The 57671-nt window shown below is 72.7% G+C and carries 48 protein-coding genes and 1 rRNA gene (1 of these 49 running past the window's edge); 15 read left to right on the forward strand and 34 right to left on the reverse strand.

Annotated features, from left to right (window positions below):
- Positions 1–88 (reverse strand): 16S ribosomal RNA (locus tag ACFCY1_RS27180); the annotation flags it as partial.
- Positions 89–839: 751 nt separating this feature from the next.
- On the opposite strand from ACFCY1_RS27180, the gene ACFCY1_RS27185 reads away from it, so the two are divergent.
- Positions 840–1334 (forward strand): hypothetical protein, encoded by a 495-nt coding sequence (locus ACFCY1_RS27185; RefSeq protein ID WP_049661190.1) that lies wholly within the window; start codon positions 840–842, stop codon positions 1332–1334.
- A gap of 47 nt (positions 1335–1381) precedes the next feature.
- Here the strand turns inward: ACFCY1_RS27185 and ACFCY1_RS27190 are convergent, their stop codons facing one another.
- Positions 1382–2824 carry a BTAD domain-containing putative transcriptional regulator gene (locus ACFCY1_RS27190; protein WP_375876359.1) on the reverse strand — a complete coding sequence of 481 codons (1443 nt, stop codon included), beginning with the start codon at positions 2822–2824 and terminating at the stop codon, positions 1382–1384.
- Positions 2825–2977: 153 nt separating this feature from the next.
- On the opposite strand from ACFCY1_RS27190, the gene ACFCY1_RS27195 reads away from it, so the two are divergent.
- From ACFCY1_RS27195 to ACFCY1_RS27215, 5 genes are all read left to right on the forward strand, one after another.
- Complete coding sequence (locus ACFCY1_RS27195) at positions 2978–5911, forward strand: BTAD domain-containing putative transcriptional regulator (RefSeq protein WP_375876360.1); 2934 nt, start codon at positions 2978–2980, stop codon at positions 5909–5911.
- Positions 5912–6044: 133 nt separating this feature from the next.
- Positions 6045–6953, forward strand: coding sequence for a CAP domain-containing protein (locus ACFCY1_RS27200; protein WP_181970652.1), 909 nt, complete (start codon positions 6045–6047; stop codon positions 6951–6953).
- Between the two features lie 42 nt (positions 6954–6995).
- Positions 6996–7856 (forward strand): peptidoglycan-binding protein, encoded by an 861-nt coding sequence (locus ACFCY1_RS27205; RefSeq protein WP_375876361.1) that lies wholly within the window; start codon positions 6996–6998, stop codon positions 7854–7856.
- A gap of 35 nt (positions 7857–7891) precedes the next feature.
- Positions 7892–8458 carry an RICIN domain-containing protein gene (locus ACFCY1_RS27210; RefSeq protein WP_074005532.1) on the forward strand — a complete coding sequence of 189 codons (567 nt, stop codon included), beginning with the start codon at positions 7892–7894 and terminating at the stop codon, positions 8456–8458.
- Between the two features lie 281 nt (positions 8459–8739).
- The gene (locus ACFCY1_RS27215) at positions 8740–9447 is read left to right on the forward strand and encodes a hypothetical protein (protein WP_375876362.1); all 708 of its coding nucleotides are present in this window, start codon (positions 8740–8742) and stop codon (positions 9445–9447) included.
- A 53-nt stretch (positions 9448–9500) separates the two neighbouring features.
- Here the strand turns inward: ACFCY1_RS27215 and ACFCY1_RS27220 are convergent, their stop codons facing one another.
- Positions 9501–10157 (reverse strand): TetR/AcrR family transcriptional regulator, encoded by a 657-nt coding sequence (locus ACFCY1_RS27220; RefSeq protein ID WP_375876363.1) that lies wholly within the window; start codon positions 10155–10157, stop codon positions 9501–9503.
- Positions 10158–10482: 325 nt separating this feature from the next.
- On the opposite strand from ACFCY1_RS27220, the gene ACFCY1_RS27225 reads away from it, so the two are divergent.
- From ACFCY1_RS27225 to ACFCY1_RS27235, 3 genes are all read left to right on the forward strand, one after another.
- Positions 10483–10941 (forward strand): DUF6542 domain-containing protein, encoded by a 459-nt coding sequence (locus ACFCY1_RS27225; RefSeq protein WP_074005530.1) that lies wholly within the window; start codon positions 10483–10485, stop codon positions 10939–10941.
- Entirely contained in the window at positions 10934–12568 is a 1635-nt protein-coding gene (locus ACFCY1_RS27230) for an LCP family protein (RefSeq protein ID WP_375876364.1), read from the forward strand. Before ACFCY1_RS27225 ends, ACFCY1_RS27230 begins: the two co-directional genes overlap by 8 nt.
- Before the next feature lie 179 nt (positions 12569–12747).
- The gene (locus ACFCY1_RS27235) at positions 12748–13137 is read left to right on the forward strand and encodes a VOC family protein (protein ID WP_375876365.1); all 390 of its coding nucleotides are present in this window, start codon (positions 12748–12750) and stop codon (positions 13135–13137) included.
- A gap of 75 nt (positions 13138–13212) precedes the next feature.
- Here the strand turns inward: ACFCY1_RS27235 and ACFCY1_RS27240 are convergent, their stop codons facing one another.
- From ACFCY1_RS27240 to ACFCY1_RS27335, 20 genes are all read right to left on the reverse strand, one after another.
- A complete protein-coding gene (locus ACFCY1_RS27240; protein ID WP_375876366.1) occupies positions 13213–14268 on the reverse strand; it encodes a 2-oxoacid:ferredoxin oxidoreductase subunit beta in 1056 nt (351 codons plus the stop codon).
- Complete coding sequence (locus tag ACFCY1_RS27245) at positions 14265–16262, reverse strand: 2-oxoacid:acceptor oxidoreductase subunit alpha (RefSeq protein ID WP_049652544.1); 1998 nt, start codon at positions 16260–16262, stop codon at positions 14265–14267. The genes ACFCY1_RS27240 and ACFCY1_RS27245 overlap by 4 nt, the downstream gene beginning before the upstream one ends.
- Positions 16263–16539: 277 nt before the next feature.
- Positions 16540–17202: a response regulator transcription factor gene (locus tag ACFCY1_RS27250; RefSeq protein ID WP_049652547.1), complete on the reverse strand. Its 663-nt coding sequence runs from the start codon at positions 17200–17202 to the stop codon at positions 16540–16542.
- Positions 17203–17384: 182 nt separating this feature from the next.
- Positions 17385–18395 carry a polyprenyl synthetase family protein gene (locus tag ACFCY1_RS27255; RefSeq protein ID WP_049652569.1) on the reverse strand — a complete coding sequence of 337 codons (1011 nt, stop codon included), beginning with the start codon at positions 18393–18395 and terminating at the stop codon, positions 17385–17387.
- Positions 18396–18706: 311 nt separating this feature from the next.
- Positions 18707–20344, reverse strand: coding sequence for an NADH-quinone oxidoreductase subunit NuoN (gene nuoN, locus ACFCY1_RS27260; RefSeq protein WP_375876367.1), 1638 nt, complete (start codon positions 20342–20344; stop codon positions 18707–18709).
- The gene (locus ACFCY1_RS27265; RefSeq protein ID WP_074005526.1) at positions 20341–21960 is read right to left on the reverse strand and encodes an NADH-quinone oxidoreductase subunit M; all 1620 of its coding nucleotides are present in this window, start codon (positions 21958–21960) and stop codon (positions 20341–20343) included. The genes nuoN and ACFCY1_RS27265 overlap by 4 nt, the downstream gene beginning before the upstream one ends.
- A gap of 34 nt (positions 21961–21994) precedes the next feature.
- On the reverse strand, positions 21995–23890 hold the full coding sequence (gene nuoL / locus ACFCY1_RS27270; protein WP_049652555.1) for an NADH-quinone oxidoreductase subunit L: 1896 nt from the start codon (positions 23888–23890) through the stop codon (positions 21995–21997).
- Between the two features lie 14 nt (positions 23891–23904).
- A complete protein-coding gene (gene nuoK, locus ACFCY1_RS27275; protein WP_049652557.1) occupies positions 23905–24204 on the reverse strand; it encodes an NADH-quinone oxidoreductase subunit NuoK in 300 nt (99 codons plus the stop codon).
- Complete coding sequence (locus ACFCY1_RS27280) at positions 24201–25196, reverse strand: NADH-quinone oxidoreductase subunit J (RefSeq protein ID WP_117491913.1); 996 nt, start codon at positions 25194–25196, stop codon at positions 24201–24203. Before ACFCY1_RS27280 ends, nuoK begins: the two co-directional genes overlap by 4 nt.
- A complete protein-coding gene (gene nuoI / locus ACFCY1_RS27285; RefSeq protein WP_117489179.1) occupies positions 25196–25804 on the reverse strand; it encodes an NADH-quinone oxidoreductase subunit NuoI in 609 nt (202 codons plus the stop codon). Before nuoI ends, ACFCY1_RS27280 begins: the two co-directional genes overlap by 1 nt.
- Positions 25805–25810: 6 nt before the next feature.
- Entirely contained in the window at positions 25811–27166 is a 1356-nt protein-coding gene (gene nuoH / locus ACFCY1_RS27290) for an NADH-quinone oxidoreductase subunit NuoH (protein ID WP_375876368.1), read from the reverse strand.
- Positions 27163–29736: an NADH-quinone oxidoreductase subunit G gene (locus tag ACFCY1_RS27295; RefSeq protein ID WP_375876369.1), complete on the reverse strand. Its 2574-nt coding sequence runs from the start codon at positions 29734–29736 to the stop codon at positions 27163–27165. Before ACFCY1_RS27295 ends, nuoH begins: the two co-directional genes overlap by 4 nt.
- A complete protein-coding gene (gene nuoF / locus ACFCY1_RS27300) occupies positions 29733–31094 on the reverse strand; it encodes an NADH-quinone oxidoreductase subunit NuoF (RefSeq protein WP_049651165.1) in 1362 nt (453 codons plus the stop codon). Before nuoF ends, ACFCY1_RS27295 begins: the two co-directional genes overlap by 4 nt.
- A complete protein-coding gene (gene nuoE / locus ACFCY1_RS27305) occupies positions 31094–31894 on the reverse strand; it encodes an NADH-quinone oxidoreductase subunit NuoE (RefSeq protein WP_375876370.1) in 801 nt (266 codons plus the stop codon). The genes nuoF and nuoE overlap by 1 nt, the downstream gene beginning before the upstream one ends.
- Positions 31891–33231 (reverse strand): NADH-quinone oxidoreductase subunit D, encoded by a 1341-nt coding sequence (locus tag ACFCY1_RS27310; RefSeq protein ID WP_049651167.1) that lies wholly within the window; start codon positions 33229–33231, stop codon positions 31891–31893. Before ACFCY1_RS27310 ends, nuoE begins: the two co-directional genes overlap by 4 nt.
- Positions 33231–33944: an NADH-quinone oxidoreductase subunit C gene (locus ACFCY1_RS27315; RefSeq protein WP_074005521.1), complete on the reverse strand. Its 714-nt coding sequence runs from the start codon at positions 33942–33944 to the stop codon at positions 33231–33233. Before ACFCY1_RS27315 ends, ACFCY1_RS27310 begins: the two co-directional genes overlap by 1 nt.
- Positions 33941–34495: an NADH-quinone oxidoreductase subunit B family protein gene (locus ACFCY1_RS27320; RefSeq protein WP_074005520.1), complete on the reverse strand. Its 555-nt coding sequence runs from the start codon at positions 34493–34495 to the stop codon at positions 33941–33943. Before ACFCY1_RS27320 ends, ACFCY1_RS27315 begins: the two co-directional genes overlap by 4 nt.
- Before the next feature lie 127 nt (positions 34496–34622).
- Complete coding sequence (locus ACFCY1_RS27325; RefSeq protein ID WP_030060100.1) at positions 34623–34982, reverse strand: NADH-quinone oxidoreductase subunit A; 360 nt, start codon at positions 34980–34982, stop codon at positions 34623–34625.
- A gap of 535 nt (positions 34983–35517) precedes the next feature.
- Positions 35518–36228 carry a response regulator transcription factor gene (locus ACFCY1_RS27330; RefSeq protein WP_049651170.1) on the reverse strand — a complete coding sequence of 237 codons (711 nt, stop codon included), beginning with the start codon at positions 36226–36228 and terminating at the stop codon, positions 35518–35520.
- A 41-nt stretch (positions 36229–36269) separates the two neighbouring features.
- The gene (locus tag ACFCY1_RS27335) at positions 36270–37349 is read right to left on the reverse strand and encodes a sensor histidine kinase (protein WP_375876371.1); all 1080 of its coding nucleotides are present in this window, start codon (positions 37347–37349) and stop codon (positions 36270–36272) included.
- A gap of 197 nt (positions 37350–37546) precedes the next feature.
- Between ACFCY1_RS27335 and ACFCY1_RS27340 the strand changes: the two genes are divergently transcribed.
- Positions 37547–38122: a hypothetical protein gene (locus ACFCY1_RS27340; RefSeq protein ID WP_234348343.1), complete on the forward strand. Its 576-nt coding sequence runs from the start codon at positions 37547–37549 to the stop codon at positions 38120–38122.
- Between the two features lie 13 nt (positions 38123–38135).
- On the opposite strand, the gene ACFCY1_RS27345 is transcribed toward ACFCY1_RS27340, so the two are convergent.
- Together ACFCY1_RS27345 and ACFCY1_RS27350 are read right to left on the reverse strand one after the other, a co-directional pair.
- Entirely contained in the window at positions 38136–39152 is a 1017-nt protein-coding gene (locus ACFCY1_RS27345; protein ID WP_375876372.1) for a DMT family transporter, read from the reverse strand.
- Between the two features lie 176 nt (positions 39153–39328).
- Positions 39329–39994 (reverse strand): CatB-related O-acetyltransferase, encoded by a 666-nt coding sequence (locus ACFCY1_RS27350; RefSeq protein WP_375876373.1) that lies wholly within the window; start codon positions 39992–39994, stop codon positions 39329–39331.
- Positions 39995–40088: 94 nt separating this feature from the next.
- Here ACFCY1_RS27350 and ACFCY1_RS27355 point away from each other — a divergent pair, with 94 nt between their 5' ends.
- The 3 genes from ACFCY1_RS27355 (at position 40089) to ACFCY1_RS27365 (ending at position 41996) form a co-directional block, all read left to right on the forward strand.
- Positions 40089–40739, forward strand: coding sequence for a TetR/AcrR family transcriptional regulator (locus tag ACFCY1_RS27355; protein WP_375876374.1), 651 nt, complete (start codon positions 40089–40091; stop codon positions 40737–40739).
- Positions 40740–40823: 84 nt separating this feature from the next.
- Positions 40824–41531, forward strand: a complete 708-nt coding sequence (locus tag ACFCY1_RS27360) for a peptidylprolyl isomerase (protein WP_063780137.1) — start codon at positions 40824–40826, stop codon at positions 41529–41531.
- A 108-nt stretch (positions 41532–41639) separates the two neighbouring features.
- Positions 41640–41996, forward strand: coding sequence for a MazG-like family protein (locus ACFCY1_RS27365; RefSeq protein WP_074005516.1), 357 nt, complete (start codon positions 41640–41642; stop codon positions 41994–41996).
- A gap of 167 nt (positions 41997–42163) precedes the next feature.
- On the opposite strand, the gene ACFCY1_RS27370 is transcribed toward ACFCY1_RS27365, so the two are convergent.
- From ACFCY1_RS27370 to ACFCY1_RS27400, 7 genes are all read right to left on the reverse strand, one after another.
- Positions 42164–43453 carry a geranylgeranyl reductase family protein gene (locus tag ACFCY1_RS27370; protein ID WP_117491907.1) on the reverse strand — a complete coding sequence of 430 codons (1290 nt, stop codon included), beginning with the start codon at positions 43451–43453 and terminating at the stop codon, positions 42164–42166.
- Positions 43454–43657: 204 nt separating this feature from the next.
- Positions 43658–44353: a demethylmenaquinone methyltransferase gene (locus tag ACFCY1_RS27375; RefSeq protein WP_049651181.1), complete on the reverse strand. Its 696-nt coding sequence runs from the start codon at positions 44351–44353 to the stop codon at positions 43658–43660.
- A gap of 135 nt (positions 44354–44488) precedes the next feature.
- On the reverse strand, positions 44489–45076 hold the full coding sequence (locus ACFCY1_RS27380) for a hypothetical protein (RefSeq protein ID WP_074005515.1): 588 nt from the start codon (positions 45074–45076) through the stop codon (positions 44489–44491).
- A gap of 254 nt (positions 45077–45330) precedes the next feature.
- A complete protein-coding gene (locus tag ACFCY1_RS27385) occupies positions 45331–46047 on the reverse strand; it encodes a hypothetical protein (RefSeq protein ID WP_375876375.1) in 717 nt (238 codons plus the stop codon).
- Positions 46048–46168: 121 nt separating this feature from the next.
- Complete coding sequence (mqnC, locus tag ACFCY1_RS27390) at positions 46169–47389, reverse strand: cyclic dehypoxanthinyl futalosine synthase (protein ID WP_049651178.1); 1221 nt, start codon at positions 47387–47389, stop codon at positions 46169–46171.
- A 137-nt stretch (positions 47390–47526) separates the two neighbouring features.
- Entirely contained in the window at positions 47527–49257 is a 1731-nt protein-coding gene (locus tag ACFCY1_RS27395) for a protein kinase (RefSeq protein ID WP_375876376.1), read from the reverse strand.
- 268 nt (positions 49258–49525) lie between these two features.
- Positions 49526–50446: a menaquinone biosynthetic enzyme MqnA/MqnD family protein gene (locus ACFCY1_RS27400; RefSeq protein ID WP_375876377.1), complete on the reverse strand. Its 921-nt coding sequence runs from the start codon at positions 50444–50446 to the stop codon at positions 49526–49528.
- A gap of 486 nt (positions 50447–50932) precedes the next feature.
- Here ACFCY1_RS27400 and ACFCY1_RS27405 point away from each other — a divergent pair, with 486 nt between their 5' ends.
- Positions 50933–51136, forward strand: coding sequence for a cold-shock protein (locus ACFCY1_RS27405; protein WP_045692393.1), 204 nt, complete (start codon positions 50933–50935; stop codon positions 51134–51136).
- Positions 51137–51480: 344 nt separating this feature from the next.
- On the opposite strand, the gene ACFCY1_RS27410 is transcribed toward ACFCY1_RS27405, so the two are convergent.
- Positions 51481–52827 carry a dicarboxylate/amino acid:cation symporter gene (locus ACFCY1_RS27410; protein ID WP_049655677.1) on the reverse strand — a complete coding sequence of 449 codons (1347 nt, stop codon included), beginning with the start codon at positions 52825–52827 and terminating at the stop codon, positions 51481–51483.
- Positions 52828–53313: 486 nt separating this feature from the next.
- Between ACFCY1_RS27410 and ACFCY1_RS27415 the strand changes: the two genes are divergently transcribed.
- Positions 53314–54522: an MFS transporter gene (locus ACFCY1_RS27415; RefSeq protein ID WP_375876378.1), complete on the forward strand. Its 1209-nt coding sequence runs from the start codon at positions 53314–53316 to the stop codon at positions 54520–54522.
- 97 nt (positions 54523–54619) lie between these two features.
- Here ACFCY1_RS27415 and ACFCY1_RS27420 read toward each other — a convergent pair whose 3' ends face one another.
- Positions 54620–57671, reverse strand: partial view of an SdrD B-like domain-containing protein gene (locus ACFCY1_RS27420; protein ID WP_375876379.1) — the 3' portion only. 350 nt of this gene lie beyond the right edge of the window; 3052 of the gene's 3402 nt are visible here — the last part of the coding sequence; its start codon lies beyond the right edge, outside the window; the stop codon is at positions 54620–54622.

Here is a 57671-nt window from a genome sequence, read left to right on the forward strand (position 1 = left end):
TCCACCCCGAAGGGCTTCACCGTTCGACTTGCATGTGTTAAGCACGCCGCCAGCGTTCGTCCTGAGCCAGGATCAAACTCTCCGTGAATGTTTACTCGGCCCCGACAATCAAGCAGGGCCGGTCGACACCCGCGTTGAGCGGCACGGCAACCACCGGAATAGGGTGATCCCGCGCACTGCGTCCTCGCTAGTGTTTGTTTCAAAAGGAATCTCCAACCCCAGGAAACCCTGAGGCCGGGGATGTCAACATATCTGGCGTTGACTTTTGGCACGCTGTTGAGTTCTCAAGGAACGGACGCTTCCTTCGGACCGCCTTCCAGCGGACCCTCCGGGCTTCGTTCTTTCGTGTTTCCAGCTTATCAGATGTTTTCCGCTCCGTTTCCGGGGCTTCGTTCATCCAACTCGCCGGTGTCTTCCGGGGTTTGACGCCCTGTCCGACGTTTCAAACTCTAGCCGATCCCCGCTCCGAAAAGCGAATCCGACCGCAACCCAATAAACATGCACACCGAATGCGCACCAGGCCGCGACGTGAAAACGACGAAGCGACCCGGCCCGAACCGGGAAGTGGGTGTTTCAGAGGATTGGCCACCCCGGGACCGTCCGCGCGGCTGCGTGTCCGGTGCTCCCTGTCAGGCGACTAGGAGACACTACTCCCACTCCGGGCCCAAGCCAAATGCCCCTGGTCCCGCCGTGGGCCCCGGCCCGCCGGCCCGGCCCCCGGACCCCGTTAAACGGCGGCGTTCATCGTTTGTCTACCGCCTTCCGCCAAGCTCGTGCCACACCGCGCCCCGAGGACCTGGCGGGCGCGAACGCACGAGAGAACCACGAGGCACGGGTACATGAAGACGACGAAGACCCTCCGGCAGATCGCCCTGGCCACCGCCACCACCGCGCTCGCCCTGGCCGGGACCGTGGCGTCGACCGGTACCGCGGAGGCCGCGATCGAGCGGGCCGTCGACCACGTCTCCATCTGGGACGACGAGCCGCTCTACCAGGGCTGGTACATCGAGTCCGGCTCCACCCGGATGATCATGCAGCCCGACGGCAACTTCGTCGTCTACCAGTACGGGACCCAGGTCAAGATGGCCAGCGGCACCGTCGGCTGCGGCTACAAGGCCGTCATGCAGGTCGACGGCAACTTCGTCGTCTACTCCGCCAACGGCGCCGCCTGCTGGTCGTCCGGCACCTACGGCCACCCGCACGCCAAGCTGACCGTCACCGCCAGCGGCACCTCCGGCGTCTACTGGGGCGGCAACGACATCCCGCGCATCCCCCACTCCTCCAACCCCGGCCCCGTCCCCGGCGCAGTCCTCTTCTCCTCCGACCTCTACTGAACCGGCCCCGGTCACCGAGAAGGCCGGGGTCACCGGGAGAGCCGACGTTACTGAGCCCGCCCCGGCCCGTCGGCCCGCAGGGCGAGCCACCGCACCAGGTCGGCCACCGACCACTGCGGCCGGGAGGCGAGCCGCTCCGCCGCCGTGCGCAGCAGGACCGGCAGGTGGCCGCAGAGCGCGGCCACCTCGGCCACCGCCTCCGGCTCCCGCCGGACCCGGTCCGCGCCGGCGATCCGGGCCAGCAGTTCGTAGGCGTCGTGCGGCTCCAGCGGTCCCACCGCGAGCCGTACGGCGCCGTCGGGCAGGGTGCCCGGTTCGGCGCCGGCCACCACCGCCGCGCAGCCGGGCACCGACGGCAGCAGCACGCCCGGCTCGGCCACCCCGTCCAGCAGGACCAGCACCCGGCGCCCGGCGAGCAGCCCGCGGTAGCGCGCGCCGAGCTCCTCGACGTCCGCGCCCGCCGCCGGCCGGTCCCCCAGCGCCCGCAGGAAGCCGGCGAGCACCACACCGGCCTCGCCGCCGCCCGCGTACAGCCGACCGTCCGGGAAGGCGTCCTGGACGGTGTGCGCCACGTGCACCGCCAGCGCCGACGCGCCGCAGCCCGCCGGACCGGACAGCCCCAGGACCGGCGCCCCGGCCGCCCGCAGCACCCGCTCCGCCTCCCGCACCTGCGCCGCCCGCCCGACCAGGTCCGGGATGTCCGGCGGCAGCTGGCTCGGCCTCGGCAGCCGCCGCAGCAGCACCGGGGCCTCGCCGCGCCGGATCTGCCCGGCCAGTTCGACCAGTGCCGGGGCGGGTTCGAGACCGAGCTCCCCGTCCAGCCGCTCACGCAGCGCCTCGAACCCCGCCAGCGCCTCCGCCGTCCGGCCGCAGCGGTGCAGCGCCAGCAGGTGCAGCCGGTGCACCTCCTCGTCCTGGGGGTGCGAGGCGGCCAGCCCGGCCAGCGGCTCCAGCGCCTCGGCGTGCCGGCCGAGCGAGAGGTCCAGGTCGAGCAGGGTCTTCACCGCCGCGAACCGCCCGGCCGCCAGCCGTTCCCGGACCCGCTCGGCGAACGCCCCGGGCACCCCGTCCAGCGCCCGGTGCCCCTCCCAGGCGCCCAGCGCCCGCGCCAGCGACTCGCGCGCCCGCAGCGGATCCTGGTGACGCAGCGCGACGGCCTCCGCCACCTCGGCCTCGTAACGGAAGAGGTCCACCGCCGTGCGCGGCGCCTCCAGCCGGTAGCCGCCCGCCGCCCCGACCAGCAGCCCGGGCTCGCCCAGGGCCCGCCGCAGACGGTGGACGTGGGTGCCGATCTGCCCGACCGGATCCTTCGGCCAGCGGGTTTCGTCCGCCCCCCACAGGTCCTCGACCAGCCGATCCGTGGACACCAGCTGCCCCGGCGGGACCAGCAGGGCCGCGAGCACGGCCCGCTGCTGCGGTCGGCCGAGGTCGAGCTCACGACCGTCGTGCCGGGCCCGCAGCGGCCCCAGCAGGCTGAAAACGAGCCCCACGGCCCACCCCTCGAAGCCCTCGATCCGGTGCACAACCTGTGCACGATCCGGTGCACAATCTGTGACAGAGCATAGGCCGCCGGGGTATGGGGGCCCACCGTCCGGACGGAACTGGCGGGATCCCGGCGCAGGACGACTTTCGGGGACGGGTAGATGGGTGACATGGGGGGTTCCGGGCTGCGGTTCGGACTGCTGGGACCGCTGCGGGCCTGGTACGGGGAGCTGGAACTGGAGTTGGGCCGGCCGCAGCAGCGGGCCGTGCTCGCCGTGCTGCTGGCCGCCGCCGGGCGCACGGTGTCGGTCCCGGTGCTGGTCGAGGGGGTGTGGGGCGGGGCCGCGCCGGCCGACCCGCGCAAGGCCGTCCAGCTCGCCGTCTCCCGGCTGCGCACCGCGTTCCGGCCGTACGCCGGGGACGACCCGGACCGGATGCCGCTGGTGCGCGTCGGCGACGGCTACGCGTTCAGGGCGCCCGGCAACGAGGTGGACGCCGCCGCCTGGGAGGCGCTGCTGGCCGAGGCCGAGCGGCTGCGCGAGGCGGGCGCCCCGCCGCGGGAGGTGCGGGAGGTGCTGCGCCGCGCCCACCGGCTCTGGGTCGGCGAGGCGCTGGCCGGACTGCCCGGGCCGCACGCCGAGGCCGTCCGCACCCGCCTCACCGAACAGCGGGTCTCGGCCAAGGAGACGGAACTGGAGCTGGACGCCGACCTCGGCGACCGCACCGACCTCACCGCGGCGATCGCCGCCCTCGCCCTGGAGCACCCCGGCCGCCCCCGGCTCACCACCGTCCTGATGCGCGCCCTCTACCAAGCCGGGCGCAAGGCCGAGGCGCTCGCCGTGTACGAGGACGCCCGCGCCTCGCTCCCGCCCGGCGAGGACGCCCCCGCCGAGCTCCAGCTGCGGATCCTGCGCGAGGACGCCGCCCTGCTGCCCGCCGGCGCCGCCCAGGCCGGGCCCGCCGCCGACGCCCCCGGCGCCGCCGACACCTGGCGGGCGCCCGACCAGCTGCCGTCCGGCCTGCCCGACTTCACCGGCCGCACCGAGGAGGTCGAGGCCCTCACCGACCGCCTCGCCGGCGCCGGCGGACGGGCCGTCGTGGTCTCCGCCCTGGACGGCATGGGCGGCGTCGGCAAGACCACCCTCGCCGTGCACGTGGCCCGCCGGACCCGCGACCGCTTCCCCGACGGGCAGCTCTTCGCCGACCTGCGCGGCGCCGACCGCACCCCGCCCGACCCCGGCACGGTGCTCGCCGGCTTCCTGCGGGACCTCGGCGTCGCCCCCGGCGAGATCCCCCCGGACACCGGGGAGCGCAGCGCGCTCTACCGCTCGGCCCTGGCCGGGCGGCGCGTCCTGGTCGTCCTCGACAACGCGGCCACCCCCGGCCACGTCGAACCCCTGCTGCCCGGCTCGCCCGGCTGCGCCGTCCTCGTCACCAGCCGCCACCGGCTGGCCGGCCTCGCCGGAGCCCACCAGCTGCGCCTGGACACCCTGCCGCCCGGGCAGGCGCTGGAACTGCTCACCCGGATCGTCGGCGCCGAACGCGTCGCCGCCGAGCCCGGGGCCGCCGAGGAGGTCGTCCGGGCCTGCGGGCTGCTGCCGCTCGCCGTCCGCATCGTCGCCTCCCGGCTCGCCGCCGACCCCGCGCTCACCCTGGCCACCCTCGCCGAGGGCCTGCGCCGGGAGCACCGGCTGGCCGAACTCAGCGACGGCGAACGGACGGTGGAGGCGAGCTTCGCGCTCTCCTACCACCGCCTCGACGTCGAACTGGCCCGCGCCTTCCGGCTGCTCGCCCTGCTCGACGCCCCCGACATCCCGCTGCCCTGCGCCGCCGTGCTGCTCGACCGCACCGAGGCCGAGACCGACGAACTCCTCGAAACCCTCGTCGACCTCAACCTCCTGCAGTCCCCCCGCTTCGGCCGGTACGGCTACCACGACCTGGTCCGCGCCTACGCCCGCGGCCGGCTCGCCGCCGAGGACGGCCCCGCCGAACGCACCGCGGCCACCGGACGGCTGCTCGACTTCTGCCTCGCCACCGCCCGCAACGCCGACGTCGCCGCCCGCAAGCCCGACCCGGTCGAGCTCAGCCTGCTCGACGTGCCGGTGCCCCACCCCGGCCGGCCCGTCGCCGACGGCACGGAGGCCGTGCGCTGGATGCGCGAGCAGGCCGAGGTGCACGCCGCCGTCATCGCCCTGAGCTGCGCCGACCCGGCCCTGCCGCTCGACCGCGCCGTCGAACTCGCCGACCGGATGGGCGCGGTGCTCGCCGAACGCACCCAGACCACCGTCATCGCCGACCTCGCCGAACGCCTGGCCGGCGAGGCCGAGGCACGCGGCGACCACGGCCCGCTCGCCCTCGCCCGGTACGTGCGCGGCAGCATGCTCTGGCACGTCAACCGCTACGCCGAGTCCGTGGAGGAGATCCGCCGGGCCGTCGAGGTCTGCACCACCACCGGCACCGACCGGGTGCTCGCCAAGGCCCTGCTCACCCTCGGCGGCAACGCCCGCGTGCACGGCCGCTACGCCGAGGCCGCCGAACACGCCGGCCGGGCCGCCGGGCTGTTCCACCGCCTGGGGGCCGGACGCTCCGAGGGCAGCGCGCTCGGCGAGTTCGCCTTCAGCTGCGCCCAGACCGGCCGGCTCGACGAGGCCCGGGAGGCCGCCGAGCGCAGCGCCCGTCTGATGCGCGACTCGGGGCCGGTCTCCGCCGCGATCGGCCGCTACTACCTCGCCCGGGTGCTGCGGCTGTGCGGCGACCCGGAGGCGGCGCTCGACCACGCGGTCGGCGCCCGCGACGAGTTCACCGCCCTCCAGGTCACCGTCTTCGCCGCCGCGTCCGGCGACCTCGCCGCCCGCGTCCACGCCGAGGCCGGCCGCTGGCTGCTCGCCGTCGACGCGGCCGAGGCGGTCCTCCCGCTCGCCCGGCGCACCAGCCCCGCCCTGGAGGGCGCCCTGCTGCGCACCCTCGGCACCGCGCTCACCGGCCTCGGCCGCCCGAGCCAGGCCCGGGCCTGTCTGACGGACTCCCTGGAGGTGTACGAGCGGCTGGGGCTCACCGAGGAATCGGCGCAGGTCAGGGCCCTTCTGGCGCGGTAGACACGGCATCAACGGCGGCACCGGCCACGCGTGTTGACCGGCCGTCTACCGCCATGCAGGAACGTCTCTCTCGTCAGGCCCCGGGCCGCAGCGGTTGCGGCCCGGGGCGACACCACAGACGAGAGGCGCCACCATGCCCACGCTCCCGCAGCACGGCCAGACCTGGACGATCAAGTCCGCCAACGGAACCGTCGCCGACGTCCGTTCCAGCCAGACCGCCGCCGGCACCGCCGTCCAGTCCTGGGGCTCCAACGGCACCACCGCCCAGGGCTGGACCTTCTGGGCCAAGGAGAACGGCAGCTTCCTCCTGGAGACCCAGCTCACCACCGGCAAGCACGTCGGCGGCCAGGCCATGGTCATGGACTTCAACTACTCCACCGGCCAGGCCTGGCTGTACAACGAGCACAACCAGCCCAACCAGCACTGGTGCTTCGAGCCCCTCGACAACGACTGGGTCCGCATCCGCACCACCCGCACCAACGAGGGCATGCTCTACCTCACCGCGGCCGCCCCCGGCTCGCCGCTCACCCTCTCCAGGCAGGACGACGGCAACCCGGCGCAGCGCTGGCAGCTCGTCCCGGCCGGGGGCATCAGCAGCGGCGGCGGCCAGCAGCAGCCCCAGCCCCAGCCGCAGCCCCAGCCCGGCGGTGGCGGCGGCGGTGACTTCCGCTCCGAGATGCTGAACGCCGTCAACGCCGAGCGCGGCCGGGTCGGCGCCCCGCCGGTGCGCCTGGACGACCGCCTCAGCGCGGCCGCCCAGCGCCACGCCAACGACATGGCCTCGCACGACCTCACCCAGCACAACGGCACCGACGGCAGCTCCCCCTGGGACCGCATCGCGGCCGCCGGCTTCGTCTCCCGCTCCTCCGCCGAGAACGTCACCCCGAGCAACAGCGTGCCGGAGGCGATGCAGATGTGGATGAACAGCCCGGGCCACCGCGTGAACATCCTCAACCCCGACTACAACTACATCGGCATCGGCTACGCGCCCCGCCAGCGCGGCAACTGGGGCCGCTACGTGCAGACCTTCGGCAAGGCCTGAGACCCCGACCGGCACCCTTCCACGAACAAGGAGTCCACACCCATGTCCTCGAACGCGGCGGACCTGATCCGCATCGCCCGAGACGAGGTCGGCTACCACGAGGGTCGCAGCGGCGGGCACTGGAACAACATCCAGAAGTTCTCCCCCGCCGTCGCCGGCCTGGAGTGGTCCCAGGGCGAGGCCTGGTGCGCCACCTTCGTCTCCTGGTGCGCCGAGCAGTCCGGCAACGCCGGGCGCTTCCCGGTGACCGCCTCCTGCGCGGAGGGCGTCGCCTGGTTCAAGGAGCGCGACCGCTTCACCGAGTACCCGGTGATCGGCGGCCAGGTCTTCTTCGGGCCCGGCGGCGGCAGCCACACCGGCATCTGCATCGCCTACACCAGCTCCACCATCACCACCGTCGAGGGCAACACCAACGACGGCGGCAGCGCCGAGGGCGACGGCGTCTACCTCAAGACCCGTGAGCGCCGCTCGGACTGGGTCTACGGCTACGGCATCCCGGACTTCGCCGAGGGCGCGGTCCTCGCCGACCCGGAGTGGAAGGACCGGCCCGGGGCGCTCTACTTCGGGCAGGAGGCCTCCGCGGAGGACAGCCCCGACGGCGGGGCCCCGTCCGGCGGAGCCGCTCCGGCGGGCGGCGGCGGTGACGGCGGCGACGGCTACGAGCCCTTCCCCGGCGCCGACTTCTTCCACGACGGCCAGAACAGCGACGTCATCACCCGGATGGGCGAGCGCCTCGTCGCCGAGGGCTGCTCCGCCTACGCCGAGGGCCCCGGCCCCGAGTGGTCCGACGCGGACCGCGAGTCCTTCCGCAACTGGCAGCACAAGCTCGGCGACTCGGGCGCGGACGCCGACGGCGTCCCCGGCCCCAAGCAGTGGGCCGCGCTCGCGGTCCCGCGCGGCTGAGCCGGCCCGCCCACCACACCAGAAGGAGAGACCCGATGAGAACCACCACCCGTACCCGCAGGCTCCTCGCCTCGCTCGGGGCCGTCACTGCCGTCGCGGGGGCGGTCGTGGCCGGCGCGCCGGCGGCGCAGGCGGCACAGGCCGGCGCCTGCGACCTGTCGCCGTCCGTGGGAGCCTTCGCGGCCGTGAACAACGGCTCCGGCGCCGGCGCGCTCGACCTCTTCCACAACGTCGAGGCCAACGGTCAGCCGATCATCGTCTGGCCGGCCAACCAGTCGCCCGCGCAGACCTGGTCGTTCTGGAAGTACTGCGACGGCACCACGGCGATCGCGCACGGGCAGGGCAAGGTGATCGACCTCGACACCGGTTCGGGCGCCGTCCACCTCTGGGACACCCCCGGCGGACTGGACGGCCTCAACCGGCCGGCCGGCGACTGGATGCCCGCCAACCAGAAGTGGCGGCTGACCGACGAGGACCACGGCTGGTACCTGGTCCGCAACGCGGCCACCGGGCAGTGCCTCACCTCCAACGGCGGCGGCCAGGCCACCGGGGTGGCCTCCTGCGACCCCGCCGCCCCGGCCCAGCGCTGGCTGCTCGGCTGACGAACCACCGGGCCCGGTCCGCTCTCCAGGCCGAGCGGACCGGGCCCGGTCTCCTCCGGGTGCCCCACGGCCCCCCGCGCCGACGCCGGTCGGCCCCTCGCCGGCCCCCCGTCCGGGCGGCTGATCACGACTCGGCATCCCTTGTCACGGTGGCGCGAGGGACTCGTCACGACCGTGTCAAGGACGCGTCGAAGCCATGGCCCCGCTCGTTCGCGCTGCGCTATGAACGTCCCTCAGGAGGACCACCGGCACCGGGGGTCCGCTACCACGGGGGACATCACGTGAAGCCCATCCGCAGCAGTCGTCGCGCCCTGGCCCTGGCCTCACTGGCCGCGGTCGGCGCGCTCACCCTGACCGCCTGCAACGACGACGCCTCGTCGTCCGACACCGCCAAGACCCCGCCGGCGACCGGTGCGCCCGCCACCCAGGCCGCCTCACCGAGCACCGCGGCCACCACCCCGGCCGCCTCCGGTTCGGCCTCCGTCCCGGCGGGCGGCACCGGGTCCGGTTCGGCCACCGCACCCGCGCCGGCCGGCAGCGCCCCGGCGGCCGGGACCACGCTGAAGCTCGGCGACGCCGCCACCGTCCCGTTCAGCTCGGGCAGCACCAAGGGCACCATCGCGCTCGCGGTCACCTCGATCGAGAAGGGCGACCCGGCCGACCTCGCCCCGCTCAACCTGGGCGACAAGGCCAAGGGCCTGGTGCCGTACTACATCCACTACAAGGTCACCAACGCCGGCGGCACCGACCTGTCCTACACCAGCGTCAGCCACATGAAGGGCCTGCTGGCGGACGGCACCGAGGCGCAGGAGCTGATGGTCATCGGCTCCTTCGCCAAGTGCAAGAGCGAGTCGCTGCCCAAGGGCTTCACCAACGGCCAGTCCGCCACCTCCTGCGCGGTGGCGATGTCCCCGGAGGCCTCCAAGGTCGCGGGCGCCGAGTACTGGGGCGAGCCGTACACCCTCGGCAAGGGCCTCAACTGGAAGTGATCCGCGGGTGGTCCGGGCGGGGGCGGCGGCCAGCCGCTCCCGCCCGGGCGGACTCAGCCCCGTGCCGCCGAGGACGCCTCCGGCGCGCCGTGGATCCGCAGGAAGGCGTCCACGCCGGCCGTCGCGATCCGCTCGACCTCCTCGTCCGCCACCGGGAGCGCGCCCCAGAAGGAGCGCTCGGCGACGCCGTGGAAGGTCAGCAGGGTGAACTGCTCGGCGGCCAGGGCGGCGTCCTCGACCGCGAGCAGCCCGCGCCCGGCGAGCGCCTCGACGTGCTGCGCGAGCGCGCGCTGGGAGGCGACCGGGCCGGCCTCCAGCCAGGCCTCCAGGACGTCCGCCGGGATGTTGGCCACCTCGGCCCGGATCGCCCGGCCGAGCGCCCCGTGCTCCCCGGCCGACAGCACGGCGCGGGCCCGCTCGACGGCGAAGTCGATCAGGTCCCGGCGCAGGTCCACCACCCGGCCGAGGTACGTCGCCATCAACCCGTCGATGCGTTCGGTCAGTTCCGCCGAGGTCCGCAGGGCCACCGACAGGAAGAGGGTCTCCTTGTCGCCGAAGTGGTTGTAGACCGTCCGCTTGGACACCCCGGCCTCGGCCGCGATCGCGTCCATGCTGGCCCGGACGTACCCCTCGCGCCCGAACACCACGGTCGCGGCCCGGGTGATCGCCTCGCGCTTCTCCGGCCGTCCCGCTCCGCCCGTCGTCGCCACGGCCCTCTCCTCTTCCGTCGGCGCACCGGCCGACCCTCTCAGAAACTGCCCGGTGTAGTTTATCCAGGCCACGGAAGACCCGGACGTCCCGCCGAACGGACGTGCTCTATGCTGCGTACGACTTCTACACCCGTGTAGAAGACATTGGGAAGCGCCTCCCCCGATCACGGGTGGCCGGACCCCCGCACGGGAACCGGCCGACCGGCAACCGGCGTCCGGAACTGGCAGCGCCACGAACAGAGTTCCGGACCGACGAAACCGACGGACGGCACGCGGCGCAGGCGCCACCATGGCGCGCGGAACACGGGAACACCGGGGTGAGGGCGTGGCGGGGCAGCGAGGACGGTCGGCCGACCAGCGGACGCGCCGACGGGCGGCGGACAAACCGGCCGGGCACATACGCCCGCTGCCCGGCGGCCCCGCGCTGCCGGCGGCCCTCGCCCTCGGACTACCGCTGGCCGGCGCCGCGGTCGACGAGCTCTCCGGCCCCGGCATGGGCCTGGTCTTCGCCGTGGCCGCGGTGCTCGGCACCGGCCTGGCGGCGGCACTGAGCAGCCGCAACGGCTGGTGGTGGGTGCTCGCCACCTCGCCGCTGGTGGTCCTGGGCGTGACGGCCGTCGTCGAGTTCACCGCCCACCGCGACCGGTACCAGGGCAAGGGCCTGGCCACCGGCGCCGCGAAGTGGGTGGTGCACGGCTTTCCCGTGATGGCCGAGGCCGCGGCCGCGGCCGTCATCGTGATCGCGGTCCGGGTGGTCCGGGCGAGGAGGAGGCAGCATGGCTGACAACCCCGGGACCGACGGCGGCGCCGAGGCCCGCCGCCCCCGCCGCCCCTCACCCGCCCTGGTCGCGGGCCGGGTGGTGGCCTGCACCGTCGGCCTGGCGGTGTTCGCCGCCAGCGGGGTGGTCTGGTACGAGTACAAGCAGCTCACCGACGGGATGACCACCTCCGGCGTCATCGCCGAGACCAAGAAGGACGCCCCCAAGCACCTCGACAACTCGGTCAACCTGCTGCTGATCGGCCTGGACAGCCGCAAGAACATGGACGGCACGGACCTCCCGCCCGAGTTCGTCCAGGACGAGCTGCACGCCGGCCACAGCTCCGACATCGGCGGCTACAACACCAACTCGCTGATCCTGCTGCACATCCCGGCGAACGGCGGCAAGGTGCAGGCCGTCTCGATACCCCGCGACGACTACGTGATGACCTACGACGCCAACGGCTCCCAGATGGGCATGGCCAAGATCAAGGAGGCCTACGGCGCGGCCAAGGACAAGGCCGACGCCGGTCTGCGCGCCAAGGGCCTCAAGGGCGCCGACCTGGAGAAGGCCGGCCGGGACATCGGCCGCGCGGCCACCATCCGCACCGTGCAGAAGTTCCTCGACCAGCCCATCGACCACATCGCCGAGGTCAACCTGATGGGCTTCTACGACATCGCCAAGGCCCTCCAGCCGATCGAGGTCTGCCTCACCCACGACACCAAGGACCCGGCCATCGAGGGCCAGGGCTCCGGGGCCGACTTCCACAAGGGCGTCAACAAGCTCAACGCCTCCCAGGCGCTCTCCTTCGTCCGCCAGCGCCACAACCTCGACGGCCCGGACGGCAACACCGGCGACTTCGCCCGCACCCACCGCCAGCAGGCCTTCATCTCCTCGGTGGTGCACAACCTCAAGCAGAAGGGCGTCATCGGCGACCTCGGCAAGATGCAGGAGCTGATGGGGGTGATGCAGAAGGACCTGGTGATCGACAACGAGTGGAACGTGCTCGACTTCGCCCAACAGGCCCCCAACCTCACCGGCGGCAACGTCGAGTTCAACACCCTGACCTTCGACGGGTTCGGCACCAAGAACGGCCAGGACGTCAACCTGGTGACCCCGGCGAAGGTCCAGAAGGTGGTCAAGCAGCTCTTCGGCTACGCCGACGCCGCCCCCGCGCCGGCCGACCCGGCCGCCGCCTCCGGCGCGCCCGCCACCCAGGCCCCCGCCGCGCCGCCGGCCGCCACCACGCCCCCGGCCGCCGCCGGGCCGGTCACCGTGGACGTCTTCAACGCCTCCTCCGCGGCCGGGGTCACCTCCGCCGAGGAGGCCAAGGCGCTGGCCGGCCTGGGCTTCAAGGAGGGCCGCACCGGCTCGGCCGCCACCCGGCCGAAGACCACCACCGTCACCTACGGCAAGGGCGCCAAGGAGGCCGCCGAGCAGGTCGCGGCCCGCTACGGCGTGACCGCCACCGCGTCCGCCGCCACCGCCGCCGACCACGTCGTCGTCACCCTCGGCACGGGCTTCACCGGCGTCGCCGCCGACAAGCCCGCCGCCCCCGCCGGCGGCGCCCCGACCGACCCGGCCGCCAACCTGCCGATGCAGGGCCCGGCCGTCGACGCCCAGTCCGACGGCGGCATCCCCTGCGTCTACTGACGCGCGCCGCACCGGCCTCGCCGACCTCCTGAGGGAGGCTCCCCCGCCCGGGGAGCCTCCCTCCGTCGTTTCCGGCCCCGTCCCGGATTCCGCGGAGACCCCTGGCGCAATTCTCCGTACTATGTATAGTGTACTGCGTACGGGATAACCGTGCGATGCCGACGAGAGGGTTCTCCGCCTTGCAGATCACCACGACCGCCGTCTCCCTGACCGTCGAGGACGTCACCACCTCCGCCGCCTTCCTCCAGCGGCACTTCGGCTACACCGAGCAGATGTCGGCCGACGGCTTCGTCTCGCTCGCGCACCCGGGCGGCGGGGTCGACGTCGTCTACCTGCGGCGCGGCCTCGAAGTCCTCCCCGAGGACCAGCGCCACCGGATCGCGGACGGCGTGATCCTGGCGTTCGTCGTCGAGGACATCGCCGCCGAGGAGCGGCGGCTGCGCGAGGAGGGGGTCGTGATCACCCTGCCGCTGCGCGAGGAGCCGTGGGGCGAGAAGCTCTTCCAGGTCGTCGACCCGAACGGGGTGGTCGTCGAACTGGTCGAGTGGGCCGAGCGGCAGGAGCAGTAGGAGCGGGCGACGACGACGCCCCCTGTCCCGACCGGGACAGGGGGCGTCGCTCGCTCCGACGGGACGGTCGGACGGTCAGTCCACCGTCCAGGTGTCGTTGCCGGCGAGCAGCGTGGCCAGGTCGCCCGGGCCGCGCCCGTCGGTGGCGGTGGCCAGCTGGCTCGCCATCAGCTCGTCGTAGACCGGCCGTTCGACGCTGCGCAGCACGCCGATCGGCGTGTGGTGCAGGGTGTCCGCGTCGGCGATCCGGGAGAGCGCGAAGGCGGTGGCGGGGCTGGCCGCGTGCGCGTCGTGGACCAGGACGTCCGCCTCGTTGTCCGCCGTGACCGGGGCGGTGAACAGCTCGCCGTCCGGGCCCCGGAAGACGCCGTTCGCCAGGTCCGCGCCGAAGCGGGCGGCCTTCCCGTGCTCCAGCCGGATCAGCGCCTCGTCCCGGCTGCCCGGGTCCTTCAGCACCTCGAAGGCGCCGTCGTTGAAGATGTTGCAGTTCTGGTAGATCTCCACCAGCGCCGTGCCCTGGTGCTCGGCGGCCGCCCGCAGCACCGACTGGAGGTGCTGGCGGTCCGAGTCGATGGTGCGCGCGACGAAGGTGGCCTCGGCGCCGATCGCCAGCGACAGCGGGTTGAACGGCGCGTCCAGCGAGCCCATCGGGGTGGACTTGGTGATCTTGCCGAGCTCGCTGGTGGGCGAGTACTGGCCCTTGGTGAGGCCGTAGATACGGTTGTTGAACAACAGGATCTTCAAATTGACGTTCCGCCGCAGGGCGTGGATCAGATGGTTGCCGCCGATCGACAGCGCGTCGCCGTCACCCGTCACCACCCAGACGCTCAGGTCCTGGCGCGAGGTGGCCAGCCCGGTCGCGATCGCCGGCGCCCGGCCGTGGATCGAGTGCACCCCGTAGGTGTTCATGTAGTACGGGAAGCGCGAGGAACAGCCGATGCCGGAGACGAAGACCGTGTTCTCCCGCTTGATGCCCAGCTCCGGCATGAAGGACTGCACCGCCGCCAGGATCGCGTAGTCCCCGCAGCCCGGGCACCAGCGCACCTCCTGGTCGGTCTTGAAGTCCCGGGCGCTCTGCGGGCCTTCGGCCTTGGGCACCAGTCGCAGGGACGGGAAGCCGCTCTCGCTCATCGGTTGTCCTCCTCGTCCAGGGTGCCGATCGCGGCCCACAGCACGTCCGCCAACTGGGCCGCCTTGAACGGCAGTCCGCGCACCTGGTTGTAGGACTCGGCGTCCACCAGGTACTTCGCCCGCAGCAGCAGGGCCAGCTGCCCCAGGTTCATCTCGGGAACGATGATCTTCTCGTAACTCCGCAGCACCGAGCCCAGGTTGGCCGGGAACGGGTTGAGGTTGCGCAGGTGCGCCTGGGCGACCTCGCCGCCGTCCGCGCGCACCCGGCGCACCGCGGCGGTGATCGGCCCGTACGTCGAGCCCCAGCCGAGCACCAGCACCCGGGCGTCGCCGCTCGGGTCGTCCACCTCGACCGGCTTCACCGTGATGCCGTCGACCTTGGCCTGCCGGGTGCGGACCATGAAGTCGTGGTTGGCCGGGTCGTAGGAGATGTTGCCGGTGCCGTCCTGCTTCTCGATGCCGCCGATCCGGTGCTCCAGGCCGGGCGTACCGGGCAGCGCCCAGGGCCTGGCCAGGGTCCGCGGATCGCGCAGGTACGGCCAAAAGGCGCCGTCCTCGCGGTTCGGGCCGGTGGCGAACTCCGGGTCGATCTCCGGCAGTTCGTCGACCTCGGGGATCCGCCAGGGCTCCGAGCCGTTGGCCAGGTAGCCGTCCGAGAGCAGGAACACCGGGGTGCGGTAGGTGACCGCGATCCGGGCCGCCTCCAGCGCCGCGTCGAAGCACTCCGCGGGCGTGGCCGGGGCGACGATCGGCACCGGCGCCTCGCCGTTGCGCCCGAACATCGCCTGCAGCAGGTCCGCCTGCTCGGTCTTGGTCGGCAGGCCGGTGGACGGGCCGCCGCGCTGGATGTCCACGACCAGCAGCGGCAGTTCGAGCGAGACGGCCAGGCCGATCGTCTCGGACTTCAGCGCGACACCCGGCCCGGAGGTGGTGGTCACCCCGAGCGCCCCGCCGAAGGCGGCGCCGAGCGCCGCGCCGACACCGGCGATCTCGTCCTCCGCCTGGAAGGTGCGCACCCCGAAGTCCTTGTGCCGGCTCAACTCGTGCAGGATGTCCGAGGCCGGGGTGATCGGGTAGGAGCCCAGGTACAGCGGGAGGCCGGAGCGCCGCGAGGCGGCGATCAGCCCGTAGGACAGCGCCAGGTTGCCGGAGATGTTGCGGTAGCGCCCGGCCGGGAGCCTGGCCGGCGGCACCTCGTAGGAGACGGCGAAGGACTCGGTGGTCTCGCCGAAGTTCCAGCCCGCCCGGAAGGCGGTGATGTTCGCCTCGGCGATCTGCGGCTTCTTGGCGAACTTGGTGCGCAGGAACGACTCCGTCCCGTGCGTGGGCCGGTGGTACATCCAGGACAGCAGGCCCAGGGCGAACATGTTCTTCGCCCGCTCGGCGTCCTTGCGGGCCAGGCCGCTGTCCTTGAGCGCCTCCAGGGTCAGCGTGGTCAGCGGCACCTTGTGCAGGTGGAAGCCGTCCAGCGAGCCGTCGCCCAGCGGGTCCGCCGGGTAACCGACCTTGGCCAGCGCCCGCTTGGTGAACTCGTCGGTGTTGACGATGATCTCGGCACCGCGCGGCAGGTCCGGCACGTTCGCCTTCAGCGCGGCCGGGTTCATCGCGACCAGCACGTTCGGGGCGTCGCCCGGGGTCAGGATGTCGTGGTCCGCGAAGTGCAGTTGGAAGGACGAGACGCCCGGCAGGGTGCCGGCGGGCGCCCGGATCTCGGCCGGGAAGTTCGGCAGCGTGGACAGGTCGTTGCCGAAGGACGCCGTCTCCGAGGTGAAACGGTCACCCGTCAGCTGCATGCCGTCACCGGAGTCGCCGGCGAAGCGAATGATCACCCGATCGAGTCTGCGGATGGGCTTGCCCGGCTTCACCGGAGGGCCGCCCGGGCCGGGCGGTCCGGCGGACGCGTCCGCACCCGCGTGCGCGTCTCCGCTCCCGGCGCGGGCCTCGTCGCCGTCCGGGCCGTCCACTGCCTCTGACTGATCGACCTGACTGGTCACTGCCGCGGACCTCCTCGTGGGCGCACCACCGCGGGCGCGGCCCCGTGCCCCGTCCGCCTGGTGCACCTCTCGCATCCTATGCGGGCCGACCCGACGGCGACCGGAAGCACGGCAGTTATTTCACCGGCCCGCGGCTGCACCGCACATGAACGTCAACGCCCGCCCGCCGGAGATCATTCCGGCTCGGACGGGCGGGCGCGAGCACCTCACGGGCGCATGGCCGAGATGCGCTCCCGGGGGCGCGCCCCGGGCGCCGGGGCGACGGAACCGGAGGGCGTCAGGAGTTGAGGTAGGTGAGCACGGCCAGCACCCGGCGGTGGTCCTCGGCGCTCTGAGCCAGTCCCAGCTTGAGGAAGATGTTGCTGACGTGCTTCTCCACCGCGCCGTCGGAGACCACCAGCTGCTTGGCCACCGCGGCGTTGGTGCGGCCCTCCGCCATCAGCCCGAGCACCTCGCGCTCGCGCGGCGTGAGATTGGCCAGAACGTCGCCCTTGCGGCTGCGGCTGAGGAGCTGCTGCACCACCTCCGGGTCCAGCGCGGTGCCGCCCTCGGCGACCCGGACCACCGCGTCGGCGAACTCGCGCACCTCGGCGACCCGGTCCTTCAGCAGGTACCCCACGCCCCGGGTCGAGCCGGCCAGCAGCTCCGAGGCGTAGCGCTCCTCCACGAACTGCGACAGCACCAGCACACCCAGCTGCGGGTACCGGGCGCGCAGTTCCACGCAGGCGCGCAGGCCCTCGTCGGTGTGGTTCGGGGGCATCCGCACGTCGGAGACCACGACGTCCGGCAGGGCGTCGGCGGCCGCCAGGTCGTGGATGGTCTTCACCAGGGCGTCTCCGTCACCGACCCCGGCGACGACCTCCAGGCCGCGATCGGTGAGCAGCCGGGTCAGTCCCTCCCTGAGCAGTACGGAGTCCTCGGCGATGACGACGCGACGCATAACGACCTTCCGGGCAGGCGTGTGCTGACGGAAGTCAGTCTCCCCCATCCCGGGGCGGGCGGAGGGTCCGGGACGGGCCACCTCTCGGCCCGGCCCGGACGGCTCCCGGCGGCCCCGCCCGGAGCGGGGTCCCCCATCGTGCGGGGCCTCACCCGGAGCGGGGTCCTCCCCGGAGCGGGGTCTCACATCGTGCGGATCGCCACCGCGTCGCAGAGGCCCTCCAGGGCGGCCTTCGCGGCGCAGTCCGGCAGCGGCGCGAGCAGCGCCCGGGCCTCCTCGGCCCGGCGCAGGGTCTCGGCGCGGGCGCGCTCCAGCGCGGGGTGGGCGCGCAGCAGGCGCAGCGCCTCGGCGTGCAGGTCGTCGTCGGAGAGGTCCTGGTCGAGCAGTTCGCGCAGCCGGGCGTCGTCCGGGTCGGCCGGGTCGGCGGGCATCTGCTGCAGCAGCAGGGTCGGCAGGGTCGGCACGCCCTCGCGCAGGTCGGTGCCGGGGGTCTTGCCGGACTCGTGGCCGTCGCTGGCGATGTCGAGCACGTCGTCGGCCAGCTGGAAGGCGATGCCGATCCGCTCGCCGAACTCGCCGAGGGTGTCCACCAGCTCGCGCTCGGCACCGGCCATCAGCGCTCCTATCCGGCAGGAGACGGCGATCAGCGAGCCGGTCTTGCCCTCCAGGACGTCCAGGTAGTGCAGCAGCGGGTCCATGTCCTGGCCCGGGCCGCGGGTCTCCAGGATCTGGCCGGTGACCAGCCGCTCGAAGGCCTCGGCCTGCATCCGCACGGCCTCCGGGCCGAGGTCGGAGAGCACCTGGGAGGCGCGGGAGAACAGGAAGTCGCCGGTGAGGATGGCGACCGAGTTGTCCCAGCGGGAGTTGGCGCTCGGGGCGCCCCGGCGCACCGGCGCCTCGTCCATGACGTCGTCGTGGTAGAGCGTGGCCAGGTGGGTCAGTTCGACCACCACGGCGGCGGGCACCACGCCGGGCGCCCCCGGGTCGCCGAACTGGGCGGCCAGCAGCAGGAGCAGCGGGCGGAAGCGCTTGCCGCCGGCCTCGAGGAGGTGACTGGCGGTGACGGTGATGAAGGGGACGTCGCTCTTGACGGCCTCACCGAGCGCCGCCTCCACAGCGTCCAGTCCGGCCTGGACGTCCCGGGTCAGGTCGCGGTCCTGCACGCTGAGCCCGAAGGGTTCCACGACGGTCACGAAGACCACTCCTCTGTCCCTGGTCGATCTAGCGGCCTGGTCCCTGAGTGCCGCCGCTGGCCATACAGGCAGGGTATCCGGTCGCGAGTGGATCACTGCACGGGCGTGCGGATCCTGTCATGATCGGGCTTGATGCCCTGGTCAGGGCGGCTGCGCGGGCCGGACGGCGGTGGGGGCGAATTCGGCTGGTAATAAAGGTGGGAGAGCCCCCGGAACTCCCCCGGCCCCGGTACCCGACACAGACCCGTCCGGGCCGCGCGGGCTGAGCGCGGCCCGGACGGGGCCCTGGTCGGAGGCGGTGGGCGTAAAGGTCAGCGCACGAACAGCGAGGCCTTGGAGGCGAGGTCGAGGAAGTACTGCGGCAGCAGTCCGAGACCCAGCGTGACCAGCACCCCCACCCCGATCGCGGTCGCCGTGAAGGCGCTCGGGACCGCCACCGTGGGGCCCCCCGGCTGGGGGTCCGAGAAGAACATCAGCACGATGACCCGGATGTAGAAGAACGCGGCCACCGCCGAGCTCAGCACACCGACCACCACCAGCGGGGTCGCCCCGCCGCTGGCCGCGGCCTGGAACACCGCGAACTTCCCGGTGAACCCGGAGGTCAGCGGAATCCCGGCGAAGGCCAGCAGGAACAGCGCGAACACCGCCGCCACCAGCGGCGAGCGCCGCCCGAGCCCGGCCCAGCTGGACAGGTGGGTCGCCTCGCCCTTGGAGTCGCGCACCAGCGTCACCACCGCGAACGCGCCGAGCGTCACGAAGGAGTACGCCAGCAGGTAGAACAGCACCGAGGAGATGCCCTGCTTGTTGACGGCGATCACGCCGGTCAGGATGAACCCCGCGTGCGCGATCGAGGAGTACGCCAGCAGGCGCTTGACGTCCTGCTGGGTCACCGCGAGCACCGCGCCCACCACCATGGTGAGGATCGCGACGCCCCACATCACCGGCCGCCAGTCCAGCCGCAGGCCCGGGAAGGCCACGTAGAACAGCCGCAGGAAGGCCCCGAAGGCCGCGACCTTGGTGGCCGCCGCCATGAAGCCGGTCACCGGGGTCGGCGCGCCCTGGTAGACGTCCGGGGTCCAGGAGTGGAAGGGCACCGCGGCGACCTTGAACAGCAGGCCGACCGCCAGCATCGCCAGGCCGGTCAGCACCAGCGCGTCGCTCTGGGTGGTGCTCAGCTGCGCGGGGGTGGTCATCGCCTTGCCGGAGATGACGTCCCCGATGTCGCCGAGCTTCACGCTGCCCGCGTAGCCGTACAGCAGCGCGGTGCCGAACAGGAAGAACGCCGAGGCGAAGGCGCCGAGCAGGAAGTACTTGACCGCCGCCTCCTGGGAGAGCAGCCGACGGCGCCGGGCCAGCGCGCACAGCAGGTACAGCGGCAGCGAGAAGACCTCCAGCGCCACGGACATGGTCAGCAGGTCGTTGGCGGCGGGGAACAGCAGCATGCCGCCGACCGCGAACATGGTGAGCGGGAAGACCTCGCTGGTGGCGAAGCCCGCCCGGACCGCGGCCCGCTCCTGCTCGCCGCCGGGGGTGGCGGCGGCCTGGGCGGCGAAGGCGTCGGCGGGCAGGCCGCCGGCCTTGGGCTCCAGCCTCCGCTCGGCGTAGGTGAGCACCGCGACCACGGAGGCCAGCAGGATCACGCCCTGGAGGAACAGCGCCGGGCCGTCCATCGCGACGGACTCCATGGCCAGCAGGTCGATCCGGGTGAAGCCGTGGCTCTGCACGGCCAGCACCACCACGGCGACGAAGGCGCCGACCAGCCCGGCCAGGGCGAGCGTCACCTGGGTCCAGTGCCGGTACCGGCGGGGCACGAAGGCCTCCACCAGGACGCCGGCCACGGCGGCCGCGAACACCACGAGCATCGGGGAGAGCTGGCCGTACTCGATGTGCGGCGCCGGGATGCTGGGGGTGTTGCCGCCGGCGGCGGCGAGCACTGCGGTGGCACTCACTTCTGCTCACCTCCTGAGGTGGCGGCGACCGGGTGGGCCGGCGCCGGGTCGGTCTGGTGGACCTGCGAGAGCGTCGCGTTCACCGAGGGGTTGACCAGGTCGGTGAGCGGCTTCGGGTAGACGCCGAGCAGGATGGTCAGCGCCACCAGCGGGCCGACCACGGCGAGTTCGCGGGCCTTGAGGTCGGGCATCGTGCGCACCCCGTCCTTCACCGGGCCGGTCATGGTGCGCTGGTACAGCAGCAGGGCGTACAGCGCGGCCAGCACGATGCCGAAGGTGGCCACGATCCCGATCGCCGGGTAGCGGGTGAAGGTGCCCACCAGGACCAGGAACTCGCTGACGAACGGGGCCAGCCCGGGCAGCGACAGGGTGGCCAGACTGCCGATCAGGAACGTCCCGGCCAGCACCGGGGCGACCTTCTGCACGCCGCCGTAGTCGGCGATCAGCCGCGAGCCGCGACGGGAGATCAGGAAGCCGGCCACCAGCATCCACGCCGCCGTGGACAGGCCGTGGTTCACCATGTAGAGGGTCGCGCCGCTCTGGCCCTGGCTGGTCAGGGCGAAGACGCCCATGATGATGAAGCCGAAGTGCGAGATCGAGGCGTACGCCACCAGCCGCTTGATGTCCTTCTGGCCGATCGCCAGCAGCGCGCCGTAGACGATCCCGATCAGCGCCAGGACCAGGATCGCCGGGGCGAAGGTCTTCGAGGCGTTCGGGAACAGCCCGAGGCAGAAGCGCAGCATCGCGAAGGTGCCGACCTTGTCCACCACCGCGGTGATCAGCACCGCGGTGCCGGCGGTGGACTCGCCCATCGCGTTCGGCAGCCAGGTGTGCAGCGGCCAGAGCGGGGCCTTCACCGCGAAGGCGAAGAAGAAGCCCAGGAACAGCGCCTTCTCGGCGGTGCCGGTCAGCTGGAGCCGGCCGTCGGCGATCGCCGAGGTCAGCGTCGGCAGGTCGAAGGTGCCGAAGCCCTGGTCCTGCGCCGTCACGTACAGGCCGATCACGGCGGCCAGCATCACCAGGCCGCCGAGCAGGTTGTAGAGCAGGAACTTCACGGCCGCGTAGGAGCGCTGACGCGCCGACTCCGGGCCGCCCGCCCGGTCGCCGAAGCCGCCGATCAGGAAGTACATCGGGATCAGCATGGCTTCGAAGAACACGTAGAACACGAAGACGTCGGTGGCGTAGAAGGAGACGACCACCATCGCCTCCACCGCCAGGATCAGGGCGAAGAAGGCCTGGGTGCGGCGCTTGTTCTCGAAGGTGCCGTCCGGCCCGGCCGGCGCCGGGTCGGCGTCGTGCCAGGAGGCGAGGATCACCAGCGGCACGAGCACGGCGGTGAGCAGGGCGAGCACCGCGCCGATGCCGTCCACGCCGAGCGAGAAGGTGATGCCGAAGGAGCGGATCCAGCTGTACGACTCGTTCAGCTGGAAGCGGGCGCCGTGCGGGTCGAACCGGGCCGCCACCACGGCGGCCAGCACCAGGGTGACGGCCGAGGCGCCCAGCGCGACGGCCTTGGTGGTCCTGCGCCGGCTCTCGGAGGACCCGGCGGGCAGCGCGGCCGTCAGCACCGCACCGGCCGCCGGGACGGCGCAGGTGGCGGTCAACAGGAAGCTCATGGCCTGGCCCCCCAACGGATATCAGGACGAGTCATCACGTGGACCTCATCAGGAGAGTCATGGCGACCAGCACCAGCGTGCCGCCGAACATGGAGAGCGCGTACGAGCGGACGTAGCCGTTCTGGACCCGCCGCAGCCGGCCGGAGAGCCCGCCGATCCCGGCGGCCAGGCCGTTGACCACGCCGTCCAGGCCGCGGCTGTCGAAGAAGACCAGCGCCGCGGCGAGCGCCGAGCCCGGCCGCACCAGCACCGCGTGGTTGAAGTCGTCCTGCAGCAGGTCGCGGCGGGCGGCCCGGGTGAGCGGGGAGCCGACCGGCGGCACCACCGGGACCGGCGAGCGCCCGTACACCAGGTACGCCAGGCCGACGCCGGCCAGCATGCAGGCCGTGGTCAGCAGGGTGACGGTCAGCGGGGCGAGCGGGGAGTTGCCCTCCTCGTGCCCGGTGACCGGCTCCAGCCACTTCAGGAAGGAGTCGTTGAAGGCGAACAGTCCGCCCGCGAAGACCGAGCCGAAGGCCAGCAGGACCATCGGGACGGTCATCGTCCGAGGCGACTCGTGCGGGTGCGGGGCGTTGCCCTCCGCGTCCGGCTGCCAGCGCTTCTCGCCGAAGAAGGTCAGCACCATGACCCTGGTCATGTAGAACGCGGTGACCGCCGCGCCGACCAGCGCGCACCCCCCGAGGATCCAGCCCTCGGTGCCGCCCTTGGCGAAGGCCGCCTCGATGATCTTGTCCTTGGAGAAGAAGCCGGACAGGCCCGGGAAGCCGATGATCGCCAGGTAGCCGAGGCCGAAGGTGACGAAGGTGACCGGCATGTACTTCCGCAGGCCGCCGTAGTGACGCATGTTCACCTCGTCGTTCATGCCGTGCATGACCGACCCGGCGCCGAGGAACAGCCCGGCCTTGAAGAAGCCGTGGGTCACCAGGTGCATGATCGCGAAGGCGTAGCCGATCGGGCCGAGCCCGGCCGCCAGCACCATGTAGCCGATCTGCGACATCGTCGAGCCGGCCAGCGCCTTCTTGATGTCGTCCTTGGCGCAACCGACGATCGCACCGAACAGCAGCGTGACCGCGCCGACCACCACCACGGCGGTCTGCGCGTCCGGCGCCAGGTCGAAGACCGCCGAGGAGCGGGTGATCAGGTAGACGCCCGCGGTCACCATGGTGGCCGCGTGGATCAGCGCCGACACCGGGGTCGGGCCCTCCATCGCGTCCCCGAGCCAGGACTGCAGCGGCACCTGCGCCGACTTGCCGCAGGCCGCCAGCAGCAGCATCAGGCCGATCGCCGTCAGCTTGCCCTCGCTCGCCTGGTGGGCACCGCCGAAGACCGGGTCGAAGGCGAAGGAGCCGAACTCGGCGAACATCAGCATGATCGCGATGGACAGGCCCATGTCGCCGACCCGGTTGACGATGAAGGCCTTCTTCGCCGCCGTCGCCGCACTCGGCTTGTGCTGCCAGAAGCCGATCAGGAGGTACGAGGCCAGGCCCACGCCCTCCCAGCCGAAGTACAGCAGCAGGTAGTTGTCCGCGACCACCAGCAGCAGCATGGCGGCCAGGAACAGGTTCAGGTACGCGAAGAAGCGGCGGCGGCGCTCGTCGTGCGCCATGTAGCCGACCGAGTAGAGGTGGATCAGCGTGCCGACACCGGTGATCAGCAGGACGAAGGTCATCGACAGCTGGTCGAGCCGGAAGGAGATATCGGCCTGGAAGCCGTTCACCGGGATCCAGCTGAACAGGTGCCGGGTGACCGCCCGGTGCTCGGCGTCACGGCCGAGCATGTCCGAGAACAGGGCCAGGCCGAAGCCGAACGAGAGCGCCGCGAGCGCGGTGGCCAGCCAGTGGCCGAAGCGGTCCAGCGCCCGGCCGCCGAGCAGCAGCAGGGCGGCGCCCGCCAGTGGAGCCGCCACCAGCAGCGGAATGAGAGATTTCACCGAGGGCCCTCCGCCTACAGCTTCATCAGGTTGCTGTCGTCGACCGAAGCGGAGTGCCTGGTCCGGAAGATGGAGACGATGATGGCGAGGCCGACCACGACCTCGGCCGCCGCGACCACCATCGTGAAGAACGCGATGATCTGGCCGTCCAAGGTCCCGTGCAGCCGGGAGAAGGTCACCAGGGCGAGGTTCGAGGCGTTCAGCATCAGCTCCACGCACATGAACAGCACGATCGCGTTGCGTCGGACCAGCACCCCGGCCGCTCCGATGGTGAACAACAGGGCCGACAGGTAGAGGTAGTTGACCGGGTTCACTCCGCGCCCTCCTCGTCGGCCGGGTGCTTCACGTTGTTCGCCGGCACCGGCCCGCCGTTCGCCGGCCCGTTCGCCGACCCCTTCGCCGACCCCTTTGCCGTCACCGCCCCGCCGTTCGCCGGCAGCGGGGCGCCATTGGCCGGCACCGGCTCCAGCGACTTGCGCGGGGCCTTCACGGCCGGCCGCTCCGAGGACGGACGGCCCAGCCAGTCCGCCGTGCTGTTCTCCAGCTCCGCCATCCGCCGCAGCATCGCCTGGCTGACGTCCCGGACCTGGCCGCGCTCGCGCAGGGTCGCCATCACCGAGTCCTCGGCGATCGTGCCGTCCGGCAGCAGCCCCGGCACGTCCACCGCGTTGTGCCGGGCGTACACGCCCGGCGCCGGCAGCGGCGGCAGCTGGATGTTGTCCACGACCCGCTGCGCCGCCAGCTCGCGCTGCGTCTTCGGCGCCTTCACGTGCTCCCGGTGGGTCAGCACCATCGCGCCGATCGCCGCGGTGATCAGCAGCGCGCCGGTGACCTCGAAGGCCCACACGTAGCGGGTGAAGATCAGCCGGGCCAGGCCCGGCACGTTGCCCTCGGCGTTCGCCTCGGACAGCCCGGTGAAGTGGTCCAGCTTCGCGTTGGCGATCCCGGCGATCAGCAGCACGCCGAAGCCCAGCCCGCACAGCGCCGCGGCGAACCGCTGGCCCTTCAGCTGCTCCTTCAGCGAGTCCTCGCCGGTGACGCCGACCAGCATCACCACGAACAGGAACAGCATCATGATCGCGCCGGTGTACACCACGATCTGCACCACGCCCAGGAACACCGCGCCCTGGGCCATGTAACAGACCGCCAGCGCCATCATGGTGGCCGCCAGGCAGAGCGCGCTGTGCACGGCCTTGCGCATCAGCACCATGCCGAGCGCACCGCCGACCGCGATCACCGCGAGCACCCAGAACTGGACGGCCTCGCCCGTCGAGGTCGTCCCGGTCGCCTCCGCCAGCCGCGCGATCACTGCTGCACCTCCTTGTCCCGCTCGGTGCGCTCCTGCTGGACCGTCCCCGGCGCCGCCGAGGTGACCTCGCCCCGGTAGTACGCGCCCTCGTCGGTGCCCGGGAAGATCGCGTGCGGGGTGTCGACCATGCCCTCGGACAGGCCCACCAGCAGCTGCTCCTTGGTGAAGATGAGGTCCCGCCGGGAGGAGTCGGCCAGCTCGTACTCGTTGGTCATGGTCAGCGCCCTGGTCGGGCAGGCCTCGATGCACAGCCCGCACAGGATGCAGCGGGCGTAGTTGATCTGGTACACCGCGCCGTAGCGCTCACCCGGGGAGTAGCGCTCCTCGTCCTGGTTGTCCGCGCCCTCCACGTAGATCGCGTCGGCCGGGCAGGCCCACGCGCACAGCTCGCAGCCGACGCACTTCTCCAGGCCGTCCGGGTGCCGGTTCAGCTGGTGGCGGCCGTGGAAGCGCGGAGCGGTGGGCTTCTTCTGCTCCGGGTACTGCTCGGTGAGCCGCTTCTTGAACATGGCCTTGAAGGTCACGCCGAAGCCGGCGGCCGGGCCGAGGATCGACGGACGGTCGCCCCGTTCGGCGTGGCCCGTTCGATCGGACTGGTCGGACATCTCGGTTCAGCTCCCTTCGGAATGGTCGGCCCCGTTGAGGGCGTCCTGGAGTTGCTTCGGGGCACGGCTGCGGCGGCGCGGCACCGGCGGGAGCACCTGGCCGGGCAGCGGCGGGACGGGGTAGCCGCCCGCCATCGGGTCGAACTCCCCCCCGTCCTTCGGCCGGGCCGGGCCCGCACCGGGCGGGGCCTCCCCGGACTCCGGCTGCTTCCTCAGGAAGTCCCGCAGCAGCGCCAGCAGCAGCACCGCCCCGACCGGGGCGCCCACGTACAGCACCACCTGGCCGAAGCCGTAGCCCTCGTTGCGCAGCGCCCGCACGCTCGCGATCAGCACCAGCCACACCAGCGAGACCGGGATCAGCACCTTCCAGCCCAGCTTCATGAACTGGTCGTAGCGGAGCCGGGGCAGCGTGCCGCGCAGCCAGATGAAGAAGAACAGCAGCAGCTGGATCTTCAGCGTGATCCACAGCATCGGCCACCAGCCGTGGTTGGCGCCCTCCCAGAAGGTCGTCACCGGCCACGGGGCCCGCCAGCCGCCCAGGAAGAGGGTCGAGGCCACCGCCGAGACCGTCACCATGTTCACGTACTCGGCCAGCATGAACATCGCGAACTTCAGCGAGGAGTACTCGGTGTTGAAGCCGCCGACCAGCTCGCCCTCGGCCTCCGGCAGGTCGAACGGCGCCCGGTTGGTCTCGCCGACCATCGCGATGATGTAGACGATGAACGACACCGGCAGCAGCGCCGCGAACCAGGTCGGCTGCTGGTGCGCCACGATCTCCGAGGTCGACATCGAGCCCGAGTAGATGAACACCGCCGCGAAGGACAGGCCCATCGCGATCTCGTAGCTGATCATCTGCGCGGACGAGCGCAGCCCGCCCAGCAGCGGGTACGTCGAACCCGAGGACCAGCCGGCCAGCACGATGCCGTAGATGCCCACCGAGGCCGTCGCCAGGACGTACAGCAGCGCGACCGGGAAGTCCGTCAGCTGGAGCGGCGTACGGGTGCCGAAGATCGACACCTCGTTGCCGGCCGGACCGAACGGGATCACCGCGAAGGCCATGAACGCGGGGATGGCGCAGACGATCGGGGCCAGGATGTAGACCACCTTGTCCGAGCCCTTGACCACCAGGTCTTCCTTCAGCGCCAGCTTCACGCCGTCCGCCAGCGACTGCAGCAGGCCCCACGGGCCGTGCCGGTTGGGCCCGATGCGCAGCTGCATCCAGGCCACCACCTTGCGCTCCCAGACGATCGCGATCAGCACCGTCAGGACCAGGAAGGCGAAGCAGAACACCGCCTTCAGCAGCACCAGCCACCACGGGTCCTGCCCGAAGAAGTGGAGCGTCTCGTACGGCTGCGACGTCATCGGTCCTCCCCTGTGCCGTCGCCGGCGGTCTCGTCCGCGGCCCCGGGTTCGGAGCCGGCCCCGGGTGCGGGTCCGACTTCGGGTCCGGGTCCGACTTCGGGCTCGGGTTCGGGCTCGGGTTCCGACTCGGCCGCGGCGATCGTGACCAGGTGGCCGACGGTGGTGCCGAGCGCGCGGTGGGCACCGCCCGGCGTGGAGTCCAGCGGGACCCAGACCGTGCGGTCCGGGATCGAGTCGGTGACCTCCAGCGGCAGGGTCAGCGATCCGGCCGGACCGGTCAGCCGCAGCTCCTCGGCCGCCTCGGCGCCGATCTCCTTGGCCGTCTCCGCCGAGATCCGGGCCACCGCCCGGTGCCGGGTGCCCGCCAGGTGCGGGTCCCCCTGCTGCAGCACGCCGTTGTCCAGCAGCAGACGCCAACCCGCCAGCACCGCCTGGCCGGTGGCCGGTCGGGGCAGCAGGCCCGGGTGCGCCGCCGGGTCGGCCGTGCGGTCGCCCTCCCAGGGAGCGAAGCGGTCCAGCTCCAGCCGGGCCGCCCGGACGTCCGGCAGGCCCAGCCGGTGGCCCAGCGCGTCGGCCAGCATGCCCAGCACCCGCAGGTCCGGCTGGAGGTGGCGGCCCATCTGCTGGTCCGGCTTGAGCGCCGACTCGAACATCCGCACCCGGCCCTCCCAGTCCAGGAAGGTGCCGGCCTTCTCCGCCACCGCCGCCACCGGCAGCACCACGTCGGCCCGCGCCGTCACCGCCGAGGGCCGCAGCTCCAGCGACACCAGGAACGGCACCGCCGCCAGCGCCTCGTCGGCCAGCGCCGGATCCGGCAGGTCGTCCGGGTCCACGCCGCCGACCAGCAGCGCGTCCAACTCGCCCGCCACGGCCGCCGCCAGGATCCCGTCGGTGTCCCGGCCCGGCCGGGACGGCGGCTCGGCGCCGCCCCACACCGCGGCCGCCTCCGCCCGGGCCGCCGGAACGGCCACCGGACGCCCGCCGGGCAGCAGGCCCGGCAGCACGCCCGCCTCGACGGCCCCGCGCTCACCGGCCCGGCGCGGCACCCAGGCGAGCCTCGCACCCGTCGCGTGCGCCAGCCGCAGCACCGCCGTCAGCCCGCCCGGGACGGCGGCCAGCCGCTCGCCCGCCAGGATCACCGCGCCCGGGGTGCGCAGCAGTTCGGCCGCCCGGCCCGCGTCGTCGTTCAGCGGCTCGTCCGCCGCCAGCGCCGCGAACCACTCCGGCTCGGTGCCGGGGGCGGCCGGCAGCAGCGCCCCGCGCAGCTTCGCCAGGCCCCGGGAGCCGAACGCGGCCACCGAGAACACCTTCAGGCCCGTCGCCCGGGTCGCCTTGCGCAGCCGCAGGAAGACGATCGGCGACTCCTCCTCCGGCTCGAAGCCCGCCAGCAGCACCGCCGGCGCCCGGTCGAGGTCCTCGTACGACACCCCGGTGCCGTCCACGTCGACGCCCCGCCCGGCCACCGCCGCGGCCAGGAAGTCCGCCTCCTCGCCGCTGTGCGGGCGGGCCCGGAAGTCCACGTCGTTGGTGCCCAGCACCACCCGCGCGAACTTCCCGTACGCGTAGGCGTCCTCGACCGTCACCCGGCCGCCGGCCAGCACCCCCGCCCGGACCCCGCGCAGCCCCTCGGCCGCCCGGGCCAGCGCCTCCGGCCAGGAGGCCGGCACCAGCTCGCCGTCCACCCGCACCAGCGGGGTGGTCAGCCGGTCGCGCTGCTGGGCGTAGCGGAAGGCGAAGCGGCCCTTGTCGCAGTTCCACTCCTCGTTCACCGCCGGGTCCTCGCCCGCCAGCCGGCGCAGCACCTTGCCGCGCCGGTGGTCGGTGCGCTGCGCGCAGCCCGAGGCGCAGTGCTCGCACACGCTCGGCGAGGAGACCAGGTCGAAGGGGCGCGAGCGGAACCGGTACGCCGCCGAGGTGAGCGCGCCCACCGGGCAGATCTGGATGGTGTTCCCGGAGAAGTAGGACTCGAAGTCGTCGCCCTCGCCGGTGCCGACCTGCTGCAGCGCCCCGCGCTCCACCAGGTCGATGAACGGGTCCCCGGCGATCTGCTGCGAGAAGCGGGTGCAGCGCGCGCACAGCACGCAGCGCTCGCGGTCCAGCAGCACCTGGCTGCTGATCGGCACCGGCTTCTCGTAGGTGCGCTTCATCCCCTCGAAGCGGGAGTCGGCGGCGCCGCTGCTCATCGCCTGGTTCTGCAGCGGGCACTCGCCGCCCTTGTCGCAGACCGGGCAGTCCAGCGGGTGATTGATCAGCAGCAGCTCCATCACGCCGCGCTGGGCCTTCTCGGCCACCGGCGAGCTGAGCTGGGTGCGCACCACCATGCCCTCGGCCACCGGGATGGTGCAGGAGGCGACCGGCTTGCGCTGGCCCTCGACCTCGACGATGCACTGGCGGCAGGCGCCGGCCGGGTCGAGCAGCGGGTGGTCGCAGAAGCGCGGGATCTGGGTGCCGATGGTCTCGGCGGCCCTGATCACCAACGTTCCCTTGGGGACCCGCACTTCGACGCCGTCGATGGTGAGCGTGACCAGTTCGACCGCTGTCTCGGAGGCCGTTGGCTCTGTGATCGTCACGCGTGCACCTCCCTTTCGGTGGCGGACTGGTGGCCGGGGCGGGGGCCGTCGGCCCAGACGGTGGAGGCGGCCGGGTCGAACGGGCAGCGGCGCTCGGCCAGGTGCTGCTCGTACTCGGCCCGGAAGTGCTGGAGCGAGGAGACGATCGGACTGGCCGCGCCGTCGCCCAGGGCGCAGAAGGACTTGCCGTTGATGTTGTCGGCGATGTCGAGGAGCTTCTCCAGGTCCCCGTCGACGCCCTGGCCCGCCTCGATCCGCTTGAGCAGCTGGACCAGCCAGTAGGTGCCCTCGCGGCAGGGGGTGCACTTGCCGCAGGACTCGTGGGCGTAGAACTCCGTCCAGCGGGTGACGGCCCGCACCACGCAGGTGGTCTCGTCGAAGACCTGGAGCGCCTTGGTGCCGAGCATTGAGCCGGCCGCCCCGACGCCCTCGTAGTCCAGCGGGACGTCGAGGTGCTCGTCGGTGAACATCGGGGTGGATGAGCCGCCCGGGGTCCAGAACTTCAGCCGGTGCCCGGCGCGGACGCCGCCGCTGAGGTCGAGCAGCTGGCGCAGCGTGACGCCGAGCGGGGCCTCGTACTGGCCGGGGTTGGTGACGTGGCCGGAGAGCGAGTAGAGCGTGAAGCCGGGGGACTTCTCGGTGCCCAGGGCCTTGAACCACTCCTTGCCGCGGGACAGGATCGGCGGCACCGAGGCGATCGACTCGACGTTGTTGACCACCGTCGGGCAGGCGTACAGGCCGGCGATGGCCGGGAACGGGGGCCGCAGCCTGGGCTGGCCGCGGCGGCCCTCCAGCGAGTCCAGCAGCGCCGTCTCCTCGCCGCAGATGTAGGCGCCGGCGCCGGCGTGCACGGTGATGTCCAGGTCGACGCCCGAGCCGAGGATGTTCCGGCCCAGCAGCCCCGCCCCGTACGCCTCGGCGACGGCCGCGTGCAGCCGGCGCAGCACCGGGACGACCTCGCCGCGCAGGTAGATGAAGGCGTGGTCGCAGCGGATCGCGTAGGAGGCGATGATCATGCCCTCGATCAGCGCGTGCGGGTTGGCGAACAGCAACGGGATGTCCTTGCAGGTGCCCGGCTCGGACTCGTCCGCGTTGACCACCAGGTAGTGCGGCTTGCCGTCGTTCTGCGGGATGAACTGCCACTTCATCCCGGTGGGGAAGCCGGCGCCGCCGCGGCCGCGCAGGCCGGAGTCCTTGACCAGGGCGATCACGTCGTCCGGCGGCATGGCGAGGGCCGCCTTGAGGCCCTCGTAGCCGTGGTGGCGGCGGTAGGTGTCGAGCGTCCAGGGGCGGCTGTCGTCCCAGGAGTCGGACAGGACCGGGGTGAGCAGCTTCTCGGCCGGCTCGGCGGAGGTCATCACGCTTCGCTCCCTTCCTGGCCGTTGCCCGCCTGGGTGGTGCCCGCTTGGCCGTTGGCCTCGGGGCGCGGGGATTCGGGGCGCGGGGCGACCACCTTGGTGCCGGGGGCGCCGGGCAGCGCCTCGCCGCGGGCCAGCCGCAGGCCGGCCAGGGAGGGCGCGCCGCCGGCGCCGGACTCGTCGTTGGCCCCCGGGCGCTCGTCGGGGAAGCCGGCCAGGATCCGGGAGGTCTCCTTGAAGCCGCACAGCCGGGCGCCGCGGGTGGGCCGGACCTCTCGGCCGGCGCGCAGGTCGTCGACCAACTGCCGGGCGCTGTCCGGGGTCTGGTTGTCGAAGAACTCCCAGTTGACCATCACCACGGGCGCGTAGTCGCAGGCCGCGTTGCACTCGATGTGCTCGATCGAGACCTCGCCGTCCTCGGTGGTCTCGTTGTTGCGGACGCCCAGGTGCTCCTGGAGCTCGGCGAAGATCTGGTCGCCGCCGAGCACCGCGCACAGGGTGTTGGTGCAGACCCCGACGTGGTACTTCCCGGCCGGGCGACGCCGGTACATGGTGTAGAAGGTCGCGACCGCGGTGACCTCGGCGGTGGTGAGGTCCAGCTGTTCGGCGCAGAAGCGGATCCCGGTCGGGCTGACGAAGCCCTCCTCCGCCTGCACCAGGTGCAGCAGCGGCAGCAGCGCCGAGCGGGCCTGCGGGTAGCGGGCGATCAGCTCGGCTGCGTCGGCGGCCAGCCGGGCACGCACCTCCTCGGGGTACGGTGCGGCCGGCAGTGCCGGCAGTCCGAGTTCGACGTTGGTCACCGGTCCACGCCTCCCATCACCGGGTCGATCCCGGCCACCGCGACGATCACGTCGGCCACCTGGCCGCCCTCGCACATCGCCGCCATCGTCTGCAGATTGGTGAACGACGGGTCCCGGAAGTGGACCCGGTACGGACGCGTCCCGCCGTCGCTGACCACGTGCACGCCCAGCTCGCCCTTGGGCGACTCGACCGCCGCGTACGCCTGGCCGACCGGGACCCGGAAGCCCTCGGTGACCAGCTTGAAGTGGTGGATCAGGGCCTCCATCGAGGTGCCCATGATCTTGCGGATGTGGTCGAGGGAGTTGCCCATCCCGTCCGGACCGACGGCCAGTTGGGCCGGCCAGGCGATCTTCTTGTCGGCCACCATGACCGGGCCGGGCCGCAGCCGGTCCAGGCACTGCTCGACGATCCGCAGCGACTGCTTCATCTCCTCCAGGCGGATCAGGAAGCGGCCGTAGGAGTCGGCGCTCTCCGCGATCGCGACCTCGAAGTCGTAGTCCTGGTACCCGCAGTACGGGTCGGTCTTGCGCAGGTCGTGCGGCAGGCCGGTGGCGCGCAGGATCGGGCCGGTGGCGCCCAGGGCCAGGCAGCCGGGCAGGTCCAGGAAGCCGACGTCGACCAGGCGGGCCTTGAACACCGGGTTGCCGGTGGCGAGTTTGTCGTACTCGTGCATCCGGGAGCGGAAGACCTTGACCGCCTCGCGGATCTGGTCGACCGCGCCGGGCGGCAGGTCCTGGGCGAGGCCGCCGGGGCGCACGTACGCGTGGTTCATGCGCAGGCCGGTGACCAGCTCGAAGACGTCCAGAATCAGTTCGCGGTCCCGGAAGCCGTAGATCATCAGGGTGGTGGAGCCGATCTCCATGCCGCCGGTGGCCAGGCAGACCAGGTGCGAGGCGATCCGGTTGAGCTCCATCATCATCACCCGGATGACGTTGGCGCGGTCCGGGACGTCGCCGGTGATGCCGAGCAGCTTCTCGACCGCCAGGCAGTAGGCCGTCTCGTTGAACAGCGGGGTCAGGTAGTCCATGCGGGTCACGAAGGTGGTGCCCTGGACCCAGCTGCGGAACTCCATGTTCTTCTCGATGCCGGTGTGGAGGTAGCCGATGCCGCAGCGGGCCTCCTTCACCGTCTCGCCGTCGATCTCCAGGATCAGCCGCAGCACGCCGTGGGTGGACGGGTGCTGGGGGCCCATGTTGACGATGATGCGTTCGTCGTCGGCCCGGCCGACCGCCTCGACCACCTCGCCCCAGTCGCCGCCGGTGACGGTGAAGACCCGGCCCTCGGTGGTCTCGCGGGCGTCGGCTTCCTCGGTCTCTCCATAGTGCTGGGTGTTCATCAGCTGTACGACCTCCGCTGGTCGGGAGCCGGGATCTGGGCGCCCTTGTACTCGACGGGGATGCCGCCGAGCGGGTAGTCCTTGCGCTGCGGGTGGCCCAGCCAGTCGTCCGGCATCATGATCCGGGTGAGCGCCGGGTGGCCCTCGAAGACCAGGCCGAAGAAGTCGTAGGCCTCGCGCTCGTGCCAGTCGTTGGTCGGGTAGACGCTCACCACGGAGGGGACGCGCGGATCGGCGTCGGGCGCGGTGACCTCCAGCCGGATCAGCCGGCCGTGGGTGATCGAGCGCAGGTGGTAGACCGCGTGCAGCTCGCGGCCCTTGTCGCCGGGGTAGTGCACGCCGCTCACCCCCAGGCAGAGCTCGAAGCGCAGCGCCGGGTCGTCGCGCAGGATCCGGGCGGTCCTCAGCAGGTGGTCGCGCTCGATGTGGAAGGTGATCTCGCCGCGGTCGACCACCGTCCTCTCGATCACCTCGACCGGGTCCAGGCCCTGCTCCTCCAGGGCGCCCTCCAGCTCGTCGGCGACCTCGTCGAACCAGCCGCCGTACGGGCGTTCGCTCGGACCGGGCAGCACGATCGGGGCGGCCAGACCGCCGAAGCCGGAGGTGTCGCCACTGCCCTCGGCACCGAACATGCCCTGGCGGCGGCCGACCACCTCGACCGGGATCTCGCGGACCGGCTGCTCGCGGCGGGTCTCGGGTACCTGCTCGTTCATCGCAGCTGCCCCCGCATCTCGCTGATCGGGGTGGCCTTGAGGGCGAGCGCCTCGCCGAGCTCCTCGGCCCGGCGCCTGTTCACGCCCAGCGGCTCGTGCTGGATCTTGTCGTGCAGCTTCAGGATGGCGTCCATCAGCATCTCCGGACGGGGCGGACAACCGGGCAGGTAGATGTCCACCGGGACGATGTGGTCGACGCCCTGGACGATCGCGTAGTTGTTGAACATCCCGCCGGACGAGGCGCAGACACCCATCGAGATGACCCACTTGGGGTTGGGCATCTGGTCGTACACCTGGCGCAGCACCGGGGCCATCTTCTGACTCACCCGGCCCGCCACGATCATCAGATCGGCCTGCCGGGGGGAGCCCCGGAAGACCTCCATGCCGAACCGGGCCAGGTCGTAGCGGCCCGCCCCGGTGGTCATCATCTCGATCGCGCAGCAGGCCAGACCGAAGGTGGCCGGGAAGAGTGACGCCTTGCGCACCCAGCCGGCGGCCGTCTCCACGGTCGTGAGCAGAAAGCCGCTCGGCAGCTTCTCCTCGATTCCCATCAGATCCCTCTCAATGCCCTCAAGTCCTCTGATACGTGGGCCGGTTCTGGCTTGTCCGCTCGTTCACAAGCGGGTGCTCAGCCGGCGGACGGGTGGGCCACCACCCCGCGCTCTGACCACCCCGCGCTCAGTCCCACTCCAGACCGCCGCGCCGCCACACGTAGGCGTACGCGACGAAGACGGTGGCGATGAACAGGAGCATCTCGACCAGCCCGAAGATCCCCAGGGCGTCGAAGGTCACCGCCCAGGGGTAGAGGAAGACGATCTCGATGTCGAAGACGATGAAGAGCATCGCCGTCAGGTAGTACTTGATCGGGAACCGACCGCCGCCCACGGGCTGCGGGGTCGGCTCGATGCCGCACTCGTACGCCTCCAACTTGGCCCGGTTGTAGCGCTTGGGGCCGGTGAGTGAGGCCATCACGACGGAGCCGACCGCGAACGCCGCCGCGATGGCACCGAGTACGAGGATCGGCGCGTAGGCATTCATAGCCCCCGCTCCCTCCGTCCAGTCGTCCTTGACTGCAGATCGGAACCGGCAGGTCACACTGAGGTGAACCCGCGTCCCGGTTCCCGAGATCCACCTCATGTGAGGCAGTTCACAAAGCCTGGAACGAGCGCATCTTATGCCCGTCGGCTTGTGATCTGCGACACGCAGTTCAACGCCATCTTTGTGATCTACGACACCCTGTAAATGGGGTCGAATGTGAGCATGCCCAGATTTGTCTACGCAAAGCAGTCAAACGATCACAAGCGGTCGCATTTACTTGTGAAGTGGCAGGTCAGGGGCGTGTTCCTATATCAACTATGCGTCGTAGGGAGCAAATTTTCAGACGTCATGTTGACGTGTTATAGCGGCTCACTCGCAGGGGTGGCGGGGCCCGAACGCTCGCTTGACCCTTCGTTCACAAGCGCGCGAGCCTGCCGTCGGGCGGGGCTCCCTTCCCCCTCTCCCGCGCGCCCGCCGTCCCGCTCCGGCGGTGCCCGCCGGGGCCGCGGGCCCTCGTGCTCCGGGGCGGGGCCCGCTACTGGCGGCCGGCCGTCTGCTCCCAGACCCAGGCCGCGATGCCCACCCGGTTGCGGGCGCCGATCTTGCGCTGGATGTTGGCGAGGTGGTTCTTCACCGTCCCCGGTGAGATGAACAGCCCTGCGCCGATCTCGGCGTTGGTCGCACCGTCTGCCACCAGCTCGGCGATCTCCCTTTCTCTCGTGGTCAGTTCCTCCGTCGGCCCGGCTGTCGGCTGCGGAGCCGCCGCGGCCGCCTTCGCGCCCGGCCCCGACTTCAGCGCCGGCTTCGGCTCCGCGCCCGGGAGTGCCATGTGCCGCAGCAGCCGGACGGTGACCTGCGGGCTGATCAACGCGTCCCCGGCCATCGCCGCCCGGACCGCCTCGATCAGCAGCACCGGCCCCGAGCGCTTCAGCAGGAACCCGGCCGCTCCGTGCCGCAGCGCCGTGTGCACGTACTCGTCCAGGTCGAAGGTGGTCACCACGATCACCTTGCACTGGTCGGCCAACTGGCGTGTGACCTCCAGGCCGTCGAGCTTCGGCATCCGGATGTCCGCGAGCACCACGTCCGGCCGCAGCCTCCGTGCCTCCGCCACCGCCGCGGCGCCGTCCGCCGCCTCCGCGACCACCACCATGTCCGGCTGGACGTCCAGGATCATCCGGAACGCGCTGCGGACATCCGCCTGGTCGTCCGCGATCAGGATCCGAACCGGCCCTGTGCCACTGCCCATGTCCCGCACCTCTCCCCGTTGCCGACCTTCGTCGGCTCCTATCACGCCGGCCCCGTGCCGGCCTCCTCCAGCGGCAGCACCGCCGTCACCCGCCAGGCCTCCCGCTCGTACGGACCGGCTTCCAGCGAACCGCCGAGGGCCTCCACCCGGGCCGCCAACCCCGGCAGTCCGCTGCCGCCGCCCCGGCGCGGCCGCCCCGCCGGGCCCGGTGCCCGACCGTCGTTGGTCACGGTCAGCTCCAGCCGTCCACCGCTGCGGCGGGCCCGGATCTCGACCGCCCGCGCGGCCGGAGCGTGCCGCCGGACATTGGTCAGGGACTCGACCACGATCCGGTGGACGGTGCCCTCCACCTCGCGCGGCACCGGCTCCTCCGGCAGCTCCAGGCGGACGTTCACGCCGCCCGTCGCGGTGAACCGCTCGGCCACCTCGGCGAGTTCGGCGAGTCCGGGCTGCGGACCGCGGCCGCCCTGCTCCTCGCTGCGCAGCAGCTGTACCGTCCGGTCCAGCGAGGCCAGCGCCCGCTGCCCGGCCTGCTCTATTCGCTGGAACATCTCGGCCGCGCCGGCCGGATCGATCCCCGCCAGATAGGCCCCCGCCTGGGCCTGGGCGACCATGCCGCTGACATCGTGCGCCACGAAGTCGTGCAGGTCGTGGGCCAGTTCGAGCCGCTGGGCCCGTCTGGCCTCGGCCACCGCCTCGCGGCGCCCCTCGTCCAGGCCCCGCAGGTAGAGCCCGACCAGGACGGCCGGCAGGGAGAGCATCGATCCGAACCCGAAGAGCGTGAGCGTGTCCGCGGGCCCCTCGACGAACGCGAACCGGGACGGCCAGAGGGCGACCGCTCCGCAAGCCGTCCAGGCCGCCGCCGCGCACCGCGGGCCGTCCTCGGCGCGCAGGCTGACGACCACCGACAGCAGCAGGACGGCCAGCTCGACCAGGCCCGCCAGCCCGGCCCACCGCTGCCCCTCCGCCCAGCGGCCGAGGAGCCAGACGGCGACCGTGACCACGACCGACGCCGCCCCGAGCGCCATGGTCACGGCCGCTGCCCCGTACCGCCCCCGCGCCACCCAGGCCGGCGGCACCAGGACCAGGACGATCCCGGACAGGATCTGAGTCATCGTCATCACCCCTTCTCGACCCTTCGACTGCCGTCACACTACGACGCCGCCCGGGCGGCGCGCCTGTGCCGATCGGCATATTTCAAAGGCCGGTTGAGCAGGAGGAACAGCCCGATCGGCATCTGCCGCGAACCCCTGGCGGGCCTCCAGTCTTGAGTCATCGCACCGGCCACGGAGGCCGGAGCCGAAGGGAGTCCACCACCATGTCGAAGCTCGTGATCACCGCCCGCGGCACCGCCCACCGGGCCGCGGCGGCGGCCCCGAACGTCCCGCCCGCCCCGCGCTGGGCCCGGCTCGCCGCCGGGGCCGCAGTCCTCAGCACCATCCCCTCGGGGCTGTGGCGGATCGCCTTCGGCTTCGGCGTCCCGGTCGGCTTCTCCGGCGCGACGGCCGCGGCGTACGGCGCGCACCAGCCGGGCTGGGGCACGGTCTACTGCGTGGCGCTGAGCGCCCTGGCGGAGGCGCTGGCCTTCCTGACCCTGGGCCTGGTCCGGCCCTGGGGGCTGGTGGCGCCCCGGTGGATCCCCCTGATAGGCGGCCGTCGGGTCCGGCCGCTCGCCGCGATCGTCCCGGCGCTGCTGGGCTCGGCGGTCCTCACCTACGTCGGCACGGCCGCACTGCTCGGCGGCTGGGCGCACAACCTGGCCGAGCCGGATTCCCCGCACGGCTTCGCCGCCGTGGTGATGACGCTCGCCTACCTGCCCCTGGTCGCCTGGGGCCCGCTGCTCGGCGCGGTCGCCCTCGACTACGCCCGCCGGACGCTGCGGCGGCGCCGGTGACGAGGACGGCGGGTCACACCGGAGCCGGCTCCGCGCCCGGCCCCACCGCGTCGGTCCCGCTCTCGCACTCGCCCCCGGTCGGGCGCGGCGCCGGAGCGGGGGCGACAGCCGGGGCGGGGGCGGGTACGGGGGCGGTGCGCCGGCCCCACTCGGTCGCGACCAGCACCAGGGCTCCGCCGAGCAGGGCGAGCGGGCCCATGCGGTTCCCGGCCACGGTGATGCCGAAGACGGCGGCCCAGAGCGGCTCGGTCCCGAGCAGCAGGCTCACCCGCGAGGGCGACGTGGCCCGCACGGCCCACATCTGGACGAAGAAGGCGAACAGGGTGCAGAACAAGGACAGGTGCAGCAGCCAGCCCCACTGGCCGGCCCCGTACGAACGCGCGACCGTCCACGGCGCGGGTCCGACCAGGAACGCGACGGCGGCGAACACGCCGGTGGCCACCGCGAGTTGGACCCAGGTGACGGCGAGCACATCGGTGTCGCGGACGGCCCGGGTGCGGGCCATCGCGAGGACGTACGCCGAGCGGACGAGGGCGGCGCCCAGCACCAGTAGGTCACCGAGTGCCGGAGGGCGCAGCCCACCGTCCCCGGTGAGCAGGGCGACGCCGAGGACGGCCAGCCCGGCGGCGGCGAGGAAGGCCTTCGGCGGCGCGGTCCGGGCGAGGGCGCTCTCGCCGAGCGGCGTGAGCACCATCGCGAGGCTGATGATCAGCCCGGCATTGGTCGCGGAGGTGTGCACGGCTCCGTAGGTCTCCAGCAGGAAGATCCCGCTGAGCACCAGCCCCAGTGCGGCGCCGCCGAGCCACTCGGCGCGGCTCAGCCTCCGCAGGGCACGCCAGGCGACCAGCCCGAGCAGCGGCAGCACCAGGCCGAACCGCAGCACCAGCATCGCCACGACCGTCCCGGGCTCGGCCACCCGCTGGACGGCGAGGAAGCTCGATCCCCACACCACGGCCACGAGCAGGACCGGAAGATCGCGAAGGACCGACGAGGACGAACCCTCGGACGGGTCGGACAAGGAGGCTGGCATGCGAAAGATCCCTCCGAACGAACGGAACCGGCGGGCGCGAGTACCGTACGGCGTCGGACGGACCCAGGAGCCGGGCGGAAGGCCCGGCAGTGGACGGGGCGGTGCGCGGAGCAAGGGGGCGCCATCTTCGCGCACCGGGCCCCCGATGATCAATGCCCTCCACGGGCACGGTTGGGTCAGGCGGAGAGCAGACCGTTCGCCGCGGCGATCGCCTCGATGTCGGCCGGGGTGCCGGACATGATGGCGCGGACGTGCTCGGTGACCAGCTCCACCGGCCAGTCCCACCAGGCCGCACGGAGCAGACGCTCGATGTCGGCGTCGTCGAAGCGGCGGCGGATCGGGCGGGCCGGGTTGCCGCCGACGACGGTGTAGGGCTCGACGTCGGCGGTGACCATCGCCCCGGCCGCGATGATCGCACCGTCGCCGATCCGGACGCCGGGCAGGACGGTGGCCCCGTGGCCGAACCAGACGTCGTTGCCGACCACGGTGTCACCCCGGCTGGGCAGGCCCGTGACGATGTCGAGGGTCCGCTCGGTCCAACTGCCGCCGAACATCGTGAAGGGGAAGGTGGAGACGCCGACGGTCGGGTGGGCGGCGCCGGCCATCAGGAAGCGGGTGCCGGTGGCGATCGCGCAGTACCTGCCGATCACCAGCCGCTCGGGGCCGTACGCGTAGAGGACGTTGCGCTCCTCGAAGCGGGTGGCATCGTCGGGGTCGTCGAAGTAGGTGTACTCGCCGACCTCGATCCTCGGGTCGGTGACGAGCGGGCGCAGCAGGACGACCCGGTCGTGGCCGGCGAGCGGGTGGAGGACGGTGGGGTCGGGAACGGCAGTGGCGGACACGCGGGCTCCTCTCGTAATGCGACATGAGTCGCATTACGATGAGCATGGCACGGCCGCCACCCCACAGCAAGCCTTAATGCGACTGGAGTCGACTTTGACTGGAGCAACCCACCCCGCACCAGAGCCCCGCACCCCCACCCCGCGCCCGGGCGGCCGCAGCGCCCGGGTCCGGGCCGAGGTGGTCGCCGCCACGCTCGCCGAGGTCGCCGAGAAGGGGTACGACGGGCTCACCGTCGAGGCGGTCGCCGCCCGCTCCGGCGCCCACAAGGCGACCCTCTACCGGCGCTGGGGCGGAGTGGACGGCCTGGTCGCCGACGCCCTGACCGCCTCCGCCGACCAGCCCTGGCCCCTGCCCGACACCGGCGACCTCCGGCAGGACCTCCGCCGGATCACCCAGGAGGTGTTCAGCGTCTTCACCGATCCGGAGCTCGGCCCCACGCCCACCGCGCTGATCTCCGCGGCCCAGCGCTCGGACACCGGCGCGGCCGCCCTGCGCGCCTTCTTCGCGGCGCGCCACCGCCAGGCCGCCGAGGTGGCCGAAAGGGCCGTCGCCCGGGGCGAGCTGCCCGCCGGGACGGACGGCGCCGAGGTGGTCCGGGCCGCCACCGCGCCGCTCTACTACCGCCTCTTCGTCTCCGGCGAGCCACTGGACGCCCGCACCGCCGAGCGGGCCGCCGACGCCGCGGCCATGGCCGCCCGCGCGGGACTCTTCACACCCACCACGACCACCCCGGAGCAGAACTGACAAACCATCACACTGTCGCCGCCCGGGGAGCCACGGCCGCCCCAACCCCTACCGCATCCCCATCCGGCCGTGGATGATGCACCCATGACAACACCGCCGTCCACCACCCCCCGGAAGGCCCGTCACGTGAAGCGCAAGCACTGGGCGCTGGTCGCCGCCGCCACCGTCCTCCCGCTCGTGGCGAGCACCGGCACCGCCATCGCGGACACCCCCGCGGCCGCGACCCCCGCTACCGGCTGCGCCTACACACCGGCCGTCCCGGCCGACAACTTCAAGGGCATCCCGGTGTTCGACGCCAAGAAGGCGGCGAAGCCCTACCGCGCGACACTGCGGACCAGCCAGGGCCAGATCAGCTTCGAGGCCCTGACCGACAAGGCGCCCTGCACCACCTTCTCGTTCCGGTTCCTCGCCGAGCACGACTACTTCGACCGCAGTCACTGCCACCGCCTCACCACCCAGCGGATCTACGTCCTCCAGTGCGGCGACCCGACCGGCACGGGCAGCGGCGGTCCCGGCTACTCGTTCCCGGACGAGAACCTGACCGGCGCCACCTACCCGGCCGGCACCGTGGCCATGGCCAACGCCGGCCCGAACACCAACGGCAGCCAGTTCTTCTTCGTCTGGAAGGACACCAAGCTCTCCCCCGCCTACACCCCCTTCGGCCGGATCACCGGCGGTCTGGACGTGCTCCAGAAGATCGCCGCCGGCGGCGAGGACGACCAGAACAACCCGGGTGACGGCTTCCCCAACCTCCCGGTGAACATCCGCAACGTGAAGATCAGCGCCCGCTGAGGCTGCTCGTCCCCGGCGGGCCGGACAGCCCCGGCCCGCTCCCGCCCGCCCCCGCTCCCGTACGGTGGCAGCACCAACGACACCGCGTGGGAGCAGGAGCAACGCCGCATGGACAGCCGGATCTGGGAGAGCGTCGACGACCTGGTCGCACGGCTGGACGAGCAGAGCACGCAGTCGCCCCAGGAGGAGCGACTGCTGCGGATCCTCAAGCTCTCCGAGGAGGTCGGCGAGGTCGGTGCCGCGGTGATCGGCGCCACCGGCCAGAACCCGCGCAAGGGGGTCACCCACACCTGGGAGGACGTCCAGCACGAGCTCTGCGACGTCGTCTTCACCGCCCTCGTCGCCCTGAGGACCCTCACCCCCGACGCGGCCCGGATCTTCGACGAGCGTCTCGCCTACGTCGAACAGCGCTCCGCCGCCTCCCGCCGGGCGCCGGAGGCACCCCGGGCGGCCGAACAGCCGTAGGGCCGGCGGGGACGGACATCCCCACCGGCCCCAACCCCCGGTCCGCGCCAGGCGTTCGGCGTCCGGCCCTTCGGCGCCAGCCGCCAGGCATCAGGCGCCAAGCATCAGGCGCCAGAGACCAGCCGTCAGGCACCAGCTGTCAGGCACCAGGCGCCAGACACCAGCCGTCAGGCGTTCGGCGCGACCCTGGCGAGGCCGTTGATCACACGGTCCATCGCGTCGCCGCCCTGCGGGTCGGTGAGGTTGGCGAGCAGCTTGAGGGTGAAGCGCATCAGCATCGGGTGGGTGAGGCCGCGCTGGGTGGCGATCTGCATCACCTTGGGGTTGCCGATGAGCTTCACGAAGGCGCGGCCCAGCGTGTAGTAGCCGCCGTACACGTCCTTGAGGATGCGCGGGTAGGCCTGGAGGGCGCGCTCGCGGCCGCCATCGGTGACCCGGGCGAGGGCCTGCACGATGACCCCGGCGGCGATCTGCCCGGATTCCATCGCGTAGGCGATGCCCTCGCCGTTGAACGGGTTGACCATGCCGCCCGCGTCGCCGACCAGCAGCAGGCCGCGGGTGTAGTGCGGCTGCCGATTGAAGGCCATCGGCAGCGCGGCGCCGCGGATCGGCTCGGTCATGTTCTCGGGGGTGTAGCCCCACTCCTCCGGCATGTTGGCGCACCAGGCCTTGAGCACCTCGCGCCAGTCCAGCTCGCCGAACGCCGGCGAGGAGTTGAGGATGCCGAGGCCCACGTTGGAGGTGCCGTCGCCCATGCCGAAGACCCAGCCGTACCCGGGCAGCAGCTTGCGGTCGCCGTCGCGGGTGTCCCACAGCTCCAGCCAGGACTCCAGGTAGTCGTCGTCGTGGCGCGGCGAGGTGAAGTAGGTGCGGTAGGCGACACCCATCGGCCGGTCCTCGCGCCGGTGCAGGCCCATGGCGAGCGAGAGCCGGGTGGAGTTGCCGTCGGCGGCGACCACCAGCGGGGCCCGGAAGGTGACCGGCCGCTTCTCGTCGCCGAGCTTGGCGGTGACGCCGACGATCCGGCCGGTGCGCTCGTCCAGGACCGGCCCGCTGACGTTGCAGCGCTCGTAGAGCCGCGCGCCCGCCTTCTCGGCCTGACGGGCGAGCAGCTCGTCGAAGTCGGCGCGCTTGCGTACCAGGCCGTAGTCGGGGAAGGAGGACAGCTCGGGCCAGTCCAGCTCCAGCCGGACGCCGCCGCCGATGATGCGCAGGCCCTTGTTGTGCAGCCAGCCGTTCTCGGTGGAGACGTCGATGCCCATGTCCACCAGCTGCTTGGTGGCGCGCGGGGTCAGGCCGTCGCCGCACACCTTCTCGCGCGGGAAGGCGGTCTTCTCCAGCAGCAGCACGTCCAGCCCGGCCTGGGCCAGGTAGTACGCGGTGGTGGCGCCGGCCGGGCCCGCGCCGACCACGATGACGTCGGCCGTGCTCTCGACGGGGCTGTCCGGCTTCGTCAGATCGGCTGCGGTCTCGGACACGTGGACACACTCCTGGAACTGCGGCGGGGGACGGCGGCTTTGTCTCCGGCAGTCTAGTTCCGCTCACGCCACCGGATGCGCCCCCGCCCCCGACCTCCGGCTCCGCCCGTCAGCCCCGACCGCCAACCCGAGCCGAGCGGCCGGGCGCCCGAACCGCGAGCCCGCCGAAACCCGCCTACGCGCCTACGCGATCTTGTACGCCCGGTGCAGCGCGACGATCCCGCCGGTCAGGTTCCGCCAGGCGACCTTCGACCAGCCGTTGTCCTGGAGCTTGGCGGCCAGCCCCGGCTGGTCCGGCCAGGCCCGGATGGACTCGGCGAGGTAGACGTACGCCTCCGGGTTGCTGCTGACGGCGGTCGCCACCGGCGGCAGCGCGCGCATCAGGTACTCGGTGTAGACCGTCCGGAACGGCGTCCAGGTCGGGGTGGAGAACTCGCAGATCACCAGCTTGCCGCCGGGCTTGGTGACCCGCTGCATCTCGCGCAGCGCCTCGTCGGTGTCCTGGACGTTGCGCAGCGCGAAGGAGATCGTCACCGAGTCGAAGGTGTCGTCCGCGAACGGCAGCCGGGTGGCGTCGCCGGCGGTGAGCGCCAGCTCGGGGTGGCGGCCCTTGCCCTCGGTGAGCATGCCGACCGAGAAGTCGCACGGGACGACCTTCGCCCCGGCCTCGGCGAAGGGCAGCGAGGAGGTGCCGGTGCCGGCCCCGAGGTCGAGCACGAGGTCTCCCGGCCCGGCGGCCACCGCCTCGGCCACCGCCCGGCGCCAGGCGCGGGCCTGGCCGAGGGAGAGCACGTCGTTGGTGCGGTCGTACTTGGCCGCGACGTCGTCGAACATGGCGGCGACTTCGTGCGGCTGCTTGTCCAGAGAGGCTCGGGTCACGCCCCCCATTGTTCACCCTCGCACGGACACCCCGACCAACGGGGCCGCGCCCACGGACCTCACCGGCCTCACCCGCGGACCTCACCGGCCGCCCCCCACGGTCCTCACCGGCCGGGCCGTACCCGCACGCCCCCGTCAGTGCTGGGCGCGCCGCCCGCCCGCGCGGCGCCGCCGCCGGGACCGCTTGCCGTGGGTTATCGCGGGCATCCCGTCCGCGAGCGCCCCCGCCGCCAGCGCGAGGTTGGCGGCCAGCGCCCCCTGCCCGCTGCGGACCGCGAGGGCCTTGTGGTGCCGCCGGATGCGCAGCACGCAGATCACGAAGAACACGAGGGCCACCGGCACGCTGAACCGGGCCAGGCCCACGCCGACCGGCTGCGGGTAGGTGTCGCCGCAGATCCGTACCGCGCCCGGGTCGTCGGCGGCGTGCTCCAGGCAGACCGCGTCGCCGACCTTGGCGCTGTCCGAGAGCGGCAGCGCGGCCGCGGTGTGCGGCTCCCCGTCGGCCCGGTAGCTGACGGCGCTGTAGGTGCCGCCACCGGTCGGGAGCTGGGTGACGACCCCTTCGACTCTCACCGGGTGCGCCTCGATCCGGTCGGCCTGGTCGGCCTGGCGCCAACCCAGCAGGCACATGCCGACGGCCAGCACTGCGCTGAGCACGGCGGCGAGGTACCAACCACGGCCCATCCGCGGGGTGCGCGGCGGGGGAACGGTCGCGGTTCGCATGGTTCCTGTCCTGGCTTGCCGTCGGGGCCGGGGACACGGCCCCGCCACCCGCGGGCGCGGGCGGTGGTGTGGTGAGGGTACGGAGTGGGTGAGCTGTCCGGGATCGTATCCGCTGGCGGGCCCTCAGGTCACGATGAAGGGACAATCACTCTCCGGTACCGGCCCCGGAGTTCGGGTGCACACGAAGGAAGTCCCGTGCGCCACAAGGAAATCCGGCTACTGACGAGTACGTCACACCCGCCGTGACGCCCGTCTCAGCGTCGGCGGTACACCAACCGCCCGCCCAGCACCGTGGCCAGGCACCCGCCGGCCACCGGTTGCGCGCCCCCGTCCCCCGCGACCGCGGCCGTCGCGAACACCGCGAAGTCCGCCCGGCCCCCGGCCGCCACCCGCCCGTACACGGCCTCGGCGAACGGCAGGACGGCCAGCGGGTCCAACGGCCGCGCGCCACAGTCCTGCGGCCCGCTGCCCTCCGGCCCGCCGTCCTGCGGCCCGCCGCCCACCCCGCCGGACGACACAGCGGACGACACGGCGGAACCAGGCAGCCCCACGACCCCCGACCGCGCCACCGCCGTCCGCACCGAGGCCCGCTCGAAGGGCCCGGCCACCGCCGTCACCCCGTACCCGAGCATCCGCTGCAGCCCCCGCCGGGCACTGGCCCCGCACCGCGCCTCGTCGGTGGACCCGGCCAGCCCGTCCGCCACCGGTTCGACGCCGACCTCCTCCCGCGGATCCGGGTGGTACGCGCGTTCCAACAGCCAGTGCCCGTACGGATTGCGCAGCCCGGGGGCGAGCACGGCCGCCCCCCAGTCCCGCACCCGCGCGCCCGGGTACCCGGCCGCCAGCTCCCCGTACGGCCCGACCGCCTCGACCAGCTCGCCACGCACCACCACCGCCCCGTCGGCGATGGACGGGGCGGTGGGATCGGCCGGGTCGGGCAGCACGAACGCCGCCCGGTGCAGAGTCAGCACAACAGCGCCTTCGACTTCGACAACAACGGCAAGTGCAACGGCAACAGCGCCGACGCCGGCACCGCCATCAGCGGCACCGGCACCGGCACCGGCACGACAAGAAGGGAGGAGGAACGAGGACTCAGTTGTCCAGGATCTTCAGCTCGGGGTGCGCGGTGCCGCCCTCGATCGCCGTGGAGGCGATGTGCGAGGCGACCCGCGGGTCGACCGGGTCGTTGGCCGGGTCGTCCAGCACCCGCAGGTGCTCGTACGTGGTCGAGCGCTGCGCCGGGACGCGGTCGGCGGCCCGGATGAGGTGGATCAGCTCGGTGAGGTTGGAGCGGTGCTTGGCGCCCGCCGCCGAGACGACGTTCTCCTCCAGCATCACGGACCCGAGGTCGTCCGCACCGTAGTGCAGCGACAGCTGGCCGGCCTCCTTGCCGGTGGTGAGCCAGGAGCCCTGGATGTGGGCGACGTTGTCGAGGAACAGGCGGGCGATCGCGATCATCCGCAGGTACTCGAAGACGGTGGCCTGGGTCGAGCCCTTCAGGTGGTTGTTCTGCGGCTGGTAGGTGTACGGGATGAAGGCCCGGAAGCCGCCGGTGCGGTCCTGCACGTCGCGGATCATCCGCAGGTGCTCGATCCGCTCGGCGTTGGTCTCGCCGGTGCCCATCAGCATGGTGGAGGTGGACTCCACGCCGAGGCCGTGGGCGATCTCCATGATCTCCAGCCAGCGCTCGCCGGACTCCTTCAGCGGGGCGATCGCCTTGCGCGGCCGCTCCGGCAGCAGCTCGGCGCCGGCGCCGGCGAAGGAGTCCAGGCCCGCCTTGTGGATCCGGGTGATGGCCTCCTCGACGGAGACGCCCGAGATCCGCGCCATGTGCTCGACCTCGGAGGCGCCCAGCGAGTGGATCACCAGCTGCGGGAAGTCGGCCTTGATCGCCGAGAACGCGCGCTCGTAGTACTCCACGCCGTAGTCCGGGTGGTGGCCGCCCTGGAACATGATCTGGGTGCCGCCCAGCTCGACCGTCTCGGCGCAGCGGCGCAGGATCTCGTCGAGCTCGCGGGACCAGCCCTTGTCGCTCTTCGGCGGCACGTAGAAGGCGCAGAACTTGCACGCCGTCACGCAGACGTTGGTGTAGTTGATGTTGCGCTCGATGATGTACGTCGCGATGTGCTCGGTACCCGCGTAGCGGCGGCGGCGCACCGCGTCGGCGGCGGAGCCGAGCGCGTGCAGCGGCGCGGAGCGGTAGAGCTCCAGCGCCTCCTCCGGGGTGATCCGGCCGCCGGCGGCGGCCCGGTCGAGCACGGCCTTCAGGTCGGTGCTGGACGCATCGAGGGTGGTCGCTGCGAGCTCGGTCACCTGGCGGCCTTCTCTCTCTCAAGTGCTACTCGGGTACGGCCGAACCAGCCTACGCCAGCACATTCCGCCGCCCGCGTCAGCCCGCTGAACAGCGCGCGGAGCACCCCGGACCACCCCCGAGCAGCTCGGACCACGCCTCAACCGTTCGCCCTGCGCATCGTGCCCGCCGGGTTCCCGGCCGGCGGGTCGGCGGAGGTGAAACGGACCGTCCCGTCGGACTGGAGGGTGAGCGTCTCCGCGTTGGAGCCGCCGGTGCAGGCGCCGGGGATCGAGGAGCGGACCAGCCGGGACTGGAACACCAGCGCGGTGGCGGAGGCCGACCTGAGCGTCCAGGCGCCCTCGCAACTGATCGAGATCAGCCCGGAGGCCGCGTTGCGGCTGGTGGTGCTCTCCTGACCGATCGCCGCCGGACGGACGGTGAGCGTGGTGGTCCCGGCGGGCAGCCCCTTGTCGGTGACCATGTCCCCGCTCCAGGTGCCCAGGAAGGCGGCGGGCACCACGCTCGGCCCGCCCGTCCCGGGTGGCACCGCGCCCGGGGCGGACGACGTCGCGCTCCCCGGAGCACCGGGGGCCGACGCCACCCCGGAGCCGAAGGCCCCGCTCGGCAGGACGGCCTGGCTCGGATCAACCGACACCTCCGGCAGCGGCCCCACCGTCGGCGACGGCCCCGAGGCCGCCGGTTCGGCCCGGTGCAGCCACTCGTACAGCCCGTACCCGCCGCCCCCGAGCACCGCGAGCGCCGCCACGGCCGCCGCGACCGCCACCCCGGTCCGGACGCGCCGCGGCCGCGCCCCCGCCGGCTCGTCCCAGACACCCGAGCACAGCGGCTGCCGATCCCCCTCGCCCTCCGGCCCGCCCCCGGATGCGACGGTCGGAGTCCGCACCACCCCGGAAGCACCCGCCTCCGAAGCCGGCTCCCCCGAAGCCCCCGGAATCCCCTCCGGGTCCGAGTCCGGGTCCAAGTCGAGGTCCAGGTCCAGCAGCCCCACCGCACTGCGCCCCACCCCCGCCGCCAGCTCCGCCTGCAGCCAGCCGCCGTGCGACAGCCGGGTGGCGGCCGTGCCGTCCGGGTCCAGCCGGTCGTGGAGCTGCCGCGGGGTGGGGCGAGCGGCCGGGTCCTTGGCCAGGCAGGCGAGGACGGTCCCCCGCAGCGGCTCGGGCAGTCCGGCCACGTCCGGTTCCTCGTGCAGCACCCGGTAGAGCAGCACGGCCGCGCTGACCCCCTCTCCGAAGGGGTGCACGCCGGTCCCGGCGAAGGCGAGGACGGCGCCGAGCGAGAAGACGTCCCCGGCCGGCCCGACCGCCTGCCCGTTCGCCTGCTCGGGTGACATGAAGCCGGGCGAACCGACCACGTAACCGGAACGGGTGAGGCCGCCGGCGGCGTCCAGTGCCCGGGCGATCCCGAAGTCGATCAGCCGGGGCCCGTCCAGGGTGAGCAGCACGTTGGAGGGTTTGACGTCCCGGTGCACCAGGCCGAGCCCGTGGACGTGGGCCAGCGCCCCGGTGAGTCCGACGCCGAGCGAGCGCACGGCCGGCTCGGGCAGTGGCCCGTACGTCCGGACGGCCTCGCCGAGCGCGGGGCCCGCCACGTAGCCGGTGGCGACCCAGGGCTGCCCGCCCTCGGTGTCGGCGTCCAGGACCGGCGCGGTCCACGCGCCGCCGACCCGCCGGGCGGCGGCCACCTCCTGCCGGAACCGGGCGCGGAACTCGGCGTCGTCCGCGAGTTCCGACCGCACCACCTTGACGGCGACGGTGCGCCCGCCGGCCGTCCGGCCGAGGTAGACCCGGCCCATCCCGCCCGCGCCGAGCCGCCGCAGCAGCCGGTAGCCGCCCACCTGGCGCGGATCGTCCGACCCCAGTGCCCGCATCCCCGTACGCTCCCTCGCCCGCTCGGCCGCGCGCGCCGCCGACCGCCGGGGGCCGAGCGGCCACCCGGCCGGCCGACCACCCGGGTCGGCCGTCCGGTCGGCCAGCCGACCGACCGTCAGCCGGACGCGCCTCGGGTGCAGACCGTACCGGGCCCGGGCAGGCCCCGCCCGGCCCGCGGACCGGAACGGGGCCAGGAGCCGGACCGCGCGCCCCCGGGGGGCCGTCGTCACACTCCCGTCGCCCCGCGGGCGGGGGCGAGGACGGGCCCTACGACCCCAGCGGCAGCGCCGCCGGCTCCAGCAGCCGCACCGCGACGTCCGGGGCGAACCCGCTGTCGTGCGCGACCCGCCGGGCGAACTCCGTGACCCCGGCCAGCTGCCGTTCGCCGAGCGAGAAGTCGAGCGCCTCGCTGAAGTACCGCTCCAGCACGTCCGCCCCGATGGTCTCCCAGCGGGCGGCCTGCTCGGCGACCTTGGTGGCCTCCACCAGCGACAGGTCGCGGGACTCCAGGAAGGCCCGGTGCACCGCGGCGGTCATCTCCGGGGCGCGCTCGGCGAACTCGCGCCGCACCGCCCAGACCGCGAAGACGAAGGGCAGTCCGGTCCACTCCTTCCACATCTCGCCGAGGTCGTGGACGGTCAGCCCGAGGTCGGCGGCCTGCCCGAGGTAGGCGCGCAGGGCCGGGTCGCCGATCAGGACGGCGGCGTCGGCCTCGGCGAGCATGGCGCCGAGGTCCGGCGGGCAGCTGAAGTAGTCCGGGCGCACGCCCTCGCGCTCCTCCAGGAGCAGCCGGGCGAGCCGTACGGAGGTGCGGCTGGTGGAGCCGAGGGCGACCCGGCGGCCGTCGAGGTCGGCGAGCGGCACCTTGCTCACGATCAGGCAGGACATCACCGGGCCGTCGCTGCCGACCGCGATGTCCGGCAGGACGAGCAGGTCCTCCGCGTTGCGCAGGTACTCCACGCAGGTGATGGGGCCGATGTCCAGGGCGCCGTCGACGAGCTGGTCGCTCAGCTTCTCCGGGGTGTCCTTGGTGAGATCCAGATCGAGCAGGTTGCCGGTCCTGGCGAGCCCCCAGTAGAGGGGGACGCAGTTCAGGAACTGGATGTGGCCGACCCGCGGCCTGACCGGGGTGTCCTGCCGGGGCTCCCGCGTCCGCGCGTCCGGTGTTCGTGCTTCCGGTGCTGCCACTGCGCCGCTCCCTTGCTGTTCGTGCCTCCCCGCAGCGTATGCCTGCTGTCGGCGGTGGCTCGCACCGGCCACCCGACACGCCTTCACGCGCCGCCGGCGGGCCTTTCCGCGCCCGCCCCCACCCTGACGAACGGCCTGACGCACACCCTCCCGACCGGCCGACGGCCACCCGGCAACCGACCCGGCGAACACCCGCAACAGCCTTGCGCCCGGCCCCTGTGAGCGCCTCAGGACCGCCCTACGACACGCGCCTTCCACGCCGTAAGTGACCTCTGGTCGTCACAGCGGCCGCATGCTAGCGTTGCCCTCAGTTGCAGTTTGATTCCCCTTGCAGTACTTGAAGCCTGCGGAGCATGTAACCGCAGGCTTTTTGTAGTTTTTCAGCAATATCGAAAAATTTCGGACACGTCCGGAGGCAGGGCGATCAGCGCAGCGGACCGGGTGCCACACGGTGTGGCCCCCGACACGCCTCGCAAGGAGAACGGCATGGCCACGGGAACCGTCAAGTGGTTCAACGCTGAGAAGGGCTTCGGCTTCATCGCCCAGGAGGGCGGCGGCCCGGACGTCTTCGTCCACTACTCCGCCATCAACGCGAACGGCTTCCGTTCGCTGGAGGAGAACCAGGCGGTCACCTTCGACGTCACCCAGGGCCCGAAGGGCCCGCAGGCGGAGAACGTCACCGCTGTCTGACCATCCTCTGATGATCTGATCGCTCGTGGACCCCGACGGGTCCGCCGGCGGCTCCCGACAGCCGCCACCATGAGCACAAGAGCAGTACCCAAGGGGGCCCGCCCGTCCGGCGGGCCCCCTGCCTTTTCGAACGCCTTCCGGCCGAACTCCACTCGAACGTCACTCGAACGTCGAACGGGTGGTTCGGGCCGGGAAGTTCGGGTGCGGAGAAAAGGAATGCGGAAAGGGCCCTCCCCCGTCACCGGGAGAGGGCCCTTTCCGTCCGGTCGATCGGACGTCCCCTCTGGCGTCCGATCGGGCATTCGGCCCCCGGCTGAGCGGCCGGACCGGAGGCCGAACGAGCCTCAGGCCGCGGCCGTGGCCGCTCCGCCCTGGGCGGCGACGACGGCCGGCTTGGCGTCCTCCTCGTACAGGTCCCCGGACGGGTTGTTGTACGCGGCGACGTCCAGGATCTTCTCCCGGGCGGCGACCACGATCGGCACGACGACCTGGCCGGCGACGTTGGTCGCGGTGCGCATCATGTCCAGGATCGGGTCGATGGCGAGCAGCAGGCCGACGCCCTCCAGCGGCAGGCCCAGGGTGGACAGGGTCAGCGTCAGCATGATGATCGCGCCGGTGAGGCCCGCGGTGGCGGCCGAGCCGACCACCGAGACGAAGGCGATCAGGATGTAGTCCTTGATGCCCAGCTCGATGTTGAAGACCTGGGCGACGAAGATCGCGGCGACGGCCGGGTAGATCGAGGCGCAGCCGTCCATCTTGGTGGTGGCGCCGAACGGCACGGAGAAGGACGCGTACTCGCTCGGGACGCCGAGGCGCTCGGTGACGCGGCGGGTGACCGGCAGGGTGCCGACCGAGGAGCGGGAGACGAAGGCCAGCTGGATGGCGGGCCAGGCGCCCTTGAAGAAGTGCAGCGGGTTGAGCCCGGCGGCGAAGCGCAGCACCAGCGAGTAGACGACGAACAGCACCAGCGCGCAGCCGAGGTAGATGTCCAGGGTCAGCGTGGCGAAGGGCTTGAGCAGGTCCCAGCCGTACTTGGCGACGGACTTGCCGATCAGGCCGAGGGTGCCGAGCGGGGAGAGCCGGATGACCCACCACAGGGCGGTCTGGGTCAGCTCCAGCACGGACTCGCTGAGCTTGAGGACCGGCTCGGCCTTGGCGCCGAGCTTGATGATCGCCGCGCCGACCACGACCGCCAGGAAGACGATCTGGAGCACGTTCACCTTGGCGAACGAGTCGACGATGTTGGTCGGGAAGATCCCGGTCAGGAAGTCGATCCAGGTGCCCTTGGAGTCGAGCGCCTTGAGGCCCTCGGTCTTCAGGTTGGTGCCCTCGCCCGGGTTGGTCAGCAGGCCCAGGCCGATGCCGATGCCGACCGAGATCAGCGAGGTGATCATGAACCAGAGCAGCGTGCGGGTGGCCAGGCGGGCCGCGTTGGTGACGTTGCGCAGGTTGGCGACGCTCACCACGATCGCGGTGAACACCAGCGGCGGGACGGCGACCTTGAGCAGCTGGACGAAGATCTTGCCGATCGTCTCCAGGGTGGTGGCCAGCCAGGAGATGTCGGCGGCGCGGGCCAGGTAGCCGAGGCCGACGCCGAGCACGAGGCCGGCGACGATCTGCACCCAGAAGGGCGTCTTGCGGATGCGGGCGAGCACGGACGGCGACGAGGTCGCCTCGGGCGCTGTGGACATGGGGGAGCGTCTCCGGGGGAGGGCGTTGCTGACGGTGAGGTGGGGGCGGAGCAGGCGGCACGGCGCGGGGCCGGACGAAGGGGTCGGCCCCCGGTCAGGGGCGTGCCGCCGCGGTACAGCTCGGGGCGGTACAGCGCATGGCGCGGCAACGGCCCATGGCGCGACAACGGCGCGGACTGTCCACAGCACCGGTCAGAGCACACGGGCGGGCGGCGCCGGGCAGCGGGCCCGGGCCGTGCATCCGCAGTGCGTCTGAGGCTGTCATGGCCGATACGTTAGCAGCAAAGGTTTGAGATGTTCAAAGTACTTGTTTGAGGTCACGGAGAGTTCCTGCCCACCCGAACCCCGCCGCGAACCCGCGCTCCGGACACGAACGAAGCTGACGCCCCATCAGGACGGCTCGATGGTCCGATTGACCGCTGAACGGTTATACGTATAACTTTGGCGGCGTCCCCGCCCCTGCCTGCCCACCCGGAGAGGACGCCGATGGGCTACCTCGCCCTGCTCCGTGCCCCGCACGTCACCCGCCTGCTGTTCGGCACCCTGCTCGGCCGCCTGCCCGCCGGCATGACCGCCCTCGTCATCGCCCTCGCGCTGCGCGACGCCGGAGTGGCGTACGGCCGGGTCGGACTGGCCACCTCCTGCTACGCGATCGCCGCCGCCGTCGGCGGGCCGGTGCTCGGCCGGATCATCGACCGCACCGGACAGCCGCGCGTCCTGCTCGCCTCCGCCGTGGTGGCCGGCGGCGGGTACGCGCTGCTCGCCCTCGCCCCCGGCTCCGCGGTCGGCGCGCCCGTCGGGGCCGCGATCGCCGGCCTCGCCATGCCCCCGCTGGAACCCTGCCTGCGCTCGCTCTGGCCGGACGTGGTCGAGGAGAAGCAGCTCGACACCGCGTACGCCTTCGACTCCGCCTCCCAGCAGATCCTCTACGTGGCCGGCCCGCTGGCCGTCGCCGCCATCTCCGGACTGTTCAGCCCGGTCGCCGCGCTCTGGGTGGCCGCCGGACTCGGACTGGCTGGCGCGCTGATCGTGGCCACCACCGGACCCGCCCGGTCCTGGCGCGCCCCGGCCCGGGAACAGTCCGCCGGACTGCTCGGACCGCTGCGCTCCCCCGGGCTGGTGCTGCTGCTGGTCGGACTGGCCGGGGCCGGCTGGGCCGTCGGCGCGCAGAACGTGCTGTTCATCGCCTACGCCGAGCGGAACGTCGGCGCGCTGCCCGGCGGCGGAGGCACCCTGCTCGCCCTGGCGGCGCTCGGCGGCCTGCTCGGCGCACTCGCCTACGGCGCCGTCAGCTGGCGGCAGACCACGGCCACCCGCACCTGGATGATGGCCCTCGCGATGGCCGCCTCCTACCTGCCGCTGATCGCCCTGCCCGGGCCGTACCCGATGGCCGCGCTGGCCTTCCTCTCCGGGATCATGCTGGCCCCGCTGCTGGCGGCGGCGTTCGTACTGGTCGCCGAACTGGCGCCGACCGGCACCGTCACCGAGGCCTTCGCCTGGCTGGTGACGCTGTTCGCCACCGGCAACTCGCTCGGCTACGCCGTCTCCGGCAAGCTCGCCGAGGACTCGCTGCGCCCGGTGGCCCTGTGCGCGGTGGGCGGCATCGCGCTCGGCGGGCTGCTGCTGTTCGGCGCCCGGCGCTGGTTCCACCCGGCGCCGCCCGCCCCCGCCGAGCAGCCCCTCCCGGTGGGCTGACCCGCCCCCACGAACGACCGCGCCCGCCGGTGGTCTGGCCGGCGGGCGCGGTCTTGTCCTTCCTGTCCTTCACCTACGGGTGATCAGCCACGCGCGGTCAGCTGTGGCGGCCCCGACGGCGCCGGGCGACCACCGTGAACAGCACGCCGAGGCCCAGGGCGGCGGCACCGAGAGCGGCCGGCAGCAGACCGGGCCCACCGGTGTGCGGCAGCTCGCCGCCATCCCGGTCCGGGGACGGCCGCTGCGGATCCTGCGACGGCGCGCCGGGCTCACCCGTGCTCGGGGGCTCGCTCGACGACGGGCCGTTCGAGGGGCCGTCCGACGGACCGCCGGTGGGGCCGTCCGACGGCGAGGTCGAGTCCGTCGGTGCCGGCGGCGTACTCGTGGGCGTACCCGTGGGCGAACCGGTCGGCGTCGGCGAACCCGTGGGGGACGGCGAGTTCGTCGGAGTCGGCGACGAGGTCGGCGTCGGCGAACCCGTCGGAGTCGACGTAGGCGTCGAAGTCGGGGTCGCAGTCGGGGTCGCAGTCGGAGTAGGCGTAGGCGTAGGCGTCGGCTCGTCCGCCGGCACCAGCCCCAGGTCCAGGCTCAGGTCCCGGGCCCCGCCCGACAGCCGTACGGTCTGGGTGGTCCCAGTGGCCGGGTCGGCGTCCGAGTCCCGCGCCGGGTCCTTCCCCGCGTGCCGCGTGGTGGCCCTGGCGCCCGCCGGAGCGGTCGTCAGGTCGAAGCGCACCGCGTACTCCCCGTCCGGCAGCTTGTCGAACAGGTAGTTCCCGTCCGCGTCCGTCACCGTGGTGACCGGCTTGCCCAGCTTGTCCCGGACCGGCTGTCCGGTCCCGTCCAGCAGCTCGACCCGGACGCCGGGGACCCCGTTCTCGCCGGTGTCCTGGACGCCGTTGCCGTCGCGGTCGGCCCAGACGTGGTCGCCGAGCGCGTTGTCCGGCGGCGCGGGCGCCTGGACGCCGACGCCGACCTTGGCGGGCTCGGCCGGCAGCAGCGGGCTGCCGGTGGAGTCGGTGGCGGTGTAGGCGAAGCTGTTCCACGCGAAGTCGGCGTTGCCGGCGTCCACCGAGGCGACCATCGGCCAGGTCAGGGTGAACAGTCCGCCGGACGGCAGGGTGCCCGGCCGGCTGACCTTGAACCAGGTGGTGTTGCCCGGCCCGGGGAAGTCGGTGCTCCACTTCGCGTTCGCGTCGCACGGCCCGGGCACGGTGATCGGCCCGGTCGGGCAGGGGTTCGGCGAGGTGGTGTACTCGATCGCCACGGTCGGGTCGCTGGAGGTCAGCGGCCGGGTGAGCGAGGGCGTCCAGGCGGAGCCGCGCGGGACGTCCGGGCGCAGCAGGTAGGAGTCGCCGGGGGTGGGCAGCTTGTCGTACGCGACGAAGTCGGTGACCGGGTCCGGCGAGTCGTTGCGGACGGTCAGCCGGTAGGAGAGGCCGCCGCCGGGCGTGGTGGTGCCGGTGGTGGCGTAGTCCTGGTCGAGGTCGCCCTTGACCTCCTTGAAGGAGCGCAGCACGGCCGGGACCTGCACCTCGACCCGGGAGGAGGCGTGGCACATGGTCTCGGTGGTGTTGCCGTCGCCGTCGAGGTCGTGGGTGTCCGGGACACCGCTGTCGGTGCCGAAGTAGGAGCAGGCGACGGGTTCCCCGGCGCCCTCGGTGGTGACGTACGCGTCGTTGGTGAGGGTCCCGGGCCTGGCGCTGCCGGCCACCTGGACGTCGATCAGGGTGCGGTAGGCCCGGTGGTCGTTGAGGTAGGTCATGTCGGGCGCGCCGGCCGGCCAGGTCAGCTTGAGCAACTGGCGGCCGTCCGGTCCGGGCAGCACCTGGACGGAGCTCGGGGCGACGGACTCCGGGTAGCCGGGGTCGCGCCGGGCGCTGCCGTCCTGGTAGACGAGGCCGGGCGGCAGCAGGTCGTACATCACCAGCGGGGTGCCCAGGGTGCGGCCGGTGCGGTTGTACGGGGTGAGCTGGAAGGTCGCGATGCCGCCGGGGGCGAGGACCTCGCCGGAGACGGTGGTCTTGGCGGCGCCCAGATTGGTGGCGCCGGAGACGGTGGTGTCGGCGCAGGCGTTCGCCGAGGCGGTGGCGCCGGCCGCGTCGGTGCCGGTCACGTCCACGCAGTTGTGCAGCGGGCCGGGGGCGGTGCGGCCGTCGTGGCCGGGGGTGACCACCTGGGAGAGCACCTGGACGGCGTTGCCGGGGCTCCAGCCGGTGGGGACGGGGCCGTTCCACTCGAAGCGCAGCCCGTCGAGCCGGCGGCCGGCCGGGAGGCCGAGCACGTCGTTCGCCGGGTTCCCGGCGCCTTCGGCGAAGGTGATCCGGCGGCTGCCCGAACCGTCGAACGGCTTGCCGGGGGTGAAGGTCCGCCAGGTCGGGTCGCCGTCGAGCCGGTACTGGAGGGTGAGGCCGATGGTGGCGGGGTTCCAGGCCTCCAGCTGGATGGACTGGGGGATCAGCCAGTTGTAGAGGCCGGTGGTGGTGCCGCCGCCCGGGTCGGTCATCACCAGGCGGGTGACAGGGCCGGCGGTGTTGACGGCGTGGAGGCTGAAGGAGGCGATGTCGCCGGAGACCACCTGGTCCTGCCAGACCTTGGAGGCGGTGACCTGGATGCCGGTGGTCGGCGGCTGGAAGACCGGGGACACGGCGGTGGCGTCGGACAGGTCGCGCATGCCCTCGGGGCCGAGCGGGTCGCCCTGCAGGACCACCGAGTTGGTGGAGGTGGTGCCGCTGGGGAACGCCGGGTCGGGGTAGTTGACGACCAGGACGCCGGGGTTGCGGCAGCCGGCCTGGCCGTTGCCGGCCCGGAAGGCGCCGATGTCGAACACCCAGCGGTCGGGGTTGCCCGGGTCCTGGGTCCAGCCGGGCGAGCGGCCGGTGTCGACGACGGCGCCGGGCGGCAGGGTGTCGACCAGCCGGCTCGCGTCCAGGTCGACGTTGGGGACGCCGCTGGTGGAGCAGGCGCTGAACTGGTAGGTGACCGAGCGACCGTCCTGGCTGCTGGTCTGGACGCCCTTGGTGACCTTGTAGTCGGGCTGGACGACGGCGCCGGTGGTGGCGGAGCCGGACTGCTCGGGCTCGCCGTCGGCGGTCAGGGTGGCCGAGTTGACGGCCTTGGTGCCGTTGGGGGTGGTGAAGTTGGGGAACCTG

This window comes from Kitasatospora sp. NPDC056273 (assembly GCF_042268845.1).
Lineage (GTDB): Bacteria > Actinomycetota > Actinomycetes > Streptomycetales > Streptomycetaceae > Kitasatospora.

Excerpts from the sequence above, each read along its gene's own strand:
- ACFCY1_RS27205 (WP_375876361.1), top strand. The coding sequence starts at position 6,996 with ATGTCCTCGAACGCGGCGGACCTGATCCGCATCGCCCGAGACGAGGTC.
- ACFCY1_RS27200 (WP_181970652.1), top strand. The coding sequence starts at position 6,045 with ATGCCCACGCTCCCGCAGCACGGCCAGACCTGGACGATCAAGTCCGCC.
- ACFCY1_RS27395 (WP_375876376.1), bottom strand. The coding sequence starts at position 49,257 with ATGCGGGCACTGGGGTCGGACGATCCGCGCCAGGTGGGCGGCTACCGG.
- ACFCY1_RS27195 (WP_375876360.1), top strand. The coding sequence starts at position 2,978 with ATGGGTGACATGGGGGGTTCCGGGCTGCGGTTCGGACTGCTGGGACCG.
- ACFCY1_RS27380 (WP_074005515.1), bottom strand. The coding sequence starts at position 45,076 with ATGCGAACCGCGACCGTTCCCCCGCCGCGCACCCCGCGGATGGGCCGT.
- ACFCY1_RS27265 (WP_074005526.1), bottom strand. The coding sequence starts at position 21,960 with ATGAGCTTCCTGTTGACCGCCACCTGCGCCGTCCCGGCGGCCGGTGCG.
- ACFCY1_RS27340 (WP_234348343.1), top strand. The coding sequence starts at position 37,547 with ATGTCGAAGCTCGTGATCACCGCCCGCGGCACCGCCCACCGGGCCGCG.
- ACFCY1_RS27210 (WP_074005532.1), top strand. The coding sequence starts at position 7,892 with ATGAGAACCACCACCCGTACCCGCAGGCTCCTCGCCTCGCTCGGGGCC.
- ACFCY1_RS27230 (WP_375876364.1), top strand. The coding sequence starts at position 10,934 with ATGGCTGACAACCCCGGGACCGACGGCGGCGCCGAGGCCCGCCGCCCC.
- ACFCY1_RS27335 (WP_375876371.1), bottom strand. The coding sequence starts at position 37,349 with ATGACGATGACTCAGATCCTGTCCGGGATCGTCCTGGTCCTGGTGCCG.
- ACFCY1_RS27325 (WP_030060100.1), bottom strand. The coding sequence starts at position 34,982 with ATGAATGCCTACGCGCCGATCCTCGTACTCGGTGCCATCGCGGCGGCG.
- ACFCY1_RS27410 (WP_049655677.1), bottom strand. The coding sequence starts at position 52,827 with ATGTCCACAGCGCCCGAGGCGACCTCGTCGCCGTCCGTGCTCGCCCGC.
- ACFCY1_RS27330 (WP_049651170.1), bottom strand. The coding sequence starts at position 36,228 with ATGGGCAGTGGCACAGGGCCGGTTCGGATCCTGATCGCGGACGACCAG.
- nuoI (WP_117489179.1), bottom strand. The coding sequence starts at position 25,804 with ATGTCCGACCAGTCCGATCGAACGGGCCACGCCGAACGGGGCGACCGT.
- ACFCY1_RS27365 (WP_074005516.1), top strand. The coding sequence starts at position 41,640 with ATGGACAGCCGGATCTGGGAGAGCGTCGACGACCTGGTCGCACGGCTG.
- ACFCY1_RS27405 (WP_045692393.1), top strand. The coding sequence starts at position 50,933 with ATGGCCACGGGAACCGTCAAGTGGTTCAACGCTGAGAAGGGCTTCGGC.
- nuoF (WP_049651165.1), bottom strand. The coding sequence starts at position 31,094 with ATGACCTCCGCCGAGCCGGCCGAGAAGCTGCTCACCCCGGTCCTGTCC.
- ACFCY1_RS27320 (WP_074005520.1), bottom strand. The coding sequence starts at position 34,495 with ATGGGAATCGAGGAGAAGCTGCCGAGCGGCTTTCTGCTCACGACCGTG.
- ACFCY1_RS27415 (WP_375876378.1), top strand. The coding sequence starts at position 53,314 with ATGGGCTACCTCGCCCTGCTCCGTGCCCCGCACGTCACCCGCCTGCTG.
- ACFCY1_RS27185 (WP_049661190.1), top strand. The coding sequence starts at position 840 with ATGAAGACGACGAAGACCCTCCGGCAGATCGCCCTGGCCACCGCCACC.
- ACFCY1_RS27360 (WP_063780137.1), top strand. The coding sequence starts at position 40,824 with ATGACAACACCGCCGTCCACCACCCCCCGGAAGGCCCGTCACGTGAAG.
- nuoH (WP_375876368.1), bottom strand. The coding sequence starts at position 27,166 with ATGACGTCGCAGCCGTACGAGACGCTCCACTTCTTCGGGCAGGACCCG.
- ACFCY1_RS27310 (WP_049651167.1), bottom strand. The coding sequence starts at position 33,231 with ATGAACACCCAGCACTATGGAGAGACCGAGGAAGCCGACGCCCGCGAG.
- ACFCY1_RS27345 (WP_375876372.1), bottom strand. The coding sequence starts at position 39,152 with ATGCCAGCCTCCTTGTCCGACCCGTCCGAGGGTTCGTCCTCGTCGGTC.
- ACFCY1_RS27250 (WP_049652547.1), bottom strand. The coding sequence starts at position 17,202 with ATGCGTCGCGTCGTCATCGCCGAGGACTCCGTACTGCTCAGGGAGGGA.
- ACFCY1_RS27240 (WP_375876366.1), bottom strand. The coding sequence starts at position 14,268 with ATGAGCGAGAGCGGCTTCCCGTCCCTGCGACTGGTGCCCAAGGCCGAA.
- ACFCY1_RS27315 (WP_074005521.1), bottom strand. The coding sequence starts at position 33,944 with ATGAACGAGCAGGTACCCGAGACCCGCCGCGAGCAGCCGGTCCGCGAG.